The following is a 53,817-nucleotide window of genomic DNA, read 5'->3' on the forward strand; positions in this document are numbered from 1 at the left end:
ACCGTCCTGTCGAAGAAATTCGGCGGCGAAGCCAAAGCTTACGACCAGATCGACGCTGCTCCAGAAGAAAAAGCACGCGGCATTACCATCAACACCGCCCACGTCGAGTACGAGACTGCCAACCGTCACTACGCTCACGTTGACTGCCCAGGCCACGCCGACTACATCAAGAACATGATTACCGGTGCTGCGCAGATGGACGGCGCGATCCTGGTTTGCTCCGCAGCTGACGGCCCAATGCCACAGACCCGCGAGCACATCCTGCTGGCACGCCAGGTTGGCGTTCCATACATCATCGTGTTCCTGAACAAGTGCGACCTGGTCGACGACGCAGAACTGCTGGAACTGGTCGAAATGGAAGTGCGCGAGTTGCTCTCCAAGTACGAATTCCCAGGCGACGACCTGCCAATCATCAAAGGTTCGGCACGTATGGCGCTGGAAGGCGCAGCTGGCGAAATGGGCGAAGAGTGCATCATCCGCCTGGCTGAAGCCCTGGACACCTACATCCCGACCCCAGAGCGCGCAGTTGACGGCGCCTTCCTGATGCCTGTGGAAGACGTGTTCTCGATCTCCGGCCGCGGCACCGTGGTGACCGGTCGTGTTGAGCGCGGCATCATCAAGGTCGGCGAAGAAATCGAAATCGTCGGTATCATCGACACCGTGAAAACCACCTGCACCGGCGTGGAAATGTTCCGCAAGCTGCTGGACCAGGGTCAAGCCGGCGACAACGTTGGCCTGCTGCTGCGCGGCACCAAGCGTGAAGACGTTCAGCGTGGTCAGGTTCTGGCCAAGCCAGGTTCGATCAAGCCGCACGATCACTTCACCGGCGAGATCTACGTTCTGTCGAAAGATGAAGGCGGCCGTCACACCCCGTTCTTCAACAACTACCGTCCACAGTTCTACTTCCGTACCACCGACGTGACCGGTTCGATCGAGCTGCCAGCGGACAAAGAAATGGTTATGCCAGGCGACAACGTCTCCATCACCGTCAAGCTGATCTCCCCGATCGCGATGGAAGAAGGCCTGCGTTTCGCCATCCGTGAAGGCGGTCGTACCGTCGGCGCCGGCGTGGTAGCCAAGATCCTGGCTTAAGCCTCATCATGGCAAACGGCTTGTCTTNAAGATGTATGGGCGCGCAAAGCTGCCGTCTTCCTGCAATTCAAACCGTCAAGCTGATCTCCCCGATCGCGATGGAAGAAGGCCTGCGTTTCGCCATCCGTGAAGGCGGTCGTACCGTCGGCGCCGGCGTGGTAGCCAAGATCCTGGCTTAATCTGCCTGGGTGATTCAAACGGGCCGGCATGTGCTATCATGTCGGCCCGTCGCAGTAATTACATACATTGCCGGAAACATATTGTTGCCGGTTCGTTCTTTTAAGGAATAAGCATGTCCGCTCCAAACCAAAAGATCCGTATCCGCCTGAAGGCTTTCGACTACAAGCTGATCGACCAGTCCGCACTGGAAATCGTTGACACCGCCAAGCGCACCGGCGCTGTGGTAAAAGGCCCAGTTCCTCTGCCAACCCGCATCCAGCGTTACGACGTGCTGCGTTCCCCGCACGTGAACAAGACTTCGCGCGACCAGTTCGAAATCCGCACCCACCAGCGCCTGATGGACATCGTGGATCCAACCGACAAGACTGTTGACGCGCTGATGAAGCTGGACCTGCCAGCTGGCGTGGACGTCGAAATCAAACTGCAGTAATCCCGGTTTCGTCGCAAGACACCTGAAAAGCCCGCTCCTGAGCGGGCTTTTCTTTTTCAGGAGTAGCCAATGAAACGCATCGCAGTATTTGCCGCCATCGCGGCCCTGTCCCTGCTGGCCGCATGCGGCAGGAAGAACCCGGCCGACCAGGCGGCACAGGACATCAAGGCCATGGGCGCCCAGCGCGACAAGACGCAGGATGCACTGAAAAAGATGGAAGAGGCCCAGCAAAAGCAGAAAGAAGAAGCCGACAAGAACTGACGCGCTATACTGCCGCGCATGAGCGATAAGACCATCCTGATCGTCGAAGACGAACAAGCCATTGCAGACAGTATTGCCTTCGCCCTGGGCAAGGAAGGCTTCACCCCGCACCACGTGATGCTGGGCGAGCAGGCCCTGGCGGCCGCGCGCGACCTGGCGCCGGCGCTGGTGATCCTGGATGTCGGCCTGCCCGATATCAGCGGCCTTGATGTATGCCGCCGCCTGCGCCAGTTTTCCGAAGCGCCGGTGATTTTCCTGACCGCGCGCAGCGATGAAATCGACCGCATCGTCGGGCTGGAAATCGGCGCCGACGATTATGTGACCAAGCCGTTCTCGCCGCGCGAACTGGTGGCGCGCGTGCGCGTGATCCTGCGCCGCGCCGGGAATGGCAATGGTAATGGCGCCGTGCCAGCTGCCCAGGCCACACCGCCCGCCGCCTCGCGCACGCCGGCCTTCGAACTGCGCGCGGCCGAAGCCCGCATCCTGTTCGCCGGCCAGCCGCTCGACCTGACGCGTTATGAATACCTGCTGCTGAAAACGCTGGTCGAGCATCCCGGCCATGTGCTGTCGCGCGCCCAGCTGATGGACCGCGTCTGGTGCGACGCGCCGGAAACGCTGGACCGCACGGTGGACGCCCACGTCAAATCCCTGCGCGCCAAGCTGCGCGCCATCGACGACAACGCCGACCCGATCCAGACCCATCGCGGCATGGGTTACAGCCTGCAGCCCGGCGCATGAAGATCGGCCTGCGCATCCTGCTCGGCTACTTCCTGATCGTCGGCCTGGCAGCCTGGTTCCTGCTCAACGTCTTCGTGCAGGAGGTGAAACCTGGTGCCCGCTCCACGCTGGAAGCGGCCATGAACGACACCGCGCAGCTGCTGGCCCAGCTGGTCGCCGACGATGTAAAAGAGGGCGCTACTGAAACGGCCCTGCTGGCGAAGCTCGGCGCCGCCAGCCGCAACACCGATTACCGCATCACTATCGCCGGTGCTGATGGCATCGTGCGTTTCGACTCTGCCGGCAAGTCGGTCGGCAAGGACTACTCGCGCTGGAACGACGTCTACCTCACGCTGCGTGGCCAGTACGGTGCGCGCATGACGAGCGAAGTGCCGCGCGATTACAGCAGCCTCGGCATGTACGTCGCTGCGCCGGTGCGCGACGGCGAGCGCATCATCGGCGTGCTGACGGTTTCCAAGCCCATCTCCAGCGTGCAAGGCTTCATCGAGCGCAGCCAGCGCAAGATCCTCAAATGGGGCATTGTGCTGCTTGGCCTGTCGCTGCTGATCGGCGTCGCCATTACCTGGCGCATGGCCAGCACCGTCAACAAGCTGATGGTATTCGTGGAAGAGGTGCAGGCCGGCCGCAAAGCCGTCATGCCCAAGCTGGGTAGCAGCGAGATCAGCACGCTCGGCCACGCGCTGGAAGCCATGCGCGCCAAGCTGGAGGGCAAAGATTACGTCGAAACCCTGATGCATACGCTGACGCATGAACTGAAAAGCCCGATCGCCGCCATCCAGGCCACAGCCGAATTGCTGGAAGAAGACATGCCGCCCGAGCAGCGCCGCCGGTTCCTGTCCACCATCCAGGCCCAGAACGCGCGCCAGCGCGACCTGATCGACAAGCTGCTGGCCTTGGTGCGCGTGGAAAAGCAACAGCGCATCGACGACGCCGCGCCGCTCGATGTGGCAGGGCTGTTGCAGGACGTGGCATCAGACTACCAGGGGCGCCTCGCCGCGTGCTCGCTGCAGCTCATTGTCGACGCACCGCCGCAACTGCAGCTCCTCGGCGACCGCCTGCTACTGCGCCAGGCGCTTGGCAACCTGCTCGACAATGCAATCAGCTTCGCGCCGCGCGGCAGCTGCATCACCATGTCCGCGCGCAGCGAGGGCGACCTGCTGGAGATCGCGGTTACCGATAACGGCCCCGGCATTCCCGACTATGCGTTCGAACGCGTGTTCGAACGCTTCTACTCCCTGCCGCGTCCGAATGCACCAAAGAGCACTGGCCTCGGATTGCCCTTTGTGCGGGAGGTGATCGCGCTGCATGGCGGCACAGCGCAGGTTGCAAATGTGTCCGGCACTGGTTGCCGCGCCATGGTACGCCTGCCACAAAACTCGAAAAATACCTGAGCAATCTATTGCTGGGCACGAGGCGGGTAAGACATGTGACATGCTGGTGGACGGCGTTCCGGACGGTTGCGTGGTATCGCTGACAGACGTCAGTACCGATCAGGCGCCGCCTGACCTTCAAGAGCACGCGGTCGAGGGAGCTTGCATACCAAAATATTGACTGCGCTTCACGCCGAACGCATCGCCAACGCACAGCCGTTCCCCACACTGGCGCAATTTGCGCAAGTGACGGAGCACTCTTGAAACGGAAATCGATCTACCTTGTGTTGGCGCTGCTGGTGCTGGCGCTCCTTGTTGCCAGCATCTGGGTCCGGCAGCGCAACGGCGACTACGGCTTCAATGTACTGCAGCGGCGCGGCGGCACTTACTGGATCAAGATGGGCGCCGACGATGCCCGGTTGCCGCCATCCATGCGGGAAGCGCTCAAAGACATCGTGCCGGCAGTTTCGGCCGGCCAGTTCCACTGGCGCGAAGCGGAACCCGGCTTTGAGGTGGCTGACATGCCGGTGATGTCGGCAGATGGCGAAGTAGATCGCATCCTGCTGAACCGGATCGATCCACAGCGTTTCCGCTTCGCGGTGCGCAGCGCACCCGCAGGCGACAAAGGGCTGGATGAATGGGAGCGCGCCCTGCCCAGCGCCGTGCTGATCGTGAACGGCAGCTACTTCGGCCTGAAAGGCCAGCCCGATACGCCGTTCATCAGCGAAGGCGAACAGCTTGGTCCCCGCCAGTACAACGCTCGCGCCGGCGCCTTTGTTGCGCGCGAAGACGGAAGCGCAGCGCTGCACAACCTCGTGCAAGCTGATTGGCAGGATGCTTTCACGGGCGCACGCAATGCGATGGTTTCTTATCCACTCTTGCTGGGCGAAGATGGCGAGACGCACGTGAACGTGAAAAGCCGCTGGCTCGCCAATCGCACTTTCGTGGCGCAGGACCGGTCGGGACGCATCCTGGTCGGCACCACGAAAGAAGCATTTTTCTCGCTTGACCGCCTGGCAAGCTTTCTCAAGGACGCACCGCTGGACCTGAAGATGGCGCTCAACCTGGACGGCGGGCCAGTCGCTTGCCAGAGCGTGCGGCTGAACGGGTTCCAGCGCAGGTTCTATGCGCGATGGGAAGCGCAGGTGCGCGAGGGCGCACCGAAGGGAACGGAGGTGAGCTTGCTGCGCTGGCCTTTTGCGCAGGCGACGTGGGCCATGCCGGTCGCGCTGACGGTCGAGCGTGCGCGCTGAACTGGTGCGAAAAATATTCGCTTGCTTCACACAGAACGCATCGTCGCCGCACACCGGCTTTCTACACTGGCGCAACCATAACAACAGGATGCGCCATACCATGCAAAAGAAACTCCTATTCAAGGCCCTCATCGTCGGCATGCTGATGCTGCTGCTCGGCGTGCCGCTGGCCATGATCCAGTCCACCATCAGTGAACGCATCTCCTACCGCGACGAAGCGGCGCGCAGCATTGCCAACGATTCGGTCGGCGAGCAGCATATCTACGGACCAGTGCTGGTCATGCCGTACAGCGAGGTGTACACCGCCGAAGAGAAGGACAAGGACGGCAAGGCGGAGACGAAGCGCTACCGCAAGCAATCGCAGCACCTGGTGTTCCCCAACCAGCTTGAGGTCGTGTCCAATCTCGGCACCGAGCGCCGCCACCGCGGCATCCATCAGGTGCTGATGTTCAACGGCGCGCACAAGATCAACGGCGACTTCCTCGTGCCTGCCGTGGCCGAGCTGCCGCATACCGAGAGCGGCTCGCAGATCACGCCCGAGCGTCCGTACATCGCCCTGGCGGTGGCCGACGTGCGCGGCGTACGCGACATCCCGCGCCTGGTGTGGGGCACGCGCAGTGTCGAATTCGAGCAAGGGTCCGGCCTGCGTTCTTCGCGCCAGGGATTGCACGCCAAACTGTCGATGGAAGATGCTGCGGCGGGGCCGGTCAAGTTCAGCTTCAACTTGAACCTGGCGGGCATGAACAGCCAGGGCTTTGTCCCGCTGGCGCGCAATAACCGCTTTGTCATGTCCTCCCCTTGGCCGCATCCGCAATTCAGCGGCCGCTTCCTGCCGGAGCAATATAGCCTGGATGAGAAGGGCTTCCAGGCGGTGTGGCGCATTTCATCGCTGGCCAGCGAAGCGCAGTCGCAGCTCCGCCAGCGCGAGCAGTCGGCAGGACAGGGCGAAAATGCCATGCCCGCGCTTGACACTATCGAAGCCGCGTTTATCGAGCCGGTCAACGTGTATTCAATGGCCGACCGCGCCACCAAGTACGGCCTGCTGTTCGTGGCGCTGACCTTCGCTGCCTTCTTCCTGTTCGAAGTGATGAAACGGCTGCCGATCCACCCGGTGCAATACCTGCTGGTGGGCCTGGCACTGGCGCTGTTCTTCCTGCTGCTGGTCAGCCTGTCCGAGCACTATGACTTTGTCGCCTCCTACATCGCCGCCAGCGCCGCCTGCATCGTGCTGATTGGCTATTACCTGATGCACGTGCTGCACGACTGGAAGCGCGGCCTGGGCTTCGGCGCTGCGCTGTGCGCCTTGTACGGGATCTTGTTTGGTCTGCTCAACTCCGAGAACAATGCCCTGATGCTGGGCGCCATCCTGCTGTTCGCCGTGCTGGCCGCCATCATGGTCGCTACCCGCAAAGTGGACTGGTACAACCTGAACAACCCGGCAGTCCTGCCGGCAGAGCAGGCGTAAGCCAGGAGATGGCGGCGCAAGCGATACGCCTTGCGTTCCGGCTGCTGCTTGCCCTGCAGTTTGCAATCCTTGTTTTGCTCGAACACGCAGGGCTCACCAGGTTGCGCATCACCGAGTTTGGCGCGCGCGGCAATCCCGATACCTGGGACGTCCTCGTCGCTGTTCTGAATATCGGCTTTGCCGTGACGTACCTTGCTGCAGTCTTCATATCGGCAAGGAGCACGAAATTTTTCGGCATTGAGGCATGGCCGAGCCGGTTGGCCCACCTTGGCATGACGCTCACCTGCCCAGTAGCGGTCTGGTTGGCCTATGGTGTTTTATTCGGCTACCCGGCAAGTTGAGAAAGGAAACCTTTGATGAACGATATGAATGGTTTGCCGGCCCAGGCCGGCGCGCTGCTGCCGGGCGGCTTGCTCGCTCCATCCCTCGCTGAGGGCGCGCAACTGGTGCTGCTGTCTGGCTATACGGCCGGTGAGCCCGCCGGTCCGGTGCGGGTCGTGCTCGACCAGCGCGGCGCTCGCGTGGTGCTAGTGCTGGCCAGCTACGAGACGGTGGCCTGGGAGCTCGATGTGCGGCCTGGCACGGAACTGGTCGCAGTAGTCGCCAGCGCTTACCGCGCTGTCGCAGTGACCGGGCATGGCGCCGCGCCGGCGTATCGTTTGGCGCTGCCGTGTGCACCGACGCCGGACAGTGCCGCATACCAGGACCTGATGCAGATCCTGCAAACCCGGCTTGGGCGCAGCCGGCCGGATACTTTCCGGGGCTATGTACGTTTGCCCGAGCAAGTGGCGATTGCTTCCTGCGGATCAGCGGCGGGCGCCTCGGCGCAACCACAGCCGCGCGTACAGCAGAAGGTTCACGCCCAATACGACGCCCGCCACTATATGCTGCGCGGCAGGCGTCAGTCCGGCAGGGTAGATCAGGGGCAGCAGGTAATGCTCGATGAATCCATCCGCATAGCCCTGTTGGCCTGCGCGCACGCGTAATTCGTTTTCAAGATAGGTGAGCGGGCAGATGGCGCCCATCAGTTCAATGCCGATGGCCCACAGTGCAGCCGGCAAGTGCAGCCGCACGATGCGCGGCCAGCGCAGCGCCAGAAAAGCACCGAAAAGTGCGAACAGGATAAAGGCAAGATGCAGCAGCAGGAGCGCATCGGCAGCGAGGCGAGATAGCATCGCTGCATTCTACGCCCGCGTTCCGGACGAGCCCGTGTCACACCTTGGGGTCTGACCCCAGGGTGTGACACGGGCTCTGCCGTATTACGGGCGGGTAAAGCTCCATTGCTGGTTGCTGGCGTTCGTTAGCGGCCATTGGATGATTTGTGCGTTGTCGGCGGTGCTCTTGTTTTGCACGTCCATCACGTAGCCGCTCAGCAGGTTCTTTACTGTGTACCAGCCGCTGGACGGGCTGGCGAAGCTCCAGTGCTGGCCGTTGCCGGCCCAGTATGACCATTGCGCGATATTGGTGCCGGCGCTGGTGGAGTTTTCCCAGTTGTCCAGGCTGAGCAGGCTGCCGGCGTTGATCACGCTGTACTGGCCGTCACCATGACCGACCACATACCATTGCTGGTGCTTGCCGCCGCTGTAGCTCTGCTGTTGCACCATGGCGCCGTTGCTGGTGGAGGCGTTGGCTACCGCCAGTGCCTTGCCGCTCAGGCGCGACTTGATCACGTAGGGACCGTCGCTCATGCCGCCGCAGCCGGCGAAGTTGCTGAAGTTACGTGTCAGCGCTGGCCAGCCGCCGCTGTAAGTCATGCGCAGGATGTCGAGCTTGGCGTTGCCGCTGTCGTTCAGGTCGTAGTAGTGGATCGAGGTGAAATTGCAGCCGTCCTGCTTCAGCACGCCGATGTGGCCGGGGCCTTTGTATTTGCCGTCGACGTTCGGCAGCACGGTGCGGGTGCCGGAGTAGGGGCCGGTGATGCTGGTGGCGCGCTGTACTTCGACGTAGTAGGTGCTGTTCGAACCTTTGCAGCAGGCGCCGCGGTTGACGAACAGGTAGTAGTAGCCGCCGTCGCGCGTGATGTAGGGCGCTTCGATGTCCTGCCCGTTGCCGCCCCAGATTTTGCTGACATTGCCGGCCAGTTTGCCGCTCGACTGGTTGATCTCGGCCACGCCGATGCCGCCGAAGAAGGAGCCGTAGCTCATATACACCTTGCCGTCATGGTCGCGGTACAGGGCCGGGTCGATGGCGTTGATCTCGCTGCTGCCGCCAAATGATTCGACCACGATGCCAAGGTCGGTCCAGGCCGGGTTCTTCAGCGAGGCCGAGCGGGCGACGCCGATGGCGGAGCTGGAGGTGCCGAAGGTCGATACCGAGTAGTAGATGTAGTAATACCCGTTCATGTGGATCACGTCCGGCGCCCAGAACGAGCCGCTGAAGTTGGGGATCTTGTTGGCGACCCAGCTTGGGGTGGTGCCGAACACCGGCCCCGGGCCGCCCTGCCAGCTTGCCAGGTCGGTCGAGGTGGAATACCAGATCCCGCTACCGGTGGTGAAATTGAAATAAGTATCGCCGTCCTTGGTGATGGTGCCCGGGTCATGGGCATTTTGCAGTCCGGCCAGGTTGATGGCCTGCGCCGCCAGGGCGGGCAGGCACAGGCAGAGTACTGCCAGCAGTTTTTTCATCAGGTCTCCTTTTATGGTTATAGGGCGCACTGGCCCATCACCACATTAGGATTCCTTGCGCCCGCCCACCAATGAGTTTTTCAGGCGCTGCGATACCGTTTCCGGCATGCCCCCAGCAGGCCGAGCCCGCCAACCAGCATGCCCCAGCCGGCCGGTTCCGGTACCGGCAAAGGCGGCATGGCACCGACCGACAGGTTGCTGCTCCATAGCAGTTGCTGGTTGGTGTTCGTATTGTTGGTCCAGCTCACCGAAAAGTTGTCGGTATAGCCATCAGGATCGTCGGCCAGGTAGGTAGTGCGCCTGTAGTTGTTGCGGCATTCGCCCGGCGCCAGGTCGAGGCAGACGCCGGCCATCGCGGAGCCGAAGGCTTGGGCTGTCGTGCTGTTCTCGAATTCCAGCCCGACCTGGCCGCTGACGGTGATACTGGCGCCCGGCGCGAGGTAAACCGTGGTGTTGGTCCACAGCTCGGTATGGCCCCGGGTCCAAGGGGCATCGCTATCGACCATGGCGACATACAGCTCGCCGCCACCGCCCAGGGCATCCCAGCTGCCGCGGGTCAGCGAACCGCCGTGGCTGGACGAGGTGGCCAGCGGCGCCCAGCTATCGTTGTGGCTATCGGTGCCGGAAATCTCCTCGCCATGACCGGCATTGAGAATGCGCGACGACATTTCCCAGTAGCCGGGCTGTAGCGCGACATTGCCGCTGGTCTGGATCTGCAGCTGGTCCAGGCTCAGGATGGCGCCGACCACACCGGCGCGGGCAGGGGAAATGGCCATGAGGGCCGCCAGGACAGCAGGAATTGCCAGTTTAACCATGCTTACCTCCTTGCGCGAAGTGGGCAATCTTAACTGTGAGTCAATTCATGGCGGCGCCCGCTTGCCGGATGGCTAAAACACCTGACATACCTCGTACAAAGCTGTTGCGTCAAGGGGGGAATGGCGGTACACTAGCCGGCTTCGGTATGGGTTCGTCTTTTTTATGGCCCGTATCTTTTTTTGTAGTTAAACAAAGCCCCGCCCAATCGTAGGTGGGAATGGAGAAAAAATGAGCCTTGGCCTCCTCGGTCGCAAGGTTGGTATGATGCGCATCTTCACCGATGACGGGGATTCGATCCCAGTCACCGTGTTGGACGTATCGAACAACCGTGTTGCGCAAATCAAAACTCCTGAAGTGGATGGTTATTCCGCTGTTCAGGTTGTCTTCGGTCAGCGTCGCGCATCCCGCGTGACTAAAGCTGCTGCCGGTCACTACGCTAAAGCAGGTGTTGAAGCTGGTTCCTTTATCAAGGAATTCCGCGTTGACGCAGCTAAAGCAAACGAACTGAAAGCTGGTGAAGTTATCGCCGCTTCCCTGTTCGAAGTCGGTCAGAAGATCGACGTGCAAGGTGTGTCGATTGGTAAAGGCTACGCCGGTACCATCAAGCGTCACAACTTCGCATCGGGTCGTCAAACCCACGGTAACTCCCGTTCGCACAACGTACCAGGCTCGATCGGTATGGCGCAGGATCCAGGCCGTGTGTTCCCAGGTAAGCGCATGACCGGTCACATGGGCGACGTCACCGTCACCACCCAGAACCTGGAAATCGCTCGTATCGACGCTGATCGCCAGCTGCTGCTGGTGAAGGGTGCAGTACCAGGCGCGAAAAACGGCCAGGTTGTTGTATCGCCAGCTGTTAAAGTTAAAGCAAAGAAGGGAGCTTAATCGATGGAACTGAAGCTCTTGAACGCGCAAGGTCAAGTCGCGTCGAACGTAGCCGCCGCTGACACCGTCTTCGGCCGTGACTACAACGAAGCACTGATCCACCAAGTCGTCGTTGCTTACGCTGCTAACGCACGTAGCGGTAACCGCAAGCAAAAAGACCGTGAAGAAGTCCACCACACGACCAAGAAGCCATGGCGCCAAAAAGGCACCGGCCGCGCTCGTGCTGGTATGTCCTCCTCCCCGCTGTGGCGTGGTGGTGGCCGCATCTTCCCGAACTCGCCTGACGAGAATTTCACCCACAAGGTCAACAAGAAGATGTATCGCGCAGGTATCTGCTCGATCCTGTCTCAGCTGGCCCGTGAAGAGCGTCTGGTTGTGATCGAAGACCTGTCGATCGAAGCCCCTAAGACCAAGCTGCTGTCGCAAAAGCTGACCGGCATGGGTCTGGACTCGGTCCTGATCGTTACCGACACCATCCAGGAAAACCTGGAACTGGCTTCCCGCAACCTGCCGAACGTGCTGGTTGTCGAGCCGCGTCACGCTGACCCAATGTCCCTGGTCTTCTACAAGAAGGTCCTGGTCACCAAGGCAGCCCTGGCACAGATTGAGGAGATGCTGGCATGAGCGCAGTTATCAAACACAGCGAAGAGCGCCTGATGAAGGTGCTGCTGGCTCCGGTCATTTCCGAAAAAGCCACCATGGTTGCGGAAAAGAACGAACAGATCGTGTTCCTGGTATCCAAGGATGCGACCAAGCCAGAAATCAAGGCCGCCGTTGAACTGCTGTTCAAGGTTGAAGTGGAATCGGTGCAGACCGTGAACCGCGAAGGTAAGGTTAAGCGTTCCGGCCGTTTCGTCGGTCGCCGCAACCACACCAAGCGTGCTTTCGTGTGCCTGAAGCCAGGCCAGGAAATCAATTTCACCGAGGAGGCTAAATAATGGCACTCGTTAAGATGAAGCCAACCTCCCCAGGCCGTCGCGGCATGGTGAAGGTTGTGAACAGCGACCTGTACAAAGGTCGTCCGTTCGCCGCCCTGCTGGAAAAGAAGTCGAAGACTGCTGGCCGTAACAACAACGGCCACATCACCACCCGCCACATCGGCGGAGGCCACAAGCAGCACTACCGTATTGTGGACTTCAAGCGCAACAAGGATGGCATCCCTGCGAAAGTGGAACGGATCGAATACGATCCAAACCGTACCGCACACATCGCCCTGCTGTGCTACGCCGACGGCGAGCGCAAGTACATCATCGCCCCTAAAGGCGTTGCTGTCGGCGACACCCTGCTGAACGGTTCGGAAGCGCCGATCAAGGCCGGCAACTGCCTGCCAATCCGTAACATCCCAGTCGGCACCAACATCCACTGCGTGGAAATGCTGCCAGGTAAAGGTGCCCAGATGGCCCGTACCGCTGGTGCTGTTGTGGTCCTGATGGCCCGTGAAGGTACCTACGCCCAGGTTCGCCTGCGCTCCGGCGAAGTGCGCCGCGTGCACATCGAGTGCCGCGCCACCATCGGCGAAGTCGGCAATGCTGAGCACAGCCTGCGCAAGATCGGTAAAGCCGGTGCCATGCGCTGGCGCGGTGTTCGCCCAACCGTCCGCGGTGTGGTCATGAACCCGATCGACCACCCGCACGGTGGTGGTGAAGGCCGTACCGCAGCTGGTCGTCATCCAGTATCGCCATGGGGCCAGCAGACCAAGGGTAAGAAGACTCGCTCGAACAAGCGTACTTCTTCGATGATCGTCTCTCGCCGCGGCAAGAAATAAGGATAAACCATGACTCGTTCATTGAAAAAAGGGCCGTTCTGCGACGCCCACCTGGTGAAAAAAGTCGAAACCGCGCAAGCGACCAAAGACAAAAAGCCAATTAAAACCTGGTCCCGTCGCTCGACGATCATGCCTGACTTCATCGGTCTGACCATTGCCGTGCACAACGGCAAGGTCCACGTGCCTGTGTACGTTTCCGAGAACATGGTTGGTCACAAGCTCGGCGAATTCGCGCTGACCCGTACCTTCAAGGGCCACGCTGCTGACAAAAAGGCTAAGAAATAATGGAAACCAAAGCTATCCTCAAAGGCGTGCGCCTGTCGGATCAAAAAGGTCGCCTGATCGCTGACCTGATTCGCGGCAAGAAGGTTGACGCTGCGCTGAACATTCTGCAGTTCAGCCCTAAGAAAGGCGCGTTCATCGTCAAGAAAGTGCTGGAGTCCGCTATTGCGAACGCCGAGCACAACGACGGTGCCGACATCGACGAGCTGGTCGTCAAGACCATTTACGTCGAAAAGGGCCCGGTCCTGAAGCGCTTCACTGCACGCGCTAAAGGTCGTGGCGACCGTATCTCGAAACAATCCTGTCACATTTACGTGACTGTCGGTAACTAAGGAGCTGCGATGGGTCAGAAAATTCATCCAACCGGTTTCCGTCTGGCGGTCACCCGTAACTGGGCATCTCGCTGGTACGCAACCAACGGTAACTTCGCTTCCATGCTGAACGAAGACCTGAAGGCACGTGCTTTCCTGAAGAAGAAGCTGAAAAACGCTTCCGTAGGCCGCATCGTCATCGAGCGTCCTGCCAAGAACGCACGCTTCACCGTGTACAGCTCGCGTCCTGGCGTCGTGATCGGCAAGAAGGGCGAAGACATCGAAGTGCTGAAGTCCGCCCTGACCAAGATCATGGGCGTGCCAGTGCACGTGAACATCGAAGAAATCCGCAAGCCGGAAATCGACGCTCAGCTGATCGCTGACTCGATCTCGCAGCAGCTGGAAAAGCGTATTATGTTCCGCCGCGCCATGAAGCGCGCCATGCAGAACGCAATGCGCCTGGGCGCCCAGGGCATCAAGATCATGTCCTCGGGTCGTCTGAACGGCATCGAGATCGCCCGTACCGAATGGTATCGCGAAGGCCGCGTGCCTCTGCATACCCTGAAGGCGGACATCGACTACGGTACCTCCGAAGCTTCCACCACCTACGGCATCATCGGTGTCAAGGTGTGGGTGTACAAGGGTGACCGCTCCGCCACCGGCGAAGCACCAGTCATCGACACCCCGGCCGAAGAGAAGAAGCCACGTGGCCCGCGCCGCGAAGACGGCAAGCCAGCAGGCCGCCGCCCAGCAGGTGCCGGTGCTAAACCAGGCGCACCAGCCGCCCGCCGCGCTGCCAAGCCGGCTGCAGCTGATAAAGCAGGAGAATAAGCATGCTGCAACCTAGCCGCAGGAAATATCGTAAAGAGCAGAAAGGCCGCAACACCGGCATTTCGCACTCCACCGGCACTAACGTGTCGTTCGGTGAATTCGGCCTGAAGGCCGTGGCACGTGGTCGTATCACCGCGCGCCAGATCGAGTCCGCACGTCGTGCGATGACCCGTCACATCAAACGTGGTGGCCGTATCTGGATCCGTGTATTCCCAGACAAGCCGATCTCCAACAAGCCTGCCGAAGTCCGTATGGGTAACGGTAAAGGTAATCCGGAGTACTACGTTGCCGAAATCCGTCCAGGCAAAGTCCTGTACGAAATGGATGGCGTTGGCGAAGAACTGGCACGCGAAGCGTTCCGTCTGGCTGCTGCTAAACTGCCTCTGGCTACCACCTTCGTGGTGCGCCAGGTTGGCCAATAATTGGAGTGAAATATGAAAGCATCTGAACTCCGTGGCAAAGACCAGGCTGCACTGCAGAAAGAACTGAACGACCTGCTGAAGGCGCAGTTCGGTCTGCGCATGCAAGCTGCTACCCAGCAGCTGGGCAACAGTTCGCAGCTGAAGAAGGTCCGCCGCGACATCGCCCGCGTAAAAACGGTAATGAACTCGAAGGAAGCGAAATGACCGAACAAGTTAAGCTGAAGCGTACTCTGATCGGTAAAGTCGTGTCCGACAAGATGGACAAGACCGTTACCGTTCTGATCGAACGTCACGTCAAGCACCCTCTGTATGGCAAGATCATCGTTCGTAGCGCCAAGTACCACGCGCACGACGAGACCAACCAGGTCAAAGCCGGTGACACGGTAGAGATCGTGGAAGGTCGTCCGATCTCCAAAACGAAGGCGTGGACGGTGACCCGTGTAGTGCAAGCTGCACAAATCGTCTAAGTAAGTTGCAAGCCGGGAGCGTGAGTTCCCGGCCACAATTTAATTAGTTCTTGCAGGCCCGCAGGTTTTATGTGATACTTGCGGGCTTCGTCCATGTATCCGCCGCAAAGTTTCTCTCCGCAGACGCGATAGCGGTCAGTACTTGTATGAAGATCAAGCACCCAATCAGCCATTTTGGCTGGCGGGACCAAGACTGACCGATATCCGCATTGTGTGGATTCTTCGGCTTAAGTTGGGAAAGAGATAACTATGATTCAAACTGAAAGCCGGCTCGAAGTGGCCGACAACACCGGTGCCAAGGAAGTCATGTGCATCAAGGTGTTGGGCGGTTCCAAGCGCCGTTACGCTGGCATCGGCGACGTGATCAAAGTCACCGTTAAGGTGGCTCAGCCTCGCGGCCGTGTCAAAAAAGGTGAAATTTATAACGCCGTGGTAGTGCGCACCGCTAAGGGTGTGCGTCGCCAGGACGGTTCGCTGGTGAAGTTCGACGGCAATGCTGCTGTCCTGCTGAACAACAAGCTGGAACCGATCGGTACCCGTATCTTTGGACCAGTGACGCGCGAACTGCGCACTGAGAAGTTCATGAAGATCGTGTCCCTGGCACCGGAAGTCCTGTAAGGAGTCAGACAATGGATAAGATTCGCAAAAACGACGAAGTCATCGTCCTGACTGGTAAGGACAAGGGCAAGCGCGGCGTAGTGACCCAGCGTGTAGACGCTGAGCACGTCGTGGTTGATGGCGTTAACGTGGCTAAAAAAGCCGTTAAGCCGAACCCGATGACTGGTGTTCAAGGTGGCATCGTCGATAAGACCATGCCTATTCACGTGTCCAACGTTGCTCTGTTCAACGCTGCGACCGGTAAGGCAGATCGCGTAGGCTTCAAAGAAGTGGACGGTAAAAAAGTCCGCGTCTTCAAGTCCTCCGGCGAAGTAGTGAAAGGGTAATCAGAAATGGCCCGTCTGCAACAACTGTACAAAGACAAGATCGTCGCTGAGCTGACCGGTAAATTCGGTTACTCCTCCGTGATGGAAGTGCCGCGCCTGACCAAGATCACCCTGAACATGGGTCTCTCGGAAGCCGTGGCTGACAAGAAAATCATCGAGCACGCTGTTGGCGACCTGACCAAGATCGCCGGCCAGAAGCCAGTCATCACCAAGGCCCGTAAGGCAATCGCAGGTTTCAAGATCCGCGAAGGCTACCCGATCGGTACCATGGTGACCCTGCGCGGCGCCCGCATGTATGAATTCCTGGACCGTCTGATCACCGTGGCCCTGCCGCGCGTGCGTGACTTCCGTGGTGTGTCTGGCAAATCCTTCGATGGCCGTGGTAACTACAACATCGGCGTGAAAGAACAGATCATCTTCCCGGAAATCGAGTACGACAAGATCGACGCACTGCGTGGTATGAACATTTCGATCACCACCACCGCGAAGACCGACGATGAAGCCAAAGCGCTGCTCGCCGCCTTTAAATTCCCGTTCAGGAACTAAACGATCATGGCAAAACTCGCACTGATTAACCGTGAACAGAAGCGTGCTGACCTGGTAGCCAAGTTTGCTGCCAAGCGCGCCGCTCTGAAGGCCATCATTGATGACCAGACCAAGTCGGAAGAAGAGCGTTACGAAGCGCGCCTGAAACTGCAGGCACTGCCGCGTAACTCGGCTCCAACCCGTCAGCGTAACCGCTGCCAGGTCACCGGTCGCCCACGTGGCACCTTCCGTAAATTCGGCCTGGGTCGTATCAAGCTCCGTGAATTCGCCATGCGTGGCGAGATCCCGGGTATGACCAAAGCCAGCTGGTAATAGGAGAATAAGCAATGAGTATGAGCGATCCTATCGCCGATATGCTGACCCGTATTCGCAACGCACAAACCGTGCAAAAGACCTCCGTGGCAATGCCATCGTCGAAGGTTAAAGTTGCGATTGCCAACGTCCTGAAAGACGAGGGTTACATTGAAGATTTCGCCGTGTCCACCAACGAGGGCAAGTCGGAACTGAAAATCGGTTTGAAATATTATGTAGGCCGTCCTGTGATCGAACGTCTGGAACGTGTTTCGCGTCCAGGCCTGCGTATCTACAAAGGCAAAGATGAGATCCCAACCGTGATGAACGGCCTGGGCGTGGCAATCGTGTCGACCCCGCAAGGCGTCATGACCGATCGCAAGGCGCGCGCTACCGGTGTTGGTGGCGAAGTCATCTGCTTCGTGGCTTAAGGAGTAACACAATGTCTCGTGTAGCTAAAATGCCGATCGTTGTGCCTGCTGGCGCCGAAGTTGCCATCTCCGCACAAGCGATCACCGTCAAGGGCCCACTGGGCACCCTGACCCAGAGCCTGAACGGCCTGGTTAAAGTTGAAAACAATGCTGGCACCCTGTCCTTCGACGTGGTCAATGACAGCCGTGAATCGAACGCCATGTCCGGCACCCTGCGTGCCCTGGTCAACAACATGGTCGTGGGCGTAACCAAGGGCTTCGAGAAGAAGCTGTCCCTGGTCGGCGTGGGCTACAAAGCCCAGGCCCAAGGCGACAAGCTGAACCTGTCCCTGGGCTTCTCGCACCCGGTCGTTCACGACATGCCTGCCGGCGTCAAGGTGGCAACCCCGACCCCAACCGAGATCATCATCTCTGGCGTTGATCGCCAAAAGGTTGGCCAGGTGGCTGCCGAAGTGCGTGCTTACCGCTCCCCTGAGCCTTATAAGGGCAAGGGTGTCCGCTATGTGGACGAAGTGGTTAAGCTCAAAGAAACCAAGAAGAAGTAATTAGGGGCTGACGATGGACAAAAAAGAATCTCGTCTGCGCCGCGGACGTCAAACTCGCATCAAGATCGCGCAACTGAAAGTGAACCGCCTGTCGGTGCACCGCACTAACCTGCACATTTACGCGAACCTGATCAGCCCAGACGCCAAAGTTCTGGTTTCGGCCTCGACCGTGGAAGCGGAAGTTCGCGCCGAGCTGGCTGGCAAGTCGGGCAAGGGTGGCAACGCCGCCGCTGCCGCACTGGTTGGCAAGCGTGTCGCAGAAAAAGCACTGAAAGCGGGCATCACCGAAGTCGCCTTCGACCGCTCCGGTTTCCGTTACCACGGCCGCATCAAGGCGCTGGCTGAAGCCGCGCGTGAAGCTGGCCTGAAGTTCTAAGGGTACGATCATGGCAAAAATGCAAGCAAAAATGGCATCCGATAAGCCGGATGATGGCATGCGCGAAAAGATGATCGCGATCAACCGCGTGACCAAAGTGGTCAAGGGTGGTCGCATCATGGGCTTCGCCGCGCTGACCGTGGTTGGTGACGGCGATGGCCGCATCGGCATGGGCAAGGGCAAGTCGAAGGAAGTTCCGGTCGGTGTGCAGAAGGCAATGGAAGAAGCCCGTCGCAACCTGATCAAGGTTCCTCTGAAGAACGGCACCCTGCAGCACACCGTCACCGGCCGCCACGGCGCGTCGAAAGTGATGATGTCGCCAGCTAAGCCAGGTACCGGCGTGATCGCAGGTGGCGCAATGCGCGCTATCTTCGATGTGATGGGCGTGACCGACGTCGTGGCGAAATCCACCGGCTCGAACAACCCGTACAACCTGGTGCGCGCCACCCTGGACGGCCTGGCCAAAATGAGCACTCCAGCTGACATCGCCGCCAAGCGCGGTAAGTCGGTTGAAGAGATCCTGGGTTAATAGGGAGCACTTCAATGAGCACTATCAAAGTCAAACTGGTGAAGGGCCTGATCGGCACCCGTCAAGACCACCGCGCAACCGTGCGTGGCCTGGGCCTGCGTCGTGTGAACTCTGTCAGCGAACTGCAGGACACTCCTGCTGTGCGCGGCATGATCAACAAGGTCGCCTACCTCGTTAAAGTCGTTTCCTAAGCGACCCTTAGGAACTGGAGAAAACAATGCAACTGAATACCATTCAACCAGCAGAAGGCGCGAAGCACGCTAAGCGCCGCGTTGGCCGCGGTATCGGCTCCGGCCTGGGTAAAACCGCAGGCCGCGGCCATAAAGGTCAGAAATCGCGTTCGGGCGGCTTCCATAAAGTCGGCTTCGAAGGCGGTCAAATGCCTCTGCAGCGTCGTCTGCCTAAGCGTGGCTTCAAATCCCTGAATGCCACTTTCAAGGCTGAAGTGCGTCTGTCCGACCTGAACGCCCTGGCTGTCGGTGAAGTCGACATCCTGGTGCTGAAACAGGCCGGCGTGCTGAATGTTCTGGCACGCGACGTACGTGTTATCGCTTCCGGCGAAATCACTAAAGCAGTGACCGTTAAAGGCCTGAAAGTGACCGCTGGCGCGAAAGCAGCCATCGAAGCAGCTGGCGGCTCGGTAGCCTGAGTCAGCTAGCTTAATCGGAGCGAAAATTGGCAACAAACCAACAGCTTGCTAAATCCGCCGCCGCCGGCTTCCCTTGGAACCGGCTGTGGTTTTTGCTGGGCGCTCTGGTGGTGTACCGTATCGGTGCACACATCCCTGTGCCGGGTGTCAACCCGGTAGAGCTGGCACGGTTGTTTGAATCGCAGCAGAACGGCATCCTGGGCATGTTCAACATGTTCTCGGGTGGCGCGCTGTCGCGTTTCACGATCTTTGCCCTGGGCATTACTCCATACATTTCGGCCTCGATCATCATGCAGCTGGTGTCGATCGTGTCGCCGACCATGGAGGCGCTGAAAAAAGAAGGTGAATCGGGCCGTCGCAAGATTACCCAGTACACCCGTTATGCAACTGTCGGTCTGGCACTGTTCCAGGCGTTCGGCATCGCGGTCGCGCTGGAATCCCAGCCTGGCCTGGTGATCGACCCTGGCATGGGCTTCCGCTTCGTCACCGTGGTGACGCTGCTGACCGGCACCATGTTCGTGATGTGGTTGGGCGAGCAGATTACCGAGCGCGGCCTTGGTAACGGCATCTCGATCATCATCTTCGCCGGTATCGCGGCTGGTCTGCCGAGTGCCTTGGGTGGCTTGTTCACCCAGGTCAGCAACAACCAGATCAACGCTTTCTCGGGGATCGTCATCGTGGTCCTGGTGGCAGCTGTCACCTACGCCGTGGTGTTCGTCGAACGTGGCCAGCGCAAGATCCTGGTCAACTATGCCAAACGTCAGGTCGGTAACAAGATCTACGGTGGGCAGACCAGCCACCTGCCGCTCAAGCTCAACATGGCAGGCGTAATCCCGCCGATCTTCGCTTCGTCGATTATCTTGTTCCCGGCTACCATCGTGGACTGGTTTTCGAAAGGTGCGGACACCTCTAACCCGGTGGTCCGCTTCCTGAAAGATCTGGCTGCGTCGATGGCTCCTGGTGAGCCAATCCATGCACTGCTGTACGCCGTGGCAATCATTTTCTTCTGCTTCTTCTACACCGCACTGGTGTTCAACAGCAAAGAAACTGCGGACAACTTGAAGAAGAGCGGGGCCTTTGTGCCAGGGATTCGTCCCGGTGAGCAGACAGCCCGTTACATCGACAAGATCCTGATGCGATTGACCCTGGCGGGTGCCGTGTACATCACCGTAGTCTGCCTGCTGCCGGAATTCATGCAGAGCTACTGGAAGGTGTCGTTCTATTTTGGTGGTACTTCGCTGTTGATTATTGTAGTTGTGACCATGGACTTCATGGCCCAAGTGCAAAATTATGTGATGTCGCAGCAATATGAATCGCTGCTGCGCAAAGCTAACTTCAAGGGCGGGCTTCCGACACGATAAATGGCAAAAGACGACGTAATTCAGATGCAGGGCGAGATCCTGGAGAACTTGCCCAATGCAACTTTTCGGGTAAAGCTGGAAAACGGCCACGTGGTACTCGGCCACATTTCGGGTAAAATGCGTATGAACTACATCCGCATTCTCCCTGGCGACAAAGTCACGGTTGAATTGACGCCGTACGACCTGTCCCGGGCCCGTATTGTGTTCCGGACAAAGTAATTAATTAAGCAATTTCGAACATAAGAGAGTGCAATCATGAAAGTTAACGCTTCAGTTAAGCGCATCTGCCGCAACTGCAAGATCATCAAGCGCAAGGGCGTGGTCCGCGTAATCTGCGTGGAAGCTCGTCACAAGCAGCGTCAAGGTTAATTCGAGGGAATAACGAATGGCACGTATTGCAGGGGTTAACATCCCAAATCATAAGCACACCGTTATCGGCCTGACCGAGATTTACGGTATCGGCCGTCCTCGTTCGCAGTTCATCTGCGCACAAGCCGGCGTTGCAACCAACAAGAAGGTCAAGGACCTGGACGACAGCGAACTCGAGAAGCTGCGTGAAGAAATCGGCAAATTCATCGTGGAAGGCGACCTGCGCCGCGAGCTGTCGATGAACATCAAGCGTCTGATGGATCTGGGTTGCTACCGCGGTATGCGTCACCGTAAGGGCCTGCCGGTCCGCGGTCAGCGCACCCGCACCAATGCACGTACCCGCAAGGGCCCGCGCAAAGCCGCTCAATCGCTGAAGAAATAATCTAGGGAACTACTATGGCTAAGCAACAAAGCTCCGCAGCAGCCGCTCGCGTACGCAAGAAAGTCAAGAAGAACGTCGCTGAAGGTATCGCACACGTTCACGCTTCCTTCAACAACACCATCATCACCATCACCGACCGCCAGGGCAACGCTCTGTCGTGGGCGACCTCCGGTGGTGCTGGCTTCAAGGGTTCGCGTAAGTCGACCCCGTTCGCAGCGCAGGTTGCTGCTGAAGCCGCTGGTAAAGTTGCGCAGGAATGCGGCGTGAAGAACCTGGAAGTTCGCATCAAGGGCCCTGGTCCTGGCCGCGAATCCGCTGTTCGCGCACTGAACAACCTGGGCATCAAGATCACCGAGATCCAGGACGTGACTCCAGTGCCGCACAACGGCTGCCGTCCTCCTAAGCGTCGTCGCATCTAATAGTCAGTCTGACATTGGCCGGTTCGGTGTGAACCGGCCACCGTCTTCTGCAATCAAAATCGCTGGAACAGTGAACCGGAAACGGTTATACTGTCCGGCTATTTTTGCCTTCTCGCGCCGCATCTGTGGCCGCGTTGGCAATGTTGAGCCACCGCCTGCTTGTCAGTGGAGCAGGCTAGCGCCTAACCGCATCCCGATGCGGCTGGGGCGTCATCTAAATCATTAAGGAAAATACCGTGGCACGTTATATCGGACCAAAAGCAAAACTGTCCCGCCGTGAAGGCACCGACCTGTTCCTGAAGAGCGCACGCCGCTCGCTCGATTCCAAGTGCAAACTGGACGTCAAGCCAGGCCAGCACGGCGTGAAATCCGGCGCCCGCACCTCCGACTACGGCAACCAGCTGCGCGAAAAGCAGAAGGTCAAGCGTATGTACGGCGTGCTGGAACGCCAGTTCCGTCGCTACTTCGCTGAAGCTGAGCGCCGCAAGGGCCCAACCGGCGAAACCCTGCTGTCCCTGCTGGAATCCCGCCTGGACAACGTTGCCTACCGCATGGGCTTCGGCTCGACCCGCTCGGAAGCGCGTCAGCTGGTTTCCCACAAAGCCTTCACCGTGAACGGCCAAGTGGTGAACATCCCTTCGTTCAACGTGAAGACCGGCGACGTGATCGCTGTGCGCGAAAAGTCGAAGAAGCAGACCCGTATCGTCGAAGCGCTGTCGCTGGCCGAACAAGTTGGCATGCCAGCTTGGGTGTCGGTTGACTCCAAGAAAATGGAAGGTACCTTCAAGTCCCTGCCAGAGCGCAACGAAATCGCTGCTGACGTCAACGAATCGCTGATCGTCGAACTGTATTCCCGTTAATCCCGGGTTGCTGTACCAAGGCGGGACTGGCTCCCGCCTTTTCCATTTAATGCCATCAGCCTTATCGGTGTAACGAGCCGAGGGTAATGAAAAGGACATTTACATGCAAAATAGCTTGTTGAAACCACGTATTATCGATGTTGAAGCCCTGGGCCACGGTCACGCCAAAGTCGTGATGGAGCCGTTCGAGCGCGGCTACGGCCACACTCTGGGCAACGCGCTGCGCCGCGTGCTGCTGTCTTCGATGACCGGCTACGCGCCGACCGAAGTCACCATCGCCGGTGTCGTTCACGAGTACTCCTCGCTGGACGGCGTGCAGGAAGACGTGGTTGACCTGCTGCTGAACCTGAAGGGCGTCGTCTTCAAGGTGCACAACCGTGACTCCGTGACCCTGACCCTGAAGAAGGAAGGCGAAGGCCCGGTGCTAGCGTCGGACATCGACCTGCCACACGACGTGGAACTGATCAACCCGGACCATGTGATCGCCAACCTGACTGCCGGCGGCAAGCTGGACATGCAGATCAAGGTCGAAAAAGGCCGCGGCTACGTTCCTGGTAACGTGCGTCGCCTGTCGGAAGACGCCAACAAGACCATCGGCCGCATCATCCTGGACGCCTCGTTCTCGCCAGTGCGCCGTGTTTCCTACGCTGTCGAATCGGCTCGTGTGGAACAGCGTACCGACCTGGACAAGCTGATCATCAACATTGAAACCAATGGCGTGATCACCCCGGAAGAAGCGATCCGTCAATCGGCGCGCGTGCTGGTCGACCAGCTGAACGTGTTTGCTGCCCTGGAAGGCACCGAAACCACCGCTGAAGCGCCATCGCGTGCTCCAATGGTCGATCCGATCCTGCTGCGTCCAGTGGACGACCTGGAACTGACCGTGCGTTCGGCCAACTGCCTGAAAGCAGAAAACATCTACTACATCGGCGACCTGATCCAGCGTACCGAAAACGAGCTGCTGAAGACCCCGAACCTGGGCCGCAAGTCGCTCAACGAAATCAAGGAAGTGCTGGCATCGCGCGGCCTGACCTTGGGCATGAAACTCGAGAACTGGCCACCGGCTGGCCTGGAGAAGTAATTTCCAGATCGGGTGACAGTGCTGGACATCGCGCAGCGATGTTCTGCCCTGTCACCAACTGATTAGCAGTTTAGCAGTACCGCCCGCTGCGTTTTGCCGCTGGCGTCTTAACGTGATAACCGGACCGCGCCGCGGCTTGCCAAGGCGATCGAAGATCTCGGATTTAAACAACATCGAAAGGAAGTACCATGCGTCACCGTAACGGCCTCCGTAAACTGAACCGTACCTCGTCCCACCGTCTGGCAATGCTGCGCAACATGACTGTTTCGCTGCTGCGTCACGAAGCGATCAAGACCACCCTGCCAAAGGCAAAGGAACTGCGTCGCGTCGTGGAACCAATCCTGACCCTGGGCAAGACCGACACCCTGGCCAACAAGCGCCTGGCTTTCTCCCGTCTGCGCGATCGCGAGATGGTCCTGAAGCTGTTCGCTGAACTGGGCCCACGCTACGCAAACCGCAACGGCGGCTACCTGCGTATCCTGAAAATGGGTTTCCGTCATGGCGACAACGCTCCAATGGCTTTCATCGAGCTGCTGGACCGTCCAGAAACCACCTCCGCTGACGAGGCACCAACCGCTGAGTAATCTCAGTCAGGTTTATTGAAGAGCCGGGCATTGCCCGGCTTTTTTTATTTTCCACTGGTAGCAGCTTAAAGCGGCGTTAAGCCGCCCGGTGTAAGATTGGCGTGCCCGATCGATCCACCGCCCAAGACCATGCAACGACAAGCGTCCTTCTTCAAGACGTGGCTGTTCGCCACGCTCTCGCTCTTTGTATTCCTGTTTGCCGGCGCGGCGCGGGCCGACGAAGAATTCCTCGATCCGCAGGTCGCATTCAAGTTTTCCGCCAAGGTGGTGGAGGGCAAGGCCATCGCCGTGACCTACGAGATCGCCGACGGCTATTACATGTACCGCGAGCGCTTCAAGTTCGTTGCCGACGGCGCAACCCTGGGTGAAGCGCAAATCCCGCCGGGCAAGGTCAAATACGATGAGACGTTTGCCAAGAATGTGGAGACCTATCGCCACCAGGTGACGATCGTGATCCCGGTGCAGGCGCCGGGGCCGTTCACCCTGAAGGCCACGAGCCAGGGCTGTTCGGAGAAAGGCTTGTGCTATTCGCCGATGGAATCGTCGGCGCGCCTGATGGTGGTGGGCGGCAGCAGCGCATCCATTGGCAGCGGCGTGTTCGGCTTCGGCGCGAAGCAGGGCGCTGCGGCTGCCCAGCAGAGCGTGCCGGGCGCCCCGGCATCGGCTGGCGTCGATACGCCAGAGGCGGCCGTGGCGGCAGCAGTCCCCGTGGCGGTGGCCGCCTCCGGCGACAGCGAAATGGGCAAGATCGAATCGGCCTTGAAGGGTGGCAGCCTGCTGGTGATTGCGCCCCTGTTCATCCTGCTTGGCCTGGGCCTGTCCTTCACTCCCTGCGTACTGCCGATGGTGCCGATCCTGTCTTCGATCATTGTTGGCGATGGTTCTGCCGGCAACCGCTCGCGCGGCTTCGTGCTGTCGGTCAGCTATTCGCTGGGCATGGCAATCGTCTACACCGTGCTCGGCGTGGCAGCCGGCCTGGTTGGCCAGGGTTTGTCGGCTGCCCTGCAAAACCCTTGGGTCCTCGGCTTCTTCGGCCTGGGGATGGCCGCCATGGCGCTGTCCATGTTTGGCGTGTATGACCTGCAAGTCCCGGCATCCATGCAATCGCGCCTGGCCGGCGCATCGAACCGCCAGTCCAGCGGCAAACTGGCCGGCGTGTTTGCGATGGGCGCCATCTCCGCCCTGATCGTCGGCCCTTGCGTCGCCGCTCCGCTGGCCGGAGCGCTGGTGTACATCAGCCAGACCCGCGACGTCGTGATCGGCGGCAGTGCATTGTTCTCGATGGCGCTGGGCATGAGTATCCCGCTGCTGCTGGTCGGTATCTCGGCCGGCGCCCTGGTGCCGCGCGCCGGCATCTGGATGCAGGCTGTGAAGCGCTTCTTCGGCGTGCTGATGCTGGCGATGGCCTTGTGGCTGGTCGCACCGGTGTTGCCGGGTAAAGTGCAGATGATCGGCTGGGCCATCCTGGGCGTGGGCTATGCGTTCTTCCTGCTGACCCATGAGCGCGGCAAATGGCTGCCGAAAGTCATCGCAGCCTTCTTTGCGCTATTCGGCCTGATCCAGGTAGCAGGGCTGGCGACCGGCAGTGCCGATCCGCTGCACCCGATTGAAAGGCTGGCCGGCCGCGCCGACCGCCACCTGCAGTTCACCCGCATCAAAACCGTGGCAGACCTGGATGCGGTGCTGGAGCAGACCGGCGGCAAAACCGTGCTGCTGGACTTCTATGCCGACTGGTGCGTGTCGTGCAAGGAAATGGAGAAGCTGACCTTCGTCGACCCGGCGGTCCAGCAGAAATTGGCCAATACGATTTTGCTGCAGGTGGACGTGACGGAAAATAACGAAGCCGATAAGGCCATGCTGCAGCGCTTCACCTTGTTCGGCCCGCCCGGAATTATTTTCTTCGATGCGGCGGGCCAGGAAATCGCCGGTTCGCGTGTCATCGGATTCCAGAACGCAGAGAAATTCTTGCGATCACTGCAAAAGCTGAACTAGTCCAAGGGCGCGAAAGGCGCCCTTTATTTTGGATGGGAGGTTGTGATAATATCAATAGTTTTTGCTGAATAAACAAATGGTCGAAGGAAGTTTATGGATGTTCGTTGTCTTGGCGTGACGGTGTTGGCGGCGTTGCTGGTCGCCTGTGGCGGTGGCGGTGGTAGTGCCAATGGTAATGGCAGTGCAGGCGCGAGCGTGCAATTACCCACCGGCCCCAAGACATATGTCGCAGCCACGCCAAGCGTGGGCGACTATTACTCGTACAAACAGGTGTGGCAGGTTTCAGGCCAGGGCGATTGGACCGAATATGTAACGCGTTTGGTCGCCGCGGTTGCAACGGATGGAGGCGCGACCCTTAAATACGTGTCCGCAATCGGCGGGCAATCCGAACTGATGGAATACCGTTCGCAGACGAGCACTGAAGATTATGACAGCCTGGGACGGCTGCTGAGTATCAAGGATTTTTCTTGTGTCCAGACCGCCAATCCACCATATCACCTCGTGGCGCTCCGGACGATTTCGGCCGGGATGAACTGGCAGCATGCGGGCGCGTTCGATACCAATTGTGGCGCAGGGCCTGTGCAATCCACCCTGGAATTCAAAGATACGGTCGGCGCCCTGGAGCCGGTGTCCGTGCCTGCTGGTACGTTCAATGCGTTCAAAGTAACGCGAAGTTCCACCTCGATCAATGAGACCTGGACGTCGGTGCGTGAGCGCACCTGCTGGTGGGAGCCCGAGTTGGGCGTGGAGGTGAAATGCCTTACCAATATGGTGCGGACGAAAAAGGCGACCGGAGAAAAGACGAATTATGCCGACTCCTTCGAGTTGCAAAGTTTTTCCAATCGTAAGCTGGGGCGCAAGATGGAATCGGCCCTGCGTTTCACCGGGTCCTGGAGCGGCCTCCTGCTAGGCGACGCCTACGGCAAGTGTACGGCGATGTTCCACCCCGATGGGACGATCAAGGGCAGTTGCGCAGACAGAGGATTCGAATTCGATATTATCGGCAAGGTCAATCCGGACGGGACGCTGGCATTGAACCTGGTCAGCAACGGTGTCATAGGCCAGACGATCACAGCAAAGTTCGAAAGCCAGCAGCAGATCAGCGGCACCTGGAGCGTGCCGAATCAAGGCAGCGGTACTTGGTTGATCACCCAGGACTAGGTTTTGCCACAACAGGGCGCCGCGAGGCGCCCTTATTGCTTGCCGTCCCGGATCAGCGATGTTGGTGCATGGCGCCGTGGTGCCTGCCGTGGCCGAAATGGCCGGCCTTTTCATCAAACAGTTTTTGCTGTTCAGGCGTCAGGGCGGCATAGAAGGTTTTCGTCGCTGCCAGGTTGCTTTCCATGCGGCTCAAACGGGCCTTCGTCATTTCAATCCGTTTTTCCATGCGCTCCGGCGCCGGCATATTCTTGAACGAGGCGCGATCGAACTGGCCGCGCTGCGGCATATTCGATTTCAGTGCCGACAAATAAGCCTGCCACGCGGCTTCCTGGGCCGGCGTGATTTTCAGCGTATCGTGCATGCGCTTGGCATGCGCGTCCATACGCTCCTGCATCTTTACCGGATCGAACTTGGTCGCCGCATATTGATGCTGCGGAGCCTCTTCTGCCATGGCCGGCAAAGAAGCCGCGCCAAATCCAAACACAGCTGCGCTGATGACGAATGCTTTATGCAAGGTTTTCATCATTTATCCCTTCAGAAATGAATTTATGAAAATGTGCACTCGCACTGCACATGGACGCATCTTCTCGCTTTCCTGCTTTTTCCAAATGTCCTGGAGCAAGGGTTTTGTATCCAGTTGTTGCACAATTATTTTCTTTATGTAAAGATTATTTTTATAACAAAATTTCACTTGCAAAGGAAAAGTATGCGTTCTCGTTGGGTTGGCGTAATGACAGCGCTGGGAGTTCTGGCTGGGTGTGGGGGCGGCAATCAAGCGGGCGGCGTTCAGTCTCCGCAACTAGAAACAGGGCCGAAGACGTATCTGGCGGCGAAGCCGACGGTAAACGACTATTACGCCTACAAACTGGTCAGTCAGGACGGCGCCGCTGCGGAAACGTCGAGCTATATCACGGCGTCGGTCAGCAATGTGGCAGCTGACGGTGGAGTTTCCGTTACTCACCTGTACGATTCGCCGTTGTCGACGACGACATGGCCAGCTGGTCCAAAATTCAGTTCAAGCACCTCGACTGACGAATATGACGTCCTTGGGCGCTGGCTTGGCGGAAAAAATAGTTCGACCTGCACAAGCACTCCAAATCTGCCTCATCACGCTGTAGCACCGTTGACAATCTCGGTCGGCATGAACTGGCAATATTCGATCGTTGTGAGCAATAACTGTTCGCCGCAAGCTCCGACTCAGGCCGCCGTTGAAATCAAGGACAGCGCGGTTGCACAAGAGACTGTAACGGTGGCGGCCGGAACCTTCAACACCATCAAGGTGATTCGGAACTCAAGCGAAAAAAGTAGTACCTCCACCATCGTTACTGAGCGCAATTGCTGGTGGGAGCCCGAGCTCGGGGTCGAGGTGAAATGTGTTTCAAATTCGACCAAGACTATCACGGCAACCGGCGCAGCAAGCTCGCAGAAGGAGACGTGGGAAATGCTTGGCTATGCCAATCAGAAACTGTCGCGCAAGGTGGACACGGCGGTTCGGTTTGCCGGTAATTGGAAGGGGAGCTACTTTGGCGGGGTGCCTGCTCCCGGCGGCTATCCGCTGGAATGCCGTCTCACAGTGGACGTCAATGGGAGTGCGCGAGGTTACTGCTTAGGGATGGCGACTTCTTTCAGCTTTACCGGCACCTTGGGTGCTGACGGGACGCTGACTTTCGTTGGGGACCCGGATTACCCCGGCATGTTATTTACAGGGAAGCTCGACAGCCTGCAGAAGATGAGCGGTGTCTGGAGCATTCCGCCGAACCTGAACGACGGCACTTGGAACCTGACCCAGGAATAAGGACTGGCCGGGGGAGTTTGTAACGCATTGTGTAGACCGGATCGGTATACACATGGCGATACAAACTCATTCCCCTGCCTGAGCGTATCAAGGGATAATTGTAGGCATGGAAAATGCCGCCACTATCCTCATCGTCGACGACGACCGTGATATCCGCACCCTGTTGCAGGACTATCTGGAAACCAATGGTTACCGCACCCACGGCGCCAGCGATGGCGCGGCCATGTGGAAGCTGCTCGATAACAGCAAGCCCGACCTGATCGTGCTGGACCTGAACCTGCCCGGCGAAGACGGCCTGACACTGTGCCGCAAGCTGCGCGCCCACTCGACCCTGCCGGTCATCATGCTGACTGCGCGCAGCGAGCCGCTGGACCGCATCCTCGGCCTGGAAATGGGCGCCGACGATTACCTGCCAAAACCGTTCGAGCCGCGCGAGTTGCTGGCGCGCATCCGCAGCGTGCTGCGCCGTAGTACCAGTACCGCCGCCAGCGGCGTCGACAAAGCCAGCCGCATCCGTTTCTCGAACTGGGTGCTGGACCTGACCGCGCGCCACCTGGTCAACCCGCAGGGCACGGTCATCATGCTATCCGGCGCCGAATTCCGCCTGCTCAAGGTTTTCCTCGAGCACCCGAACCGCGTGCTGAACCGCGACCAGTTGCTGAACCTGACGCAAGGCCGCGATGCCGATCCGTTCGACCGTTCGATCGACATCCAGATCAGCCGCCTGCGCCAGAAGCTGGGCGAAGATGCCCGCCTGCCGCAAATCATCAAGACGGTACGGAATGGCGGCTACGTCCTGGCAGGTACGGTGGCCGTGGAGCCCGACTGATGAAAGCGTTCTTCAGGGGCATGACGGGCCGGGTCTTCCTGGTCCTGATGCTGGGCATCCTTGCCTCTGCCGCGCTGACCCAATACCTCGCAGTCAACGAACGCCAGCGCACCTTGCAGCGCTACCGCGATTTCTTTGCCCTCGAACGTGCCGAGCAGATCATTTCGACCGCGGTGGTGGTGTTGCCGGAGTCGCGCAACCAGTACCTGCGCGTGGCGAGCATGGGCGCCATCAAGCTCGAAGTGCTGAACGACCTGAACGGCATCAACCCGGAAATGAGCGAGTTCGGCGCCACCCTGGCCAACCGCCTCGGCAAGGAATATGCCCTGCAATCGCTGCTTGAGCGCCCGGACGCCTGCGAACGCCCAACGCCTGCCTACACGGCCTTTTCCGTGTTCGGCGCCGGTACCGGCACCTGGCGCGGCACCTGCGAATCGCTGGCGGTCACCATGCCCGACGGCCAGCACCTGAAATTGTCCATCCTGCCGCCGCGCCAGCCGGCGCCGACAGGCAAAAATGAATATGCCGCTTTTGTTCCATTCCTGCTCAGCATTGCCGTGCTGGCTTACCTGGTGGCCCGCATGACGATGGGGCCGCTGAATAAACTGGCCGACGCCGCCAAGAACCTGGGCAACGACATCAACTACGCGCCGATCACGCTGGGCGGCGCAACCGAAATCCGCACCGCATCGGCTGCCTTCAACGCGATGCAAGCGCGCATCCGCCAGCACATCGCCCAGCGCACCGAAATGCTGGCCGCCATCACGCACGACTTGCAGACGCCGCTGACCCGCATGCGTTTGCGCCTGGAAAAGGTGCAAGACCCTGAATTGCAGGGCAAGCTGCTGGAAGACCTGTCGGCCATGCAGCAAATGGTCAAGGAGGGCCTGGACCTGGCGCGCAGCATGGACACCACCGAAGCCATGCAGCGCGTCGACCTCGACGCCCTGCTCGACAGCGTATGCGCCGACGCCGCCGACGCCGGCCAGGAAGTGGACTTGAAAGGCCGCGCCGCCATGGACCTGATGGGCCGCCCGCTCGACGTCCGCCGCTGCCTGGTGAACCTGATCGACAATGCCGTCAAGTACGGCCAGCGTGCCCATGTGACGGTCGAGCGCGAAGCCGGCGCTTCGCGCGTGCGCATCCGCGACGAAGGACCTGGCATCCCGGCCAGCCAGCTGGCACAGGTGTTCGAACCGTTCTATCGCCTTGAAACCTCGCGCAACCGTTCCTCCGGCGGCACCGGCCTCGGCCTGACGATTGCGCGCAATATCGCTGAACAGCACGGTGCCAGCCTGAGCCTGGCCAATCACGCGAGCGGCGGCCTGGAAGCCACCCTCGTGTTCCCGGAATTTTATGCAGGAAAGTAGTTAGACCTCACATGAAGAAGAAAACTTTGGCAGTAGTGGTGGGCCTGGCCATGGCCATCGGCGGCGGCGCCTGGCTTGCGAACAAGGGCCCGGCCGAGCAGGGCGCAGAGCACGCGCAAGGCAATGGCGGTGCTGGCGGTAAAGGCAAGGGCGAGCAAGGCCCGACCACGGTCAATGTGGTGGCGCCGCAGCGCCAGGATGTGCCGGTGGCACTGTCGGCCAACGGCACCGTGAGCCCGATCTCGACTGTCGACCTGCACCCGCAAACCACCAGCACCATCGTCAAGGTGCATGTGAAGGAAGGCCAGTTCGTCAAGCAGGGCGAGCTGATGTTCTCGCTCGATGCCCGCAGCGAAGCGGCCAATGTCGAGAAGGCGGATGCGCAGGTGGCGAAAGACCGCGCCTCCCTGGCCGATTTGGAGCGCCAGTACCAGCGCGCGCAAGAGCTGCGCACCCAGAACTTCCTGGCCCAGAGCGCTGTCGATACCCTGAAGAGCCAGGTAGACTCGAGCCGGGCCGCACTGGAAGCCGATATCGCCGTGGCCCGCGCCAGCAAGGTCGACCAGAGCTTCACGCAAATCCGCGCGCCGCTGAACGGCCGCGTCGGCGCCATCAACGTCTACCCGGGCAGCCTGGTTCAGCTCAGCACCTCGCTCACCACGGTGACCCAGCTCAACCCGATCAACGTCGCCTTCACCGTGCCGGAGTCCAGCCTGGCGGCCCTGCTCGATGCGCAGCGCGCCGGCAAGGTGGCGGTGCAAGCCTTCCAGAACAATTCGGACAAGCCGGTCAAAGGCCAGCTCAGCTTTGTCGACAATACGGTCGATCCGGTGGCCGGCGTGATCCGCGTCAAGGCAGTGTTCGATAATGCCGACAGCCGCCTGTGGCCGGGCCAGTACGTCAACACCAGGCTGACGGTCGCCACGCTGAAAGACGCCCTGGTGGTTCCGCAGAACGCTATTATTACCAATACCAAAGGCACTTTCGTGTACACCGTTGCGCCTGACCAGACGGCCAAGGTAGTCAACGTCCAACGCATCCATGGCTTCGGCACGCTGGCCGCAGTCACCGGCCTGAACGGCGATGAACAGATCATCGTCGAAGGCAAGCAGAACCTGCGCCCGGGCGGCAAAGTCCGCATCGCCGAACCTGCAGTGGCACAGAACGGCAAGGGCCACAAGAAAGGCAAGTCCGAATGAACCTTTCCGAGCTGAGTATCCGGCGCCCCATCATGGTGGTGCTGCTCTCGCTGAGCCTGATCCTGGCGGGTGTGCTGGCTTACTCCCATATTCCCGTCGCTGCACTGCCGAGCTATAACACCCCCGTCATCAACGTCAGCGCGGACTTGCCGGGCGCCTCGCCGGAAACCATGGCGTCGTCGGTCGCGCTGCCGCTGGAAAAACAATTCTCGACCATCGGCGGCCTGTCGATGATCACCTCCACCAGCACGCTCGGCAATACTTCGCTGACGCTGGAATTCGATGCGTCGATCAACGTCAATGAAGCCGCGGTCGACGTGCAGGCGGCGCTGCTGCGCGCCCAGCGTTCGCTGCCGCAGGAAATGACGGACTTGCCGTCCTACCGCAAGGTCAACCCGGCCGATGCGCCGGTGCTGTTCGCCACCATGACTTCGCCATCGCTGAGCCTGTCGGAGCTGAACGATTACGCGGAAAACCTGGTGGCGCCCAACCTGTCCACCCTGCCCGGCGTGGCCCAGGTGTCGGTCAACGGCCAGAAGCGCTTTGCCGTGCGCGTACGCGCCAAGCCGGACCTGATGAACTCGCGCAACCTGACGCTCGACGAACTGCAGGCCGCCATCAAGGCCGCCAACGCCAACACCCCGCTTGGCACCATCGATGGACCGAGCCAGACGCTGACCATCCAGGGCAACGCGCAGCTGATGCATGCCGCCGATTTCGCCGACCTGATCATCGCTACCCGCAATGGCCAGCCGGTGCGCCTGAAGGAAGTGGCGACGGTGGAAGACAGCTACCAGTCGATCAAGGCGGCCGGCAGCTATAACGGCGAGCGCGCCATTGTGCTGCTGGTGCAACGCCAGCCCGATGCCAACACCGTGCAGGTGGTCGATGCGGTGCGCAAGCTGCTGCCGCGCTTCCGCGCCCAGCTGCCGGAATCGGTCTCGATCAACCTGGTCAACGACCGTTCGGTGTCGATCCGCGAAGCGATCCACGACGTGAACCTGACCTTGGCGCTGACCGTGGTGCTGGTGGTGCTGGTGATCTTCCTGTTCCTGCGCCGCCTGGCTGCCACCTTCATCCCGGCCGTCACGATGCCGATTTCGCTGCTCGGCGCCCTGGCGCTGCTGTATGCGCTGGGCTACAGCCTGGACAACGTATCCCTGCTCGGCATCACGCTGGCGGTGGGCCTGGTGGTCGACGATGCGATCGTGGTGCTGGAAAATATCGTGCGCCATATCGAACTGGGCAAGAAACCCTTGCAGGCAGCCCTGGTCGGCTCGAAAGAGATGGGCTTCACCATCGTCTCGATTTCGGTTTCGCTGGTGGCCGTGTTCATCCCGATCTTCTTCATGCCGGGAGTGATGGGCCTGATGTTCCACGAGTTCGCCGTGGTGGTCGGCCTGTCGGTGCTGGTGTCGGCGATCGTGTCGCTGACCCTGGTGCCGATGCTGGCCTCGCGCTTCATGCCGGCCGACTCGCATGAGACCTCGGGCGACGATACCTTTATCGGTCGCCACTTCGAGCGCGCCTTCCATGCCACGCGCGACGCCTATGCGCGCACGCTGGAGCTGGCGCTGCACCACCGCTTCGTGGTGCTGGGCATCGCGCTTGGCACCTTTGCGTTGACGGCCTGGCTGTACATCGCCATCCCGAAAGGCTTCTTCCCGGAGGAAGACCTGGGCCAGATCCGCGTCAATACCGAAGCGTCGGAAGACATCTCGACTTCGGCCATGCTGGAACTGCAGGAGAAGGTGGCAGCCACGATCCAGGCCAACCCGAACATCAAGGATGTCACCTCGTTCACCGGCGGCGGCAATACCGGCCGCATGTTCCTGGTGCTGAAGCCGCGCGCGGAGCGCAAGAAGATGACGGAGGTGCTGGACAGCCTGCGCAGGGAAACCAGGAAGATCGCCGGCATCCAGGTCTACCTGAGCCCGGTGCAGAACCTGCAGCTCGGCGGCCGTCCATCGAAAAGCCGCTACCAGTACACCTTGCAGTCGGTCAGCCCGGATGCCCTGAACGACTGGGCCGCCAAGTTCCTGGACCTGATGCGCGCCGATACCGACTTCCGCGACGTCACCAGCGATTCGCAGAACAAGGGCTTGCAGGCGCAACTGAAGATCGACCGCGACAAGGCCAATATGCTGGGCGTCAAGCTGGCCGATGTGCGCACTGCGCTCTACCTGGCTTTCGGCGAGCGCCAAGTGTCGACCATCTACTCCTCGGCCGCCAGCTATTTCGTGATCCTCGAAGCGGCGACCGAAGACCGCCAGTTCGACGACTCATTGACCAAGCTGTCGGTGCGTAACAGCAGCGGCCAGCTGGTGCAGCTGTCGAGCTTTGCCAGCGTCGAGCGCACTGTGGGCCCGACGTCGGTCAACCACCAGGGCCAGCTGCAGGCGATCACGATCTCCTTCAACCTGGCGCCCGATATCCCGCTCGGCAATGCCACCGCCAGGATCGAAAAGATGGGCATGCAGATGGGCCTGCCGGCCTCGATCATCACCAGCTACGGCGGCGATGCTGCCGTGTTCAAGGATTCGCAAGGCAGCCAGCTGATCCTGATCGTGGCGGCGCTGGGCGTGATCTACGTACTGCTCGGTGTGCTGTACGAAAGCTATATCCACCCGCTGACCATCCTGGCCGGGCTGCCGTCCGCGGCGGTGGGCGCGCTGCTGACGCTGTGGATTTTCAAGATGGACCTGACCATGATCGCCATCATCGGCATCCTGATGCTGATCGGTATCGTGAAAAAGAACGCGATCATGATGATCGACTTCGCCCTGGTGGCGCAGCGGGAAGAGGGCAAGGCGCCGCTGGATGCGATCCGCGAGGCCTGCATCCTGCGCTTCCGCCCGATCATGATGACCACGCTGGCGGCCCTGATGGGCGCCTTGCCGATTGCGCTGGGCCTGGGCGCCGGCGCCGAACTGCGCCAGCCGCTGGGCCTGGCTGTCATCGGCGGCCTGCTCTTCTCGCAGGTGATTACCCTTTACATCACGCCGGTGATCTACCTGTTCCTCGACAAGTACTCCGGCAACGGCCCGATGAAGGATGGCGAGCTGGATGCCGGATCCGCGGCGGAAGCCGCGCAGCCGGTCGAGCTGAGGGCCGTCAAAGCGGCCAAACACTGATAATATGCGGGGCGGCGCTTACAACCTGTAACATTCGTCAAGGGCGAAAGTCGGTAAGCTTCCACCCCAGTATCTTCAGTAAAAAGCCAATATCTTGCACCAGTACACCCACTCCCACGCCGAGCTTGCGGCCCACGACGGGCACCATTGCCCGACCTGCGGCCAGCCATGGCCGCAGGATCAGGTGCTTGAGTATGGCGCGAGCAAGCCCAACCGCTGGGGCATGGCCTTCACCATCGGCCTGCATTTGCTGGTGGTGCTGATCTATTTCATCAAGCCCAAGGACAAGATCGACCTGACCCCGCCGGCCAAGGCCGGCGAAATGGTGTATATCACCCCGGGCAAGCCGGCGCCGCAGCCCAAGCCCAAAGCGCAGCCGAAAGCCAAGCCGTCCAAGGAAACGCCGCGCTCGTCGCGTGCCTACCTGCCGCCGAACAAGAACGCGATCACCGAGATCATCAAGCCGCAGGAAAAGATTGTGCCGCCCGAGCAGGCCAAGCTGACCCCGGTGCCCGACAACGTGCCGGATATGGCGGCGCTGATCGAGCAGCGCCGCCGTGCGCGCAACGGCGAGACGCAGCAGCCGGCCCAGGAAGAAGATGCGGGCGCCACCGGCAAGGCGCGCGCCCTGGCCAATATCATGGGCGCCCAGGGCCGCAACGCGAATGGCGAACGCAACGATACCGGCGGCGTGTTCCAGATCGTCAACCAGACCTTCAATGGCGCGGATATCAAGTTCCGCGGCTTCAGCACCAACTTCAAGCGCACCTGGCAGCAGCAGATCCACGTCGACCAGGGCGCGGAAAAAGATATCGAAACGGCAATCGTCAAGAAGATGGTCGAGATGATCCGCAAGGAGAAGCCCGGCGACTTCATCTGGGAGTCGCATCGCCTTGGCCGCAACGTCCCAATGAGCGCGCGCAAGGAAGACGAGAAAGAGCTGCAAGCCTTCCTGCTGCTTGAGTTCTGGCCGAATTATGGCAAAGTGCGATAAGGCAACAACGTTGTAAAAATTCTTGAAACCGGCAGGGTTCTTGCCGCTATAATCGCCGAATTTGCCGATTGGAGCCGGAGTCTTCGCCGCGATGAACATCACCCTGATTTCCTTTGTTGTGCTGTACCTGCTGGGCACACTTGGCCTTGGCGTATGGGCTGGCACCCGCATCAAGAATACGACCGACTTTGCGGTGGCCGGCCGCAGCCTGCCCCTGATCATGGTGGTAACGACAACTTTCGCGACCTGGTTTGGCGCGGAAACCGTGATGGGCATTCCTGCCAAGTTCGTGCAGGGTGGCCTGAACGCCATCGTGGAAGACCCGTTTGGCGCCGGTACCTGCCTGATCCTGGTCGGCATGTTCTTCGCAGCACGCCTGTACAAGCTCAACCTGCTGACCATCGGCGACTTTTACCGCCAGCGCTTCGGCAAGGGCATCGAGGTGTTCTGCTCGGTGGCCATCATCGTTTCCTACCTGGGCTGGGTGGCGGCGCAGATCACTGCACTGGGCCTGGTGTTCTCGGTGCTGACCAATGGCGCCATGTCGGAAACCATGGGCATGATCGTCGGCACCCTGGCGGTGCTGATCTATGTGGTGATCGGCGGCTTCCTGGCGGTGGCCTGGACTGACTTCATCCAGATGATCGTGCTGGTGGTCGGCTTGACCGTGATCGCTTTCTTCTCGGCTGACCTGGCAGGCGGAGCGGGCAAGGTGGTCGATATGGTGGCCAGCAAGGACCTGGGCAACTTCCTGCCGCCGGCGCAGTTCACCGACATCGCCTTCTTCGTCGGCTCGGCCGTGACTATGATGCTGGGCTCGATTCCGCAGCAGGACGTGTTCCAGCGCGTGATGTCGGCCAAGAATGCGCCGACCGCGCGCACCGGCGCCATCATCGGCGGCGCCAGCTACATCCTGTTCGCCGCGGTGCCGATGTTCATCGTTTCCTGCGCAATCATCGTGCTGGGCGAGCATGGCCTGGAAATGGCCAAGAACGACTACCAGCGCCTGCTGCCGACCTTCGTGCTGACCAAGATGCCGCTGGTGATGCAGATCCTGTTCTTTGGCGCGCTGCTGTCGGCGATCAAGTCGACTTCGTCGGCGACGCTGCTGGCGCCATCGACCAGCTTCGTGGAGAATATCCTGAAAAACCTGCGTCCCGGGATGAACGACAAACAGCAGCTGTTCGCCATGCGTGCCACCATCGTGGTGTTCGCAGCGTCGGTGCTGCTGTACGCGATCAAGATGAATGGCACCTCGATCTATGAGCTGGTTTCCTCGGCTTACCAGATCACCTTGGTCGGTGCGTTTGTGCCGCTGGTCATGGGCCTGTACTGGAAGCGCGCCACGACCCAGGGCGCGATCTTCTCGCTGGGCGCTGGCATCGCTACTTGGATTGTCTTCTTCCCGCAGATCTCCTCGCTCGGCGCAACGTTCCCGGGACAGCTGGCAGGCTTGCTGGCGGGCTTCATCGGCATGATCGCTGGTTCGCTGATGCCACAGGTACTGCAGAATCGCCATGACGGTGTGCACCACGTCAAAGGCTTGAATCCATAAACAAAAACGCCGCGGATTCCGCGGCGTTTTTTTCTTACGCCAGGCCTTTCAGCTTGCGCGCGATATCGAGCGCGAAGTAGGTGAGGACGCCGTCGGCGCCGGCGCGCTTGAAGGCCATCATCGATTCCATCATCACCTTGTCGTGATCGAGCCAGCCGTTCAGCGCGGCGGCCTTCAGCATGGCGTATTCGCCTGAAACCTGGTAGGCATAGGTCGGCACCTTGAATTCATCCTTCACGCGGCGCACGATATCCAGGTAAGGCATGCCTGGCTTGACCATCACCATGTCGGCGCCTTCGGCGATGTCCAGCGCCACTTCGCGCAGGGCTTCGTCGGTGTTGGCCGGGTCCATCTGGTAGGTGAACTTGTCGGCCTTGCCCAGCGCTGCCGCCGAACCGACCGCATCGCGGAACGGGCCGTAGAAGGCGGACGCGTATTTGGCCGAATAAGCCATGATGCGGGTGTGGATCAGTTCCTTCTCTTCCAGCGCCTTGCGCATCACGCCGATGCGGCCATCCATCATGTCGGACGGGCCGACGATGTCGACGCCGGCTTCGGCCTGGGTCAGCGCCTGGCGCACCAGCATCTCTGTGGTCTCGTCGTTCAGGATCGAACCTTTTTCATCGACCGTGCCGTCCTGGCCGTGGCTGGTGTACGGGTCCAGTGCCACGTCGGTCATGATGCCCAGCTCAGGGAAGTTTTTTTTCAGCTCGCGCACCGCGCGCGGGATCAGGCCTTCCGGATTGGTGGCTTCCACGCCGTCGTTGGTCTTCAGCGACGGATCGATGTTCGGGAACAGCGACAGCACAGGAATGCCCAGCTTCACGCATTCCTCGGCCACCTTCAGCAGGTTGTCGATCGAGATGCGGTCCACGCCCGGCATGGTGCCCACCGCTTCGCGGCGGTTGGCGCCTTCCACCACGAAGACCGGGTAGATCAGGTCTTCGACGGTGACGGTGTTCTCGCGCATCAGGGCGCGCGAGAACGGGTCGCGGCGCATGCGGCGCATGCGGATGGCTGGAAAATCAGGAGTGATCATTCTTCACTTTCATCAGGAGGGGGCGCCTGGTCGCCATCGGCGAGGCCGGCCAGCTCTTCGATCTTGGCGGTCGCTTCCTCGATGCCGATGCGCTTCAGCGCGGAAAACAGTTGCACGGTGAAGGGGAAACCTTCGCCGTCTTCATCGACGTAGCTGTCGAGCTTGGCTTGCGCCTGGCGCAGCACATTGATGGATTCATTGCGGTTGAGCTTGTCGGCCTTGGTCAGGATGCAGTGGATCGGCTTGCCGGTCGGGGCAAACCATTCGATCATCTGCTGGTCCAGGTCGGTGAACGGGCGGCGCGCGTCCATCATCAGCACCAGGGCGGCTAGCTGCTCGCGCCGCTGGACATAGTCGCCCAGCAGGCGCTGCCAATGGTTCTTGGCGTCGCCCGACACTTCCGCATAGCCGTAGCCCGGCAAGTCCGCCACCAGGCATTGCAGCTCATCCATGTTAAGCGGATCGTGGCGGTGCATCGCGACGTGGGCGCCGCCGATCGAGAAGAAATTGATGTGCTGGGTGCGGCCAGGAGTTTTGGAGGCGAAAGCCAAGCCTTTCTGGTTGCACAGGATATTGATCGCGGTTGATTTGCCAGCATTGGAGCGGCCCGCAAAGGCGATCTCTGGCACCGTCGTGCGCGGCAGGTCGCGCAGATGGTTAACGGTAGTGAAAAAACGGGCTTGCCAGAGTTTGGACATGGGGAAAGCAACAAAAAGAGGGCAAAAGTGCAGGAAAGCTATTGTACAATAAGGGGTTACGAATTGTTGCCATGCTATATTGCGCCAATTCTTATACTACTCATTATTTACTTCTGTCCCAAGGTGTCTGAATGAATCGTGCGTTTTCGCCATTTGTAAAATCCTTGTTCGTTGCAATGCTGGCCGTTTCCGGCGTGGCCTCCGCTAATGAAGCGCATGCCCCGGCAGCAGCCAAGGTTGATCCAGCCAAAGGCGCCACCCTGTATGCGGAAGGCGACAACGCACGCGGCATCCCGGCCTGCGTATCCTGCCACGGCGCCAAGGGCGCATCGACCATCACCGTCAACCCGAAACTGGGTGGCCAGGGCGAAGCCTACGTTTACAAACAGCTGGTGGCCTTCAGCGGCGATGCCCGTCCAGGCACCGTGATGACCGCGTTTGCCAAGGCACTGACCGAAGAAGAGAAGAAGAACATCGCAGCCTACCTGGCCACCGAGCCCGGCAAGGCCGGCGCCGCCAAGAACAAGGACACCGTCGAACTGGGCAAGAAGATCTACCGCGGCGGCATCGCTGAAAACCGCGTGCCGGCCTGTGCTTCCTGCCACGGCCCAGCCGGCGGCGGCATGCCAGCCATGTACCCGCGCGTCGGCGGCCAGCACCAGGACTACAGCGCTGCCACCCTGAAAGCCTTCAAGGCCGGCACCCGCAAGTCCAGCGCTGAAATGCAAACCATCGCTTACCGCATGTCCGACAAGGAAATCGAAGCGGTTGCCGACTACATGGCCGGCTTGAAGTAATTGCAATGCGCCGCCCGATGCAGGGCGGTTCTGGACATGAAAAGGGCGGCCGCGCAAGCAGGCTGCCCTTTTTTGTTATTCTCCTGACTTTTTCCCTGAGCAGCAATGAGCGATACCCCAAGCACCTCCGGAATCCAGCTGCGCAACCGGCGCGGCGCACTGGCCGAGACGGTCGAGTTGCTGTCTTCGATGCGGTTCGCGATCGCACTGTTCGTGGTGATCATCTTCGCCGCCATCATCGGCACCATCGTGCAGCAAAGCCAGCCGATGCCGAACTACATCAACCAGTTTGGGCCGTTCTGGTTCGAAGTGTTCAATAAACTGGGACTGTACGCGATTTACTCGTCGTGGTGGTTTGTTTCCATGTGCGGCTTGCTGGTCGTGTCGACTTCGCTGTGCATCGTGCACAATACGCCGAAGATGCTGAAGGATATGCGTAGCTGGCGCGAGAAGGTACGCGAGGCTTCGCTGAACAATTTCCACCATAAGGCGCACTGGCAGTCGCCGCTGTCGCGCGAACAGCTGGCGGGCCAGACTGCCCAGCGCCTGGGCCATGCCGGCTACGGCACCAAGGTCATTGAAAAAGACGGCGCCATCCTGGTCTCGGCCAAACGCGGTGCCGGCAACAAGTTCGGCTATATCTTTGCCCACAGCGCCATCGTCATCATCCTGGTTGGCGGCATGCTCGACTCCGACCTGCCGATCCGCTTCCAGCAATGGGTGCTGGGCAAGACCGCCTTTGGCGGTACCGGCCTGATTGCCGACATCCCGGCCCAGCATCGCCTTGGCGTGCACAACCCGACTTACCGCGGCAATATTGCACTGCCGGAAGGCACGGCCGGCAATACCGCCATCCTGTCGCGCCCGGACGGCGTACTGATCCAGGAACTGCCATTCACCATCCAGCTCAAGAAATTCGATATCGACTTCTACAGTACCGGCATGCCGAAGCTGTTCGCCAGCCACGTGACGGTGCGTTCCAACGAGAGCGGCAAGACCGTCGACGCGGTGGTCGAGGTCAACAAGCCGCTGATCTTTGAAGGCGTGGCGATTTACCAGTCTTCCTTCGAAGATGGCGGCAGCAAGCTGAAGCTGCTCGGCCACCCGATGAAGGGCACCGCCACCACCACTTTCGGCCTGGATGGCGAAGTCAACGGCACCACCAAGCTGAGCGACGAATACACGGTGGAGTGGAGCGACTTCCGGCCCTTCAACGTGGAAAACATCAGCGGCCAGGATGCGCGTGCGGTCACCAAGGGCGAAAGCCTGAATGAATCGTTCTCGCGCAGCCTGGACAAGCAGCTGGGCTCGGCCGCCAAGACCGCCAACAACAAGGACTTGAAGAACGTCGGCCCCTCGGTGCAATACAAGCTGCGCGACAAGACCGGACAGGCGCGCGAATACCAGAACTATATGCAGCCGGTGACCATCGAAGGCGATACCGTCTTCCTGGCCGGCGTGCGCGCCAATCCGTCCGATCCGTTCAGCTACCTGCGCATTCCGGCCGACGACGAACATAGCGTGCGGGAGTGGATGCGCCTGCGCGCCGCCCTGCAAGACCCACTGCTGCGCCAGAAAGCTGCCGCAGGCTACGCGGCACGCGCCATGCCTCAATCGAAGGCTGGCGATGCCTTGCGCGGCCAACTGGAAGCCTCGGCCCTGAAGGGGCTGGAGATCTTCGCCGGCGACACCAACGGCGCCGGCTTCTTCGCCATTAGCCGCTTCCTGGAAAAGGTGCCGCAGGCCGAGCAGACCAAGGCTGCCGAAATCTTCCTGAAGATCCTGAATGGCTCGATGTGGGAACTGTGGCAAGCGGCCCGCGCCCAGGATGGCAAGCCGGCTGCCACGATGGATGAAGCCCACGGCCGTTTCCTGCAGCTGGCCACCAATGCGTTGTCGGACAGCTTCTTCTACGGCGCCCCGGTCTACCTGCAGCTCGACGAATTCACCCAGGTCAAGGCATCGGTATTCCAGGTTACCCGCTCGCCGGGCAAAACCATCGTGTACCTCGGCTGCCTGCTGCTGGTGCTGGGCGTGTTCGCGATGTTCTATATCCGCGAGCGCCGGGTCTGGGTGTGGATCAAGGATGGCGAAGGCGGTGCCGCGGCCCTCATGGCCATGAGCACCCAGCGCAAGACGCTGGACTTTGAACAGGAATTTAAGGAACTCAAGGAAAAACTTCCGCAAACGGCGTAAGCTGTTGCCAAGTTTTGGAGAATCGCAAATGGAAGCAATACAAACCTATACCCAGCAACCCGGCTATTTCAAGCGCCTCAACGCGTTCGACTGGCTGTTTGCACTGGTCCTGTGCGCAGGGGCGCTGTACGCCTTTAACCGCTTCAGCGCCTATATGGACGTCTACGAGAAGGGCATCCTGCTGGCGTCGGCACCGGTGTTTGCCGCGCTGGGCTGGTATTGGAAGCCTGTGCGCTGGCTGATGCCGCTGTCGTTTGCGCTGGCGTTATGGGCAGTCAGCCTGTACGGCGGCGACCTGGCGGCAGCGGACAAGCGCTTCTTCCTCAAATACATGCTGTCGAGCCAGTCGGCCATCCTGTGGATGAGCACCATGTTCGTCCTGTCCACCCTGTTCTACTGGGGCGGGCTGGTGGCGCGTTCCGACTTCGGCGGGGCGATTGGCTCCAGGCTGTGCTGGGCCGGTATCGTGCTGGGGGTGACCGGCATGCTGGTACGCTGGTACGAGTCTTACCTGATCGGTACCGACGTCGGCCATATCCCGATTTCCAACCTGTACGAAGTATTCATCCTGTTCTCGCTGATCACCGCGATGTTCTACCTGTACTACGAAGAGCATTATAAGACCCGCACCCTGGGGCCCTTCGTGCTGCTGGTAATTTCGGCCGCAGTCGGCTTCCTGTTGTGGTACACCGTGGCGCGTGGCGCGTCGGAGATCCAGCCGCTGGTACCTGCCCTGCAAAGCTGGTGGATGAAGATCCACGTGCCGGCCAACTTCATTGGCTACGGCACTTTTGCGCTGGCTGCAATGGTGGCCTCGGCTTACCTGCTCAAATCGCACGGTCTGCTGGAGGACCGCCTGCCTTCGCTCGAAGTGCTGGACGACGTGATGTACAAGGCGATCTCGATCGGCTTCGCCTTCTTCACCATCGCCACCATCCTCGGCGCCCTGTGGGCGGCGGAAGCCTGGGGCGGCTACTGGTCCTGGGACCCGAAGGAAACCTGGGCCCTGATCGTCTGGCTAAACTATGCGGCTTGGCTGCACATGCGCCTGATGTCGGGCCTGCGCGGCCGCCCGGCGGCGTGGTGGGCCCTGGTCGGCCTGCTGGTCACCACCTTCGCCTTCCTCGGCGTGAACATGTTCCTCTCCGGCCTGCATTCCTACGGAAAGTTGTAAACTGGAGACTGTCGTGAAGCGCGCAGTTGCGACTGCACTCGCTGCCAAAAAATAGGACTTGAATGGGGACGAGGATAATTACAACGATAATGTTTTTATCAATTGTCCATTCGACGAAGAATTTAAGCCGCTCCAGAATGCGATGGTGTTTGCCATCTTCGATTGTGGATTTGTGCCGCGCTGTGCGCTAGAAGAGAACGACGGGGCAGACATCCGGCTGGACAAAATTAAGAGGTTAATCCAGTCCTCCAGGTATGGCGTGCACGATATTTCGCGGACCGAATTGGATGCTGCCAACAGTCTTCCGCGTTTCAACATGCCCCTCGAACTGGGTTTGTTCTTAGGTGCGCGGCAGTATGGATGAGCGTGTGCTGATCCGACATGTTCGAGATTGGCTGAATGACGCTTCTCGTAGGAAGACAATACCCGGAGGGACGGCTATTGCGCAAAGATACCGCCAATTCTTCGGGGACTTGCCTTCCATGTGCGACGAAGCGCAGTTGACGCCAGAAGAACTGACGTTTAATGACTATTGCGTTTTCGTGTCGGAGTGGCTAGAGGCGCGTGGCTAGCTTTAATATCGGCTTCAGCAAACTGGTGTAAGGTTTAGCTATTACCTTGCACCAGTTGGAGCCGACCATGCTGATTCTCCCTTCCGAAATCACGCCGCGCGAAGTTTTCGAGTCGCGCCGCAAGTTCATCAAGCTGGCTGCTGCCGGCGCCATCCTCGGGCCCGAACTGGTGCAAGCGGCCACTCTTCCGTCCAAGCTGAATCCTGCTTATACCGTGATGGAAAAGCAGACCTCGCGCAAGGACGCCACCAGCTATAACAACTTCTATGAATTCGGCACCGACAAGTCCGACCCGGCGGAGAATGCGCACACGCTGCGCACGCGTCCCTGGACCGTGCAGATCGAAGGCGAAGTCAAAAAGCCGATGACGCTGGACATCGACAGCCTGCTCAAGCTGGCGCCGCTGGAAGAACGCATCTATCGCCTGCGCTGCGTTGAAGGCTGGTCGATGGTGATCCCGTGGATCGGCTATTCGTTCTCCGAATTGATCAAGAAGGTCGAGCCGACCAACAATGCCAAGTTCGTCGAGTTCATCACGCTGGCCGACCATAACCAGATGCCGGGCGTGCGCAGCCGCGTGCTGGACTGGCCTTATGTGGAAGGCTTGCGTATCGACGAAGCCAATCACCCGCTGGCGCTACTCACGCTGGGCATGTATGGCGACGTGCTGCCGAACCAGAATGGCGCGCCGGTGCGCATGGTAGTGCCGTGGAAGTACGGCTTCAAATCCGCCAAGTCGATCGTGAAGATCCGCTTCGTGCGCGACATGCCGCGTACCTCATGGAATAAGTCGGCGTCCAGTGAATACGGCTTCTATTCGAACGTGAATCCGGACGTCGACCACCCGCGCTGGTCGCAGGCCAGCGAGCGCCGCATCGGCGAAGACGGCTTCTTTACCAAGAAGCGCAAGACGCTGATGTTCAACGGCTATCCGGAAGTGGCCTCGCTGTACACCGGCATGGATTTGAAGAAGTTCTACTGATGGCCTTTACCCCGACACCGCGCCAGCTGACGGCGATCAAATCCACCGCCTTCATGCTGGCGCTGGTGCCGTTCTTCGCGCTGGTCTACCTGGTCGCGACCGACCAGCTGGTCGAGCCGCTGCAATACATCACGCGCAACACCGGCTCGTGGACCTTGTACTTCCTGTGCATTACGCTGGCGGTCACGCCGCTGCGCCGTTTGTCGGGCTGGAACTGGCTGCTCAAGCTGCGCCGCATGATGGGCTTGTACGCCTTCTTCTATGCGCTGCTGCACTTCACCACGTTCCTGTGGTTCGATCACTTCTTCGACGTGCAGGAGATGCTGAAGGATGTCGCCAAGCGGCCTTTTATCACCGTCGGCTTTACTGCGTTTGTGCTGCTGGTGCCGCTGGCCGTGACCAGCACCAACGGCATGGTACGCCGCCTCGGCGGCAAACGCTGGCAATTGCTGCATAAGCTGGTGTACGTGATTGCGCCGCTTGGCATCCTGCACTTCTGGTGGATGCGGGCAGGAAAGCACGACTTCAACAAGCCGATCCTGTTTGGGCTGATCGTATTGGTTCTGCTGGGGATGCGCGCCTGGTGGGCACGCAGTAAGACGGCCGCCGCTTCTGCCGCTGTCGCACCGCGCCGCTGAGGTTTGAAATTCGGTGCCACAATTCGGTGCCAGGTCTGTCATTTGGACAGGTAGCGCTCACGCTTGATAAATCTCAAGACGCAAAATCCGGCATTTTTACGTATTGAGATTTATCAAACAATCAGCTTGCGTGTCCAAATGACAGACCTGGCACCGAATCTTGGCACCGAATCTTTGGCACCAGCATCGCTGCCGCTTTCGATGCCGCCGAATTGAAGAACCTGCACTTCTACCAGGAGCAGCCTAAACCTGCCCAACTCCGTCAGGCTGTGCAGTAAAGCCGGCGCGGGCGGCCCTGGAGGGCAGGCCGCCCGAAGGGATTACTTGAGGGTGGATTCCAGCGCGAACAGGTCGGCTGGATTTTCGCGTTGGCGTACGACGTGGACCTGGTCGCCGTCGACGATCAGCTCCACGGCGCGGCCGCGGGTGTTGTAGTTGGAGGCCATGGTCATGCCGTAGGCGCCGGCGGTCTTCATCACCAGCAGGTCGCCGGCGTCGACGCTCAGCTCGCGGTCGCGGGCCAGCCAGTCGCCGGATTCGCAGATCGGGCCGACCACGTCGAACATGGCAGCAGCGGCATCCTTGCGCAGCACCGGCTGCATATCCATCCAGGCCTGGTACATTGCCGGACGCGCCATATCGTTCATGGCGGCGTCGACGATGCAGAAGTTCTTCTCTTCGCCGTGCTTGATGAATTCCACGCGGGTCAGCAGCACGCCGGCATTGCCGACGATGGAGCGGCCAGGTTCGAAAATCACTTTGATCGGTGCGCCGCCGTGCTGTTCCGTGCGCCAGGCGTCGATGCGCTTGAACAGGCGCGCCAGGTAGTCGCCGACCGGCACCGGTGCGCCGTCGCCGTAGTCGATGCCGAGGCCGCCGCCGATGTCCAGGTGGTGCAGGTGGATCCCTTCGGCGCCCAGCGCATCGATCAGTTCAATCAGCTTGTCCAGCGCTTCCAGCAGCGGCGCGTCGTCCAGCAGCTGCGAGCCGATATGGCAGTCGATGCCCGACACGTCCAGGTGCGCCAGCTTGGCGGCGGTGCGGTAGGTTTCCAGCGCTTCGTCAAAGGCTACGCCGAACTTGCTGGCTTTCAGGCCGGTGGCGATGTAGGGGTGGGTCTTGGCGTCCACGTTCGGGTTGACGCGCAGCGAGATGCGCGCCTTCTTGCCCATGCTGCCTGCCACTTCGTTCAGGCGGTGCAGTTCGGGGATCGATTCGACGTTGAAGCACAGGATGTCGTGTTCGAGTGCCAGGCGCATTTCTTCCACGCTCTTGCCGACGCCGGAGAAGATCACTTTCTTCGGGTCGCCGCCGGCGGCAATCACGCGCAGCAGTTCGCCGCCCGACACGATGTCGAAACCGGCGCCGCGGCGGGCCAGCAGGTCGAGGATGGCGAGGTTGGAATTGGCCTTCATCGCATAGCACACCAGCGCGTCGCGGCCGGCGCAGGCATTGGCGTAGGCGTCGAAGTTCGCTATGAGCTGGGATTTGGAATAGACGTAGGCCGGGGTGCCGTATTGTTCTGCGATAGTGTCGAGCGCAACGCCTTCGGCGTGCAGCACGCCGTTCTGGTATTCGAAGTGGGACATAAGCTTACTGTTGGGATGCTGGTGGTGTGGAGGGAACCGGAGCCGCCGGTGGCGCCACGCCCGGTTTCGCCTCGGTGGCGGGCTTGGCGGGACGCTTTGGCATATAGAGGGGGCCGGTTTGGCCGCATCCGGCCAACAGGGCTGCCATTGTAAGGACAGCAAGTGCGATTGGGGACTTCACGATTAGAATAGGGGCTTGATAGGAATCTTGGAGTGTAGCATGACCGAATCGGAATTTTTGGACCTGGCCGAGGCGACCCTGGATGCGATCGAGGCATCGCTGGACCGCCTGTGCGCGCAGGATATGGTGGACGTGGAGTGCAGCCGCAGCGGCAATGTGCTGGAGATCGAGTTCGTCGAAAACGGATCGAAGGTGATCATCAACTCGCAGGCCCCGATGCAGGAGCTGTGGGTGGCGGCGCGTTCGGGCGGCTTCCACTATCGCCAGGTGGCGGGCAAATGGACGGATACGCGGCGCGGGACGGAATTGTATGCGGCGCTGTCGGAGATTGTGACGGAGCAGGGTGGGGCGCCGGTGGTGGTGGCGCCGTAGACGGCAAACCCGTGTCAGACCCGCAGGGCGTGACACTCGGCCAGCCCCGTCGCGTGACGGGGCCGATTCAGGTTTAGCGGTTTAGAACAACTCGTTCTTGACGGCGTCCTTCTGCTTCTCCTCGGCCGGCGTGCCACGGGTCGCGCCTTCCAGGCTGTCGATCCCCACGCCCGGCGGGTTCTCCGCATAGTAGTACTCGCCATCCTGGGCGATGATGCCCTGCGGAATCGTTCTTTCCTCGACCGGAATACTCTTGAGCGCCTTGCCCATATAGCTGATCCAGATCGGCAGGGCCAGGCCGCCGCCGGTTTCCTTGTTGCCAAGGTTCTTCGGCTGGTCAAAGCCGATCCATGCAATGCCCACCAGCTTGGCCTGGTAGCCGGCAAACCAGGCATCGATCGAATCGTTGGTGGTACCGGTCTTGCCCGCGATGTCAGGGCGTTTCAGCGACAGTGCGCGGGTCGCGGTACCAAAGCGCACTACGTCCTTCAGCATCGAATCCATCAGGAAGGCATTGCGCTCGTCGATCACGCGGTTCTTTTCGTCGCCGGCCTTGTCCGGGCTGGCCTGCGACAGCACCTTGCCGTTGGCGTCGGTCACCTTGGCAATCAGGTAAGGCGAGATCTTGTAGCCGCCGTTGGCGAATACCGCATAGGCGCCGGCCATCTGCATCGGCGTCACGCCGCCGGCGCCCAGTGCCAGCGTCAGGTACGGCGGGTTGCGCTCGGAGTCGAAGCCGAATCGGGTGGTGTATTCCTGGCCGTACTTGGCGCCGATGCGGTGCAGGATGCGGATCGAGACCATGTTTTTCGACTTGGTCAGGCCGCGCCGCATGGTCATCGGGCCTTCATACTTGCCGTCGTAGTTCTTCGGCTCCCAGGCCTGGCCGCCGGTCTGGCCGGCGTCGAAGGAGATCGGGGCGTCGTTGATCATGGTTGCCGGCGACAGGCCGCGTTCCAGCGAGGCTGAGTAGATGAAAGGCTTGAACGAGGAACCCGGCTGGCGCCAGGCCTGCGTCACGTGGTTGAACTTGTTGCGGTTGTAATCGAAGCCGCCCACCATGGCCTTGATCGCGCCATCTTCGGTGCTGGCCGAGACGAAAGCCGATTCCACTTCCGGCATCTGGGTGACCAGCCAGTCCTTGTCATCCTGCATGACGCGGATCACGGCGCCGCGGCGGATGCGCTTGTTCGGCGGGTTCTTGTCCGAAAGCCAGCTCTTGCCCATGGCCAGGCCGGCGCCCTTGATGGTGATTTCCTCGCCGGAGGCGGTAACGGCCACCACCTTGTCGGCAGCGGCGCTCAATACCATCGCAGCCACGATATTGTCGCTGTCCGGATGCTCGGCCAGTTCGGTTTCCACGATTTCGTCGGCTTCGGATTTATTCGACGGCAAGTCGACATACGATTCCGGGCCGCGGTATGGGTGGCGCTTTTCATATTCCATCACGCCGCTGCGCAGCGCGAGGTAGGCCGCATCCTGGTCGGCCTTGGTAATCGTGGTGAAAACGTTCAGGCCGCGCGTGTAAGTCTCCTCCTTGAACTGCTCGTAGACCAGCTGGCGCGCCATTTCCGCAACATATTCGGCATGAACACCAAACGCGCTGCTGTCTGTTTTGACTTTTAACTGCTCATTCTTCGCCGCCTCATACTGTGCGGGCGTAATATAGCCAAGCTGGGCCATGCGTTGCAGGATGTACTGCTGGCGCACCTTGGCGCGCTTCGGGTTGACCACCGGGTTGTAGGCCGAAGGCGCTTTGGGCAGGCCGGCCAGCATGGCCGCTTCGGCCACGCTAATGTCTTTCAGGTTCTTGCCGAAATAGATTTGAGCGGCCGAAGCAAAGCCGTAGGCCCGCTGCCCCAGGTAGATCTGGTTCATGTAGACCTCCAGGATCTGGTCCTTGGTCAGGTTCTGCTCGATCTTCCAGGCCAGCAGCGCTTCATAGGCCTTGCGCTTGAACGTCTGCTCGCTGGAGAGGAAGAAGTTGCGCGCTACCTGCTGCGTGATGGTGGACGCTCCCTGGCGGGCGCCGCCGGTCGCGTTGTGGACCGCCGCGCGCAGGATGCCCCAGTAGTCGACGCCGCCGTGTTCATAGAAGTTGCTGTCTTCAATTGCCAGCACCGACTTCTTCATGACCTCGGGGATGTCTTTGATATGCACCAGGTTGCGGCGCTCTTCGCCGAACTCGCCGAGCAGCACATTGTCGGCCGAGTAAATACGCAGCGGTATTTTCGGACGGTAGTCGGTAATGGTATCGAGCGAGGGCAGGTTCGGGTAAGCCAGCGCCAGGCCGAATACCACCAGCAGCACGCCGGCCAGGATCAGGCCCAGCAAAGAAATCAGGGCCATCAGCAGAAAACCCTTCGGCGATTTTTTAGCCGTGGTTTCGTGGTTGTTTGCAGTCATACGGAGCTTCGCTAAGTTTTATGCAAGGCATTATAAATGAGGCTCCCGGCCCTTGAGCGCACGTGATATCCGGAAATATTGGTTGTGGGCAACAAGGCAACTTAGTTTATTGATATGCCATTAATTGCAACATCGGGTGTGGCAAATCCCTCACAAAACATTAATGGTGCACTGGAGAAATACCTTTACACGGCGCTGACAATGTTGCTAGCATCTAATGTACTGTCTCATGTTTGCGGTCTAAACACGGGTTTTTAAACGAATTTGGATATGTAAATGTCTATGGAGTTGTCAGGAGTGCATCCATGCCATTGGACTTGAAAGCCCTGTTTGGCGGCGCCCAAGGCCCGCTGGTTGGCTTAGATATCAGCACCTCGAGTGTGCGCTTGGTGGAATTGTCCGATGCGGGCAAGGACGGCATGCGCCTTGAGCGGTGCGCCTCTGAGCCACTACCGCGCGGCGCTGTCGCCGACGGCAATATTGAAAATATGGAGCAAGTGGTCGAGGCGGTGCGCCGCCTGGTCAAGAAAAGCGGCACGCGCGCCAAGAATGTCGCGCTGGGCATGCCGCCTGCTTCCGTCATCACAAAGAAAATCATTCTGCCAGCCGGTATGTCGGAGCAGCAGCTGGAACTGCAGGTCGAGTCCGAAGCTGCCCAGTACATCCCGTTCGCGCTGGACGAGGTGAGCCTGGACTTCGACGTGATCGGACCGGTTGCCAATTCGCTCGAGGACATCGAGGTGATGCTGGCAGCAGCGCGCCGCGAAAAAGTTGTCGACCGCGTGGCGATCGCTGAAGAAGCCGGCTTGAAAGCATCGGTGGTGGACGTCGAGTCCTACGCCGCGCGTGCCGCGCTGGACCACGTCACCTCCCAACTGCCAAATGGCGGCGCCGGGCAGGTGATTGCGCTGTTCCAGATCGGCGCCGTGTCGACACAGATTTCGGTGATGCTCGATGGCGCCACGATCTATGAACGCGAGCAGCCGTTTGGCGGCAATTCGCTGACCCAGGATATCGTGCGTTCTTACGGCCTGGCTTTTGAAGAGGCCGAGGCGCGCAAGAAGGCCGGCGACTTGCCGGAGAACTACCAGTCCGACGTGCTTGCACCGTGGCTGGAAGGCGCGGCGCTGGAAGTGACGCGCGCGATCCAGTTCTTCTTCACGTCGACGCCATTTACCAAGATCGACCAGATTTTCCTGGCGGGCGGCTGCGCCGTGTTGCCGGGTTTGCTGGACATGATCGCCAGCCGCACCCGTATTTCCAGCGCCGTCATTTCGCCGTTCAAAGGCATGCAGCTGGCGTCCGGCGTGCGTGAACAGGCCCTGCGCAGCGATGCGCCGGCATACCTGGTGGCCTGCGGCCTTGCCATGCGGAGGTTCGGCTGATGATACGTATTAACCTTCTCCCGCACCGGGAGGAAAAACGCGCGCTGCGCAAAAAAGCGTTCTACGCGATGCTTGGCATCGGCGCTGCAGCCGGCGCGGCGGTGGTACTGGTGGTGGGCGGCTACAACGCCCGGGCACTGTCGATCCAGTCGCTGCGCAACGGCGAGCTGCAAGGCGCCATCGTTGAACTGGACAAGAAAATCGTGGAAATCTCCACGCTGCGCCAGGAAATCGATGCGCTGAAGGCGCGCCAGCAGGCAGTGGAAGACCTGCAGGCTGACCGCAACCAGCCGGTGTACCTGATGGACGAACTGGTCAAGCAGACTCCGCCAGGCGTGTTCCTGAAGACGGTCAAGCAGGAAGGCCAGAAAGTCACGCTGACCGGCAGTGGCCAGTCGCAGGAACGGGTGTCCGAGCTGCTGCGCAACCTGTCCGGCAATTCGCCGTGGCTGGAGCGTCCGGAACTGGTGGAAGTCAAAGCCGGCACGATCGGCGGCAAGGACAAGGCGAGCGGCCGCGCCATCGTCGAGTTCCAGCTCTCGGTCATGATCAAGCGTCCACGCGACAAGGACGAAAACCCGGACGGCAAGCCGGGCGCCAAGCCAGGCGCCAATCCGAATGCCGCAGTCAAGTCCTGAGAACATAACCATGGCAACTGATTTGAAACAATTAGATGAGGTGCTCAAGGCCCAGTTCAGGAACCTGAACGGGGTGCACCCGGGCCTGTGGCCGATCCTGCCGCGCTTGCTGGTTACGCTGGGCGTGGCGGCGGTGGCAGTCGCTGCCGGCTACTTCCTCTACTGGCAGACGCAGTACGAGGAACTGGAAGCCGGCGCGCAGCAGGAGCAGAGGCTGCGTGAAGAGTACAAGCTGAAGATCGCCCAGGCGGTCAACCTGGAAGAACTGAAGCGCCAGAAAGAACAGGTCGACAAGTACGTGGTACAGATGGAGAAGCAACTGCCGGGCAAAGCTGAAATGGCGGCCCTGCTGTCGGACATCAACAATGCCGGTACCGGCCGCGGCCTGACCTTCGAACTGTTCAAGCCGAACCGGGTCGAAGTCAAGGACTACTACGCCGAACAGCCGATCGAATTGCGTGTCAACGGCAGCTACCATGACCTGGGCGCCTTCGCCGGCGACCTGGCAGGCATGGCGCGTATCGTCACGCTGAACAACATTTCGCTGGACATCAAGCCGCGC

Annotated in this window: 65 protein-coding genes (1 of these 65 only partly in view); 56 read left to right on the forward strand and 9 right to left on the reverse strand. The window is 60.1% G+C overall.

All coding sequences use genetic code 11. From position 1 onward, the window contains the following. From tuf to ASE26_RS25420, 9 genes are all read left to right on the forward strand, one after another. The coding region (gene tuf, locus ASE26_RS25385; RefSeq protein WP_055937591.1) for an elongation factor Tu at positions 1–1,092 on the forward strand (1,092 nt) is incomplete at its 5' end. Positions 1,093–1,127: 35 nt separating this feature from the next. Further along, the gene (locus ASE26_RS31895) at positions 1,128–1,271 is read left to right on the forward strand and encodes a hypothetical protein (protein ID WP_255357566.1); all 144 of its coding nucleotides are present in this window, start codon (positions 1,128–1,130) and stop codon (positions 1,269–1,271) included. A gap of 113 nt (positions 1,272–1,384) precedes the next feature. Further along, complete coding sequence (gene rpsJ / locus ASE26_RS25390) at positions 1,385–1,702, forward strand: 30S ribosomal protein S10 (RefSeq protein ID WP_028101676.1); 318 nt, start codon at positions 1,385–1,387, stop codon at positions 1,700–1,702. Between the two features lie 69 nt (positions 1,703–1,771). Then, the gene (locus ASE26_RS25395) at positions 1,772–1,963 is read left to right on the forward strand and encodes a lipoprotein (protein WP_055937594.1); all 192 of its coding nucleotides are present in this window, start codon (positions 1,772–1,774) and stop codon (positions 1,961–1,963) included. Between the two features lie 18 nt (positions 1,964–1,981). Beyond that, entirely contained in the window at positions 1,982–2,701 is a 720-nt protein-coding gene (gene creB / locus ASE26_RS25400; protein WP_055937597.1) for a two-component system response regulator CreB, read from the forward strand. Then, positions 2,698–4,092, forward strand: coding sequence for a two-component system sensor histidine kinase CreC (gene creC / locus ASE26_RS25405; RefSeq protein ID WP_055937600.1), 1,395 nt, complete (start codon positions 2,698–2,700; stop codon positions 4,090–4,092). The genes creB and creC overlap by 4 nt, the downstream gene beginning before the upstream one ends. Before the next feature lie 239 nt (positions 4,093–4,331). Further along, a complete protein-coding gene (locus tag ASE26_RS25410; RefSeq protein ID WP_055937603.1) occupies positions 4,332–5,324 on the forward strand; it encodes a phosphodiester glycosidase family protein in 993 nt (330 codons plus the stop codon). A 100-nt stretch (positions 5,325–5,424) separates the two neighbouring features. Further along, the gene (creD, locus tag ASE26_RS25415) at positions 5,425–6,789 is read left to right on the forward strand and encodes a cell envelope integrity protein CreD (protein WP_162246602.1); all 1,365 of its coding nucleotides are present in this window, start codon (positions 5,425–5,427) and stop codon (positions 6,787–6,789) included. Between the two features lie 8 nt (positions 6,790–6,797). Beyond that, complete coding sequence (locus tag ASE26_RS25420; RefSeq protein ID WP_055937609.1) at positions 6,798–7,130, forward strand: hypothetical protein; 333 nt, start codon at positions 6,798–6,800, stop codon at positions 7,128–7,130. Between the two features lie 465 nt (positions 7,131–7,595). On the opposite strand, the gene ASE26_RS30315 is transcribed toward ASE26_RS25420, so the two are convergent. The 3 genes from ASE26_RS30315 to ASE26_RS25435 all read right to left on the reverse strand — a co-directional run bounded on the left by ASE26_RS30315 (position 7,596) and on the right by ASE26_RS25435 (position 10,228). Next, the gene (locus ASE26_RS30315) at positions 7,596–7,964 is read right to left on the reverse strand and encodes a DUF2784 domain-containing protein (RefSeq protein WP_082591479.1); all 369 of its coding nucleotides are present in this window, start codon (positions 7,962–7,964) and stop codon (positions 7,596–7,598) included. Positions 7,965–8,048: 84 nt separating this feature from the next. Further along, positions 8,049–9,413, reverse strand: a complete 1,365-nt coding sequence (locus tag ASE26_RS25430) for a family 43 glycosylhydrolase (protein ID WP_229207300.1) — start codon at positions 9,411–9,413, stop codon at positions 8,049–8,051. 80 nt (positions 9,414–9,493) lie between these two features. Further along, positions 9,494–10,228: a PEP-CTERM sorting domain-containing protein gene (locus tag ASE26_RS25435; protein ID WP_055937615.1), complete on the reverse strand. Its 735-nt coding sequence runs from the start codon at positions 10,226–10,228 to the stop codon at positions 9,494–9,496. A 229-nt stretch (positions 10,229–10,457) separates the two neighbouring features. Here ASE26_RS25435 and rplC point away from each other — a divergent pair, with 229 nt between their 5' ends. From rplC to ASE26_RS25580, 30 genes are all read left to right on the forward strand, one after another. Beyond that, positions 10,458–11,114, forward strand: a complete 657-nt coding sequence (rplC, locus tag ASE26_RS25440; RefSeq protein WP_055937618.1) for a 50S ribosomal protein L3 — start codon at positions 10,458–10,460, stop codon at positions 11,112–11,114. Positions 11,115–11,117: 3 nt separating this feature from the next. Beyond that, a complete protein-coding gene (gene rplD / locus ASE26_RS25445) occupies positions 11,118–11,738 on the forward strand; it encodes a 50S ribosomal protein L4 (protein ID WP_028101666.1) in 621 nt (206 codons plus the stop codon). Further along, positions 11,735–12,052 carry a 50S ribosomal protein L23 gene (rplW, locus tag ASE26_RS25450; protein ID WP_028101665.1) on the forward strand — a complete coding sequence of 106 codons (318 nt, stop codon included), beginning with the start codon at positions 11,735–11,737 and terminating at the stop codon, positions 12,050–12,052. The genes rplD and rplW overlap by 4 nt, the downstream gene beginning before the upstream one ends. Then, the gene (rplB, locus tag ASE26_RS25455; RefSeq protein WP_055937620.1) at positions 12,052–12,879 is read left to right on the forward strand and encodes a 50S ribosomal protein L2; all 828 of its coding nucleotides are present in this window, start codon (positions 12,052–12,054) and stop codon (positions 12,877–12,879) included. The genes rplW and rplB overlap by 1 nt, the downstream gene beginning before the upstream one ends. Before the next feature lie 9 nt (positions 12,880–12,888). Then, on the forward strand, positions 12,889–13,164 hold the full coding sequence (gene rpsS / locus ASE26_RS25460) for a 30S ribosomal protein S19 (protein WP_055937623.1): 276 nt from the start codon (positions 12,889–12,891) through the stop codon (positions 13,162–13,164). After that, positions 13,161–13,493 (forward strand): 50S ribosomal protein L22, encoded by a 333-nt coding sequence (rplV, locus tag ASE26_RS25465; protein ID WP_170860297.1) that lies wholly within the window; start codon positions 13,161–13,163, stop codon positions 13,491–13,493. The genes rpsS and rplV overlap by 4 nt, the downstream gene beginning before the upstream one ends. A gap of 9 nt (positions 13,494–13,502) precedes the next feature. Beyond that, the gene (rpsC, locus tag ASE26_RS25470; protein WP_055937629.1) at positions 13,503–14,303 is read left to right on the forward strand and encodes a 30S ribosomal protein S3; all 801 of its coding nucleotides are present in this window, start codon (positions 13,503–13,505) and stop codon (positions 14,301–14,303) included. 2 nt (positions 14,304–14,305) lie between these two features. Further along, complete coding sequence (gene rplP / locus ASE26_RS25475) at positions 14,306–14,725, forward strand: 50S ribosomal protein L16 (protein ID WP_028101660.1); 420 nt, start codon at positions 14,306–14,308, stop codon at positions 14,723–14,725. Between the two features lie 12 nt (positions 14,726–14,737). Further along, positions 14,738–14,929, forward strand: coding sequence for a 50S ribosomal protein L29 (gene rpmC / locus ASE26_RS25480; RefSeq protein WP_028101659.1), 192 nt, complete (start codon positions 14,738–14,740; stop codon positions 14,927–14,929). After that, positions 14,926–15,192 (forward strand): 30S ribosomal protein S17, encoded by a 267-nt coding sequence (rpsQ, locus tag ASE26_RS25485; protein ID WP_055937633.1) that lies wholly within the window; start codon positions 14,926–14,928, stop codon positions 15,190–15,192. The genes rpmC and rpsQ overlap by 4 nt, the downstream gene beginning before the upstream one ends. A gap of 249 nt (positions 15,193–15,441) precedes the next feature. Beyond that, a complete protein-coding gene (gene rplN / locus ASE26_RS25490; protein WP_028101657.1) occupies positions 15,442–15,810 on the forward strand; it encodes a 50S ribosomal protein L14 in 369 nt (122 codons plus the stop codon). Positions 15,811–15,821: 11 nt separating this feature from the next. Continuing rightward, positions 15,822–16,136, forward strand: coding sequence for a 50S ribosomal protein L24 (rplX, locus tag ASE26_RS25495; RefSeq protein WP_055937637.1), 315 nt, complete (start codon positions 15,822–15,824; stop codon positions 16,134–16,136). A gap of 6 nt (positions 16,137–16,142) precedes the next feature. Then, positions 16,143–16,682 carry a 50S ribosomal protein L5 gene (rplE, locus tag ASE26_RS25500; protein ID WP_055937640.1) on the forward strand — a complete coding sequence of 180 codons (540 nt, stop codon included), beginning with the start codon at positions 16,143–16,145 and terminating at the stop codon, positions 16,680–16,682. A gap of 6 nt (positions 16,683–16,688) precedes the next feature. Further along, complete coding sequence (gene rpsN / locus ASE26_RS25505; protein WP_055937643.1) at positions 16,689–16,994, forward strand: 30S ribosomal protein S14; 306 nt, start codon at positions 16,689–16,691, stop codon at positions 16,992–16,994. Between the two features lie 14 nt (positions 16,995–17,008). Then, the gene (gene rpsH / locus ASE26_RS25510; RefSeq protein ID WP_055937646.1) at positions 17,009–17,404 is read left to right on the forward strand and encodes a 30S ribosomal protein S8; all 396 of its coding nucleotides are present in this window, start codon (positions 17,009–17,011) and stop codon (positions 17,402–17,404) included. Positions 17,405–17,415: 11 nt separating this feature from the next. After that, positions 17,416–17,949 (forward strand): 50S ribosomal protein L6, encoded by a 534-nt coding sequence (rplF, locus tag ASE26_RS25515; RefSeq protein WP_055937648.1) that lies wholly within the window; start codon positions 17,416–17,418, stop codon positions 17,947–17,949. A gap of 13 nt (positions 17,950–17,962) precedes the next feature. After that, the gene (gene rplR, locus ASE26_RS25520) at positions 17,963–18,325 is read left to right on the forward strand and encodes a 50S ribosomal protein L18 (protein ID WP_028101651.1); all 363 of its coding nucleotides are present in this window, start codon (positions 17,963–17,965) and stop codon (positions 18,323–18,325) included. A gap of 10 nt (positions 18,326–18,335) precedes the next feature. Next, on the forward strand, positions 18,336–18,854 hold the full coding sequence (gene rpsE, locus ASE26_RS25525; protein WP_055937650.1) for a 30S ribosomal protein S5: 519 nt from the start codon (positions 18,336–18,338) through the stop codon (positions 18,852–18,854). 14 nt (positions 18,855–18,868) lie between these two features. Then, positions 18,869–19,045 carry a 50S ribosomal protein L30 gene (rpmD, locus tag ASE26_RS25530; protein WP_035373423.1) on the forward strand — a complete coding sequence of 59 codons (177 nt, stop codon included), beginning with the start codon at positions 18,869–18,871 and terminating at the stop codon, positions 19,043–19,045. 26 nt (positions 19,046–19,071) lie between these two features. Next, a complete protein-coding gene (rplO, locus tag ASE26_RS25535; RefSeq protein ID WP_028101648.1) occupies positions 19,072–19,503 on the forward strand; it encodes a 50S ribosomal protein L15 in 432 nt (143 codons plus the stop codon). A 26-nt stretch (positions 19,504–19,529) separates the two neighbouring features. Beyond that, positions 19,530–20,864, forward strand: a complete 1,335-nt coding sequence (gene secY / locus ASE26_RS25540) for a preprotein translocase subunit SecY (protein ID WP_055937653.1) — start codon at positions 19,530–19,532, stop codon at positions 20,862–20,864. After that, positions 20,865–21,083, forward strand: a complete 219-nt coding sequence (gene infA, locus ASE26_RS25545; RefSeq protein ID WP_005663428.1) for a translation initiation factor IF-1 — start codon at positions 20,865–20,867, stop codon at positions 21,081–21,083. Between the two features lie 36 nt (positions 21,084–21,119). Beyond that, positions 21,120–21,233 (forward strand): 50S ribosomal protein L36, encoded by a 114-nt coding sequence (rpmJ, locus tag ASE26_RS30320; protein WP_082507582.1) that lies wholly within the window; start codon positions 21,120–21,122, stop codon positions 21,231–21,233. 16 nt (positions 21,234–21,249) lie between these two features. Then, a complete protein-coding gene (gene rpsM / locus ASE26_RS25550; RefSeq protein WP_055937656.1) occupies positions 21,250–21,615 on the forward strand; it encodes a 30S ribosomal protein S13 in 366 nt (121 codons plus the stop codon). 14 nt (positions 21,616–21,629) lie between these two features. Then, complete coding sequence (gene rpsK / locus ASE26_RS25555; RefSeq protein WP_028101645.1) at positions 21,630–22,034, forward strand: 30S ribosomal protein S11; 405 nt, start codon at positions 21,630–21,632, stop codon at positions 22,032–22,034. A 236-nt stretch (positions 22,035–22,270) separates the two neighbouring features. Next, a complete protein-coding gene (rpsD, locus tag ASE26_RS25560) occupies positions 22,271–22,894 on the forward strand; it encodes a 30S ribosomal protein S4 (protein WP_055937659.1) in 624 nt (207 codons plus the stop codon). Positions 22,895–22,997: 103 nt separating this feature from the next. Continuing rightward, complete coding sequence (locus ASE26_RS25565) at positions 22,998–23,975, forward strand: DNA-directed RNA polymerase subunit alpha (protein ID WP_055937663.1); 978 nt, start codon at positions 22,998–23,000, stop codon at positions 23,973–23,975. Between the two features lie 188 nt (positions 23,976–24,163). After that, entirely contained in the window at positions 24,164–24,559 is a 396-nt protein-coding gene (gene rplQ, locus ASE26_RS25570) for a 50S ribosomal protein L17 (protein ID WP_055937666.1), read from the forward strand. Positions 24,560–24,688: 129 nt separating this feature from the next. Continuing rightward, positions 24,689–26,551, forward strand: a complete 1,863-nt coding sequence (gene dsbD / locus ASE26_RS25575; protein WP_055937667.1) for a protein-disulfide reductase DsbD — start codon at positions 24,689–24,691, stop codon at positions 26,549–26,551. Between the two features lie 93 nt (positions 26,552–26,644). Further along, the gene (locus tag ASE26_RS25580; protein WP_156410011.1) at positions 26,645–27,712 is read left to right on the forward strand and encodes a hypothetical protein; all 1,068 of its coding nucleotides are present in this window, start codon (positions 26,645–26,647) and stop codon (positions 27,710–27,712) included. Between the two features lie 52 nt (positions 27,713–27,764). Here the strand turns inward: ASE26_RS25580 and ASE26_RS25585 are convergent, their stop codons facing one another. Continuing rightward, positions 27,765–28,238, reverse strand: a complete 474-nt coding sequence (locus ASE26_RS25585) for a Spy/CpxP family protein refolding chaperone (protein WP_055937673.1) — start codon at positions 28,236–28,238, stop codon at positions 27,765–27,767. A gap of 204 nt (positions 28,239–28,442) precedes the next feature. Between ASE26_RS25585 and ASE26_RS25590 the strand changes: the two genes are divergently transcribed. The 7 genes from ASE26_RS25590 to ASE26_RS25620 all read left to right on the forward strand — a co-directional run bounded on the left by ASE26_RS25590 (position 28,443) and on the right by ASE26_RS25620 (position 38,588). Then, the gene (locus tag ASE26_RS25590; protein ID WP_057247173.1) at positions 28,443–29,507 is read left to right on the forward strand and encodes a hypothetical protein; all 1,065 of its coding nucleotides are present in this window, start codon (positions 28,443–28,445) and stop codon (positions 29,505–29,507) included. 106 nt (positions 29,508–29,613) lie between these two features. Then, positions 29,614–30,336, forward strand: coding sequence for a response regulator (locus tag ASE26_RS25595; RefSeq protein ID WP_055937679.1), 723 nt, complete (start codon positions 29,614–29,616; stop codon positions 30,334–30,336). Then, complete coding sequence (locus ASE26_RS25600; RefSeq protein ID WP_055937682.1) at positions 30,336–31,706, forward strand: cell wall metabolism sensor histidine kinase WalK; 1,371 nt, start codon at positions 30,336–30,338, stop codon at positions 31,704–31,706. The genes ASE26_RS25595 and ASE26_RS25600 overlap by 1 nt, the downstream gene beginning before the upstream one ends. 11 nt (positions 31,707–31,717) lie before the next feature. Next, positions 31,718–32,905, forward strand: coding sequence for an efflux RND transporter periplasmic adaptor subunit (locus ASE26_RS25605; protein ID WP_055937685.1), 1,188 nt, complete (start codon positions 31,718–31,720; stop codon positions 32,903–32,905). Then, the gene (locus ASE26_RS25610) at positions 32,902–36,039 is read left to right on the forward strand and encodes an efflux RND transporter permease subunit (protein ID WP_057247174.1); all 3,138 of its coding nucleotides are present in this window, start codon (positions 32,902–32,904) and stop codon (positions 36,037–36,039) included. The genes ASE26_RS25605 and ASE26_RS25610 overlap by 4 nt, the downstream gene beginning before the upstream one ends. A 94-nt stretch (positions 36,040–36,133) precedes the next feature. Next, on the forward strand, positions 36,134–37,033 hold the full coding sequence (locus ASE26_RS25615) for a cell envelope integrity protein TolA (protein ID WP_055937691.1): 900 nt from the start codon (positions 36,134–36,136) through the stop codon (positions 37,031–37,033). 91 nt (positions 37,034–37,124) lie between these two features. After that, positions 37,125–38,588, forward strand: a complete 1,464-nt coding sequence (locus tag ASE26_RS25620) for a sodium:solute symporter family protein (protein ID WP_055937694.1) — start codon at positions 37,125–37,127, stop codon at positions 38,586–38,588. Between the two features lie 34 nt (positions 38,589–38,622). On the opposite strand, the gene hemB is transcribed toward ASE26_RS25620, so the two are convergent. Beyond that, positions 38,623–39,627 (reverse strand): porphobilinogen synthase, encoded by a 1,005-nt coding sequence (gene hemB, locus ASE26_RS25625; protein ID WP_057247175.1) that lies wholly within the window; start codon positions 39,625–39,627, stop codon positions 38,623–38,625. After that, positions 39,624–40,325, reverse strand: a complete 702-nt coding sequence (gene yihA, locus ASE26_RS25630) for a ribosome biogenesis GTP-binding protein YihA/YsxC (protein WP_055937700.1) — start codon at positions 40,323–40,325, stop codon at positions 39,624–39,626. The genes hemB and yihA overlap by 4 nt, the downstream gene beginning before the upstream one ends. A gap of 131 nt (positions 40,326–40,456) precedes the next feature. Between yihA and ASE26_RS25635 the strand changes: the two genes are divergently transcribed. The 6 genes from ASE26_RS25635 (at position 40,457) to ASE26_RS25660 (ending at position 46,684) form a co-directional block, all read left to right on the forward strand. Next, complete coding sequence (locus tag ASE26_RS25635) at positions 40,457–41,122, forward strand: cytochrome c (RefSeq protein WP_055937703.1); 666 nt, start codon at positions 40,457–40,459, stop codon at positions 41,120–41,122. Between the two features lie 105 nt (positions 41,123–41,227). Then, positions 41,228–43,318: a cytochrome c biogenesis protein ResB gene (locus ASE26_RS25640; RefSeq protein WP_055937706.1), complete on the forward strand. Its 2,091-nt coding sequence runs from the start codon at positions 41,228–41,230 to the stop codon at positions 43,316–43,318. A gap of 28 nt (positions 43,319–43,346) precedes the next feature. Further along, positions 43,347–44,492 (forward strand): c-type cytochrome biogenesis protein CcsB, encoded by a 1,146-nt coding sequence (gene ccsB / locus ASE26_RS25645; protein WP_057247176.1) that lies wholly within the window; start codon positions 43,347–43,349, stop codon positions 44,490–44,492. A gap of 58 nt (positions 44,493–44,550) precedes the next feature. Continuing rightward, a complete protein-coding gene (locus ASE26_RS31300; protein WP_057247177.1) occupies positions 44,551–44,856 on the forward strand; it encodes a hypothetical protein in 306 nt (101 codons plus the stop codon). Between the two features lie 275 nt (positions 44,857–45,131). After that, positions 45,132–46,046 (forward strand): protein-methionine-sulfoxide reductase catalytic subunit MsrP, encoded by a 915-nt coding sequence (gene msrP, locus ASE26_RS25655; protein ID WP_057247178.1) that lies wholly within the window; start codon positions 45,132–45,134, stop codon positions 46,044–46,046. Beyond that, positions 46,046–46,684: a sulfite oxidase heme-binding subunit YedZ gene (locus ASE26_RS25660; RefSeq protein ID WP_055937718.1), complete on the forward strand. Its 639-nt coding sequence runs from the start codon at positions 46,046–46,048 to the stop codon at positions 46,682–46,684. The genes msrP and ASE26_RS25660 overlap by 1 nt, the downstream gene beginning before the upstream one ends. 320 nt (positions 46,685–47,004) lie before the next feature. Here ASE26_RS25660 and lysA read toward each other — a convergent pair whose 3' ends face one another. Together lysA and ASE26_RS30330 are read right to left on the reverse strand one after the other, a co-directional pair. Next, positions 47,005–48,273, reverse strand: a complete 1,269-nt coding sequence (gene lysA / locus ASE26_RS25665; RefSeq protein ID WP_057247179.1) for a diaminopimelate decarboxylase — start codon at positions 48,271–48,273, stop codon at positions 47,005–47,007. A 4-nt stretch (positions 48,274–48,277) separates the two neighbouring features. Further along, entirely contained in the window at positions 48,278–48,421 is a 144-nt protein-coding gene (locus ASE26_RS30330; protein ID WP_082507583.1) for a lipoprotein, read from the reverse strand. Positions 48,422–48,493: 72 nt separating this feature from the next. Here ASE26_RS30330 and cyaY point away from each other — a divergent pair, with 72 nt between their 5' ends. Next, positions 48,494–48,826: an iron donor protein CyaY gene (gene cyaY, locus ASE26_RS25670; RefSeq protein ID WP_055937726.1), complete on the forward strand. Its 333-nt coding sequence runs from the start codon at positions 48,494–48,496 to the stop codon at positions 48,824–48,826. Positions 48,827–48,907: 81 nt separating this feature from the next. On the opposite strand, the gene ASE26_RS25675 is transcribed toward cyaY, so the two are convergent. Further along, on the reverse strand, positions 48,908–51,175 hold the full coding sequence (locus tag ASE26_RS25675; protein WP_229207316.1) for a penicillin-binding protein 1A: 2,268 nt from the start codon (positions 51,173–51,175) through the stop codon (positions 48,908–48,910). Positions 51,176–51,537: 362 nt separating this feature from the next. Between ASE26_RS25675 and ASE26_RS25680 the strand changes: the two genes are divergently transcribed. The 3 genes in view from ASE26_RS25680 to ASE26_RS25690 are tightly spaced (at most 10 nt apart) and all read left to right on the forward strand, a layout consistent with a single transcriptional unit that may run on beyond the window. Next, on the forward strand, positions 51,538–52,617 hold the full coding sequence (locus ASE26_RS25680) for a pilus assembly protein PilM (protein ID WP_055937733.1): 1,080 nt from the start codon (positions 51,538–51,540) through the stop codon (positions 52,615–52,617). Beyond that, positions 52,617–53,255 (forward strand): PilN domain-containing protein, encoded by a 639-nt coding sequence (locus ASE26_RS25685; protein WP_055937738.1) that lies wholly within the window; start codon positions 52,617–52,619, stop codon positions 53,253–53,255. Before ASE26_RS25680 ends, ASE26_RS25685 begins: the two co-directional genes overlap by 1 nt. Before the next feature lie 10 nt (positions 53,256–53,265). Continuing rightward, positions 53,266–53,817: the 5' portion of a type 4a pilus biogenesis protein PilO gene (locus tag ASE26_RS25690; RefSeq protein ID WP_055937741.1), read on the forward strand. 132 nt of this gene lie beyond the right edge of the window; 552 of the gene's 684 nt are visible here — the first part of the coding sequence; the start codon lies at positions 53,266–53,268; its stop codon lies off the right edge, out of view.

Origin of the sequence: Duganella sp. Root198D2 (assembly GCF_001428585.1) — a bacterium.
Lineage (GTDB): Bacteria > Pseudomonadota > Gammaproteobacteria > Burkholderiales > Burkholderiaceae_D > Rugamonas.

What these genes read in the sequence shown, in the direction of transcription:
- ASE26_RS31895 (WP_255357566.1), top strand. Translation starts at nt 1,128, where the DNA reads ATGGGCGCGCAAAGCTGCCGTCTTCCTGCAATTCAAACCGTCAAGCTG.
- rpsJ (WP_028101676.1), top strand. Translation starts at nt 1,385, where the DNA reads ATGTCCGCTCCAAACCAAAAGATCCGTATCCGCCTGAAGGCTTTCGAC.
- ASE26_RS25395 (WP_055937594.1), top strand. Translation starts at nt 1,772, where the DNA reads ATGAAACGCATCGCAGTATTTGCCGCCATCGCGGCCCTGTCCCTGCTG.
- creB (WP_055937597.1), top strand. Translation starts at nt 1,982, where the DNA reads ATGAGCGATAAGACCATCCTGATCGTCGAAGACGAACAAGCCATTGCA.
- creC (WP_055937600.1), top strand. Translation starts at nt 2,698, where the DNA reads ATGAAGATCGGCCTGCGCATCCTGCTCGGCTACTTCCTGATCGTCGGC.
- creD (WP_162246602.1), top strand. Translation starts at nt 5,425, where the DNA reads ATGCAAAAGAAACTCCTATTCAAGGCCCTCATCGTCGGCATGCTGATG.
- ASE26_RS25420 (WP_055937609.1), top strand. Translation starts at nt 6,798, where the DNA reads ATGGCGGCGCAAGCGATACGCCTTGCGTTCCGGCTGCTGCTTGCCCTG.
- ASE26_RS30315 (WP_082591479.1), bottom strand. Translation starts at nt 7,964, where the DNA reads ATGCTATCTCGCCTCGCTGCCGATGCGCTCCTGCTGCTGCATCTTGCC.
- ASE26_RS25430 (WP_229207300.1), bottom strand. Translation starts at nt 9,413, where the DNA reads ATGAAAAAACTGCTGGCAGTACTCTGCCTGTGCCTGCCCGCCCTGGCG.
- ASE26_RS25435 (WP_055937615.1), bottom strand. Translation starts at nt 10,228, where the DNA reads ATGGTTAAACTGGCAATTCCTGCTGTCCTGGCGGCCCTCATGGCCATT.
- rplC (WP_055937618.1), top strand. Translation starts at nt 10,458, where the DNA reads ATGAGCCTTGGCCTCCTCGGTCGCAAGGTTGGTATGATGCGCATCTTC.
- rplD (WP_028101666.1), top strand. Translation starts at nt 11,118, where the DNA reads ATGGAACTGAAGCTCTTGAACGCGCAAGGTCAAGTCGCGTCGAACGTA.
- rplW (WP_028101665.1), top strand. Translation starts at nt 11,735, where the DNA reads ATGAGCGCAGTTATCAAACACAGCGAAGAGCGCCTGATGAAGGTGCTG.
- rplB (WP_055937620.1), top strand. Translation starts at nt 12,052, where the DNA reads ATGGCACTCGTTAAGATGAAGCCAACCTCCCCAGGCCGTCGCGGCATG.
- rpsS (WP_055937623.1), top strand. Translation starts at nt 12,889, where the DNA reads ATGACTCGTTCATTGAAAAAAGGGCCGTTCTGCGACGCCCACCTGGTG.
- rpsC (WP_055937629.1), top strand. Translation starts at nt 13,503, where the DNA reads ATGGGTCAGAAAATTCATCCAACCGGTTTCCGTCTGGCGGTCACCCGT.
- rplP (WP_028101660.1), top strand. Translation starts at nt 14,306, where the DNA reads ATGCTGCAACCTAGCCGCAGGAAATATCGTAAAGAGCAGAAAGGCCGC.
- rpmC (WP_028101659.1), top strand. Translation starts at nt 14,738, where the DNA reads ATGAAAGCATCTGAACTCCGTGGCAAAGACCAGGCTGCACTGCAGAAA.
- rpsQ (WP_055937633.1), top strand. Translation starts at nt 14,926, where the DNA reads ATGACCGAACAAGTTAAGCTGAAGCGTACTCTGATCGGTAAAGTCGTG.
- rplN (WP_028101657.1), top strand. Translation starts at nt 15,442, where the DNA reads ATGATTCAAACTGAAAGCCGGCTCGAAGTGGCCGACAACACCGGTGCC.
- rplX (WP_055937637.1), top strand. Translation starts at nt 15,822, where the DNA reads ATGGATAAGATTCGCAAAAACGACGAAGTCATCGTCCTGACTGGTAAG.
- rplE (WP_055937640.1), top strand. Translation starts at nt 16,143, where the DNA reads ATGGCCCGTCTGCAACAACTGTACAAAGACAAGATCGTCGCTGAGCTG.
- rpsN (WP_055937643.1), top strand. Translation starts at nt 16,689, where the DNA reads ATGGCAAAACTCGCACTGATTAACCGTGAACAGAAGCGTGCTGACCTG.
- rpsH (WP_055937646.1), top strand. Translation starts at nt 17,009, where the DNA reads ATGAGTATGAGCGATCCTATCGCCGATATGCTGACCCGTATTCGCAAC.
- rplF (WP_055937648.1), top strand. Translation starts at nt 17,416, where the DNA reads ATGTCTCGTGTAGCTAAAATGCCGATCGTTGTGCCTGCTGGCGCCGAA.
- rplR (WP_028101651.1), top strand. Translation starts at nt 17,963, where the DNA reads ATGGACAAAAAAGAATCTCGTCTGCGCCGCGGACGTCAAACTCGCATC.
- rpsE (WP_055937650.1), top strand. Translation starts at nt 18,336, where the DNA reads ATGGCAAAAATGCAAGCAAAAATGGCATCCGATAAGCCGGATGATGGC.
- rpmD (WP_035373423.1), top strand. Translation starts at nt 18,869, where the DNA reads ATGAGCACTATCAAAGTCAAACTGGTGAAGGGCCTGATCGGCACCCGT.
- rplO (WP_028101648.1), top strand. Translation starts at nt 19,072, where the DNA reads ATGCAACTGAATACCATTCAACCAGCAGAAGGCGCGAAGCACGCTAAG.
- infA (WP_005663428.1), top strand. Translation starts at nt 20,865, where the DNA reads ATGGCAAAAGACGACGTAATTCAGATGCAGGGCGAGATCCTGGAGAAC.
- rpmJ (WP_082507582.1), top strand. Translation starts at nt 21,120, where the DNA reads ATGAAAGTTAACGCTTCAGTTAAGCGCATCTGCCGCAACTGCAAGATC.
- rpsM (WP_055937656.1), top strand. Translation starts at nt 21,250, where the DNA reads ATGGCACGTATTGCAGGGGTTAACATCCCAAATCATAAGCACACCGTT.
- rpsK (WP_028101645.1), top strand. Translation starts at nt 21,630, where the DNA reads ATGGCTAAGCAACAAAGCTCCGCAGCAGCCGCTCGCGTACGCAAGAAA.
- ASE26_RS25565 (WP_055937663.1), top strand. Translation starts at nt 22,998, where the DNA reads ATGCAAAATAGCTTGTTGAAACCACGTATTATCGATGTTGAAGCCCTG.
- rplQ (WP_055937666.1), top strand. Translation starts at nt 24,164, where the DNA reads ATGCGTCACCGTAACGGCCTCCGTAAACTGAACCGTACCTCGTCCCAC.
- dsbD (WP_055937667.1), top strand. Translation starts at nt 24,689, where the DNA reads ATGCAACGACAAGCGTCCTTCTTCAAGACGTGGCTGTTCGCCACGCTC.
- ASE26_RS25580 (WP_156410011.1), top strand. Translation starts at nt 26,645, where the DNA reads ATGGATGTTCGTTGTCTTGGCGTGACGGTGTTGGCGGCGTTGCTGGTC.
- ASE26_RS25585 (WP_055937673.1), bottom strand. Translation starts at nt 28,238, where the DNA reads ATGATGAAAACCTTGCATAAAGCATTCGTCATCAGCGCAGCTGTGTTT.
- ASE26_RS25590 (WP_057247173.1), top strand. Translation starts at nt 28,443, where the DNA reads ATGACAGCGCTGGGAGTTCTGGCTGGGTGTGGGGGCGGCAATCAAGCG.
- ASE26_RS25595 (WP_055937679.1), top strand. Translation starts at nt 29,614, where the DNA reads ATGGAAAATGCCGCCACTATCCTCATCGTCGACGACGACCGTGATATC.
- ASE26_RS25600 (WP_055937682.1), top strand. Translation starts at nt 30,336, where the DNA reads ATGAAAGCGTTCTTCAGGGGCATGACGGGCCGGGTCTTCCTGGTCCTG.
- ASE26_RS25605 (WP_055937685.1), top strand. Translation starts at nt 31,718, where the DNA reads ATGAAGAAGAAAACTTTGGCAGTAGTGGTGGGCCTGGCCATGGCCATC.
- ASE26_RS25610 (WP_057247174.1), top strand. Translation starts at nt 32,902, where the DNA reads ATGAACCTTTCCGAGCTGAGTATCCGGCGCCCCATCATGGTGGTGCTG.
- ASE26_RS25620 (WP_055937694.1), top strand. Translation starts at nt 37,125, where the DNA reads ATGAACATCACCCTGATTTCCTTTGTTGTGCTGTACCTGCTGGGCACA.
- hemB (WP_057247175.1), bottom strand. Translation starts at nt 39,627, where the DNA reads ATGATCACTCCTGATTTTCCAGCCATCCGCATGCGCCGCATGCGCCGC.
- yihA (WP_055937700.1), bottom strand. Translation starts at nt 40,325, where the DNA reads ATGTCCAAACTCTGGCAAGCCCGTTTTTTCACTACCGTTAACCATCTG.
- ASE26_RS25635 (WP_055937703.1), top strand. Translation starts at nt 40,457, where the DNA reads ATGAATCGTGCGTTTTCGCCATTTGTAAAATCCTTGTTCGTTGCAATG.
- ASE26_RS25640 (WP_055937706.1), top strand. Translation starts at nt 41,228, where the DNA reads ATGAGCGATACCCCAAGCACCTCCGGAATCCAGCTGCGCAACCGGCGC.
- ccsB (WP_057247176.1), top strand. Translation starts at nt 43,347, where the DNA reads ATGGAAGCAATACAAACCTATACCCAGCAACCCGGCTATTTCAAGCGC.
- msrP (WP_057247178.1), top strand. Translation starts at nt 45,132, where the DNA reads ATGCTGATTCTCCCTTCCGAAATCACGCCGCGCGAAGTTTTCGAGTCG.
- ASE26_RS25660 (WP_055937718.1), top strand. Translation starts at nt 46,046, where the DNA reads ATGGCCTTTACCCCGACACCGCGCCAGCTGACGGCGATCAAATCCACC.
- lysA (WP_057247179.1), bottom strand. Translation starts at nt 48,273, where the DNA reads ATGTCCCACTTCGAATACCAGAACGGCGTGCTGCACGCCGAAGGCGTT.
- ASE26_RS30330 (WP_082507583.1), bottom strand. Translation starts at nt 48,421, where the DNA reads ATGGCAGCCCTGTTGGCCGGATGCGGCCAAACCGGCCCCCTCTATATG.
- cyaY (WP_055937726.1), top strand. Translation starts at nt 48,494, where the DNA reads ATGACCGAATCGGAATTTTTGGACCTGGCCGAGGCGACCCTGGATGCG.
- ASE26_RS25675 (WP_229207316.1), bottom strand. Translation starts at nt 51,175, where the DNA reads ATGGCCCTGATTTCTTTGCTGGGCCTGATCCTGGCCGGCGTGCTGCTG.
- ASE26_RS25680 (WP_055937733.1), top strand. Translation starts at nt 51,538, where the DNA reads ATGCCATTGGACTTGAAAGCCCTGTTTGGCGGCGCCCAAGGCCCGCTG.
- ASE26_RS25685 (WP_055937738.1), top strand. Translation starts at nt 52,617, where the DNA reads ATGATACGTATTAACCTTCTCCCGCACCGGGAGGAAAAACGCGCGCTG.